Here is a 56,658-nt window from a genome sequence, read left to right on the forward strand (position 1 = left end):
GGTCGGAAAGCCGAGCGCCGCGAACTCGCGCGCAAGCGTCACGTACAGCCGGTTCGGGCCGACATGGTGCACGGTGCCTGCATTGAAGAGCACGACCATCGGCCGCACGCCCACTTCGGCGCCGTCGGCCTGCGCGAGCAGCCCGAACAGCTGCCCCTCGTTGCCGAGCGCGCACAGCGTCTCGGTCAGCGCCACCTTGCGCCCATCGGCGGTCGCATGCGTGAAGCGCGCCTGTGCCGCCCCGGCCGGCGATGCCAGCAGCGGCGGCGCGGCCCCGCGCAACACCGTCTGTGCGACCATCCACTGCACGATGCCGTCCAGCGCCTGGCGCGGCACCACGGTGTGCACCGGCTCGGCCATCATGTCGGCATAGCCGGCGCAGGCGATCGCATCGGTCGCGATACCGAGCGTCAGCAGGTGCTCGCGCAGCGCGTCCTCTTCGCCGATCAGGTCGTCGCGCGCCACCAGCAGCGCGCGGCCGCTGACGCGCAGCGATTCGCGCGTCAGCTGCACGGCCTTCACCGCCTCCTGCGTCTCGCCGCTCACCAGGAAACCCGCCGGCTCCAGCGGCGCACTGACCGGCCGCTGGCCGCCGCCGGCCGCCATGTCCAGCGCCTGCAGCTCGCGCACATGGCGGCGGCCCGACGCGCAGACGTTCCACAGCACCAGCCAGTCGACCTCGCGCTGTGCGGCGACCAGCGCCGCAAGCGTCGCGCCGAGCCGCACGCCGAGCAGCCCGACGCGTGCGCTGCCGCTCAGCGCCTGCGCCGCGGCGATCGCCGCGTGAATGTCGTCCTGCCAGCGCCGCAGCCGGCCGGCGTCGGTCTCCAGCCCCGGCGAATCGCCGCTGCCGTGGTAGTCGAAACGCAGCACCGGCACGCCCGAGCGCGCCAGGTCGTCGGCCAGGTGGCGCAGCGAGCGGTGCCCGTGCGCGTACTCGTAGCCCATCGGGTTGCAGATCACGACGACCGCATCGCGGCGCGGCACCGCATCGGCCACGTGGTACCAGCCGAACAGCGGCTGCGCATCGCCGCCGAGCATCAGCGGCTCGCGCCTGACCTCGGGGCGGCGAGCGGCCTCCGGCGGCAGCGGGATGTCGTCAGTCCGCACGGACGGTCACCAGCTCTCGGAGGTTCAGCGCGCCGAGGTGCGCCTTGAACTTGCGCGGCGCGGCCTCGAGCGGGCGGAACCGCAGCGTGCGGCGCGACTGCGGCGCGAGGTGGAAATGCAGGTCATCGACCGCGTAGCCGGCGCATTCGACCTGCAGCGACTGGATCAACGCGGCCGCCTCCAGCGTGACCAGCACGCTGCCGTCGGACTGCCGCTGCGCCTGCGCGGTCAGCGTGCCGGCGCGCTGCGGCGGCAGGTTCAGCCCGTGCGGAAAATGGAAATCCTCGGCCAGCGTGTCGCCCGCCGCATCCTTCAGCCGCGCGACCGCCACGTCGTGCTGCGGCGGCCCGAAGCGGTAGGCGTACGCGGTGTCGGCGAAGTGTCCGATCAGCGCATCGGCCTGCAGCGCGATGCCCTGGTTCGCCGCCAGCATCACGTCGAGGCGGCCGCCGGCGGTGCGCACCTGCCCATCCTGGTACAGCGCGATCTCGACGCTGCCGGCGAACGCCGTGCCGCCCTCGTTGTGCAGCTGCAGCTGCAGCCCGTCGAGCCCGCCGTCGGTGATCAGCACGCTGCGCGGCGCCCACGCGCGTTTCAGCGCCCAGTACGCCGCCTTCGGCCGGCCGGTGCTGTCGATCAGGCCCCAGCCGGCGCCCGGCCAAAGGTCCTTCAGGAACCAGACCAGCCCGCCGCCGCAGACGCTGCCCGGCGCGCGCCATTCGGCGAACACGCGTTTCAGCACCTCGCCGGTCACCGCGCGCGACAGCGCGAGGTAGCGCGCGATGTCGGTGCTGCGCAGCGCGATGGGATCGAGCCCGGTGAGCTCGCGCAGGTAGTGGTCGCGGATGTCCTCGAAGTCCCAGCCGGCGCCGTTGTCGCGCGGCTGGCGCTGCTTCCACAGCGGGTGGTGCGGCGCGATCGTCGGCTGGCCGGCCAGCAGCTCGATGGTTTCGGGCTCGGGCACGTGCGAGAAGCCCAGGCATTCGGTCGTGAACTTGACGCCGGCATGCTTCACGTCGCTGATCGGCCGGCGGTAGGCGCCGACGCCGTAGTAGTGCGAGATGCCGGTGCCCACGTGGAACGGCAGCGCGCCTTCGCACGGCGACGAGCGGAAGTACGGCACGCCGGCATGGCGGCTCGCGCAGCGCGCCGGCAGCGTCTCGCCGAAGAAATCGTTGCTCCACTGCTCGGCCGGCAGGCCCAGCATCGCGGCCTGCTGCTCGACCTCGCTGCCGCCGCAATACGCGGCGATGCACGGGTGCGCCTGCAGGCGGCCGAGCTGCTGGTCGGCCTCGCGCTCGATCCCGGCGCGGAAGGCGTCGTCGGCGACCGGGTAGTCCATGTTCGCGAACATGAAGTCCTGCCAGACCAGGATGCCGAGTTCGTCGCACAGCGCGTAGAACGCGTCCGATTCATAGGTCATCGTGCCGCCGATGCGCAGCATGTTCAGGCCGCCGTCGCGCGCGAGCGTCAGCGTGCGGCGCAACTGCGCCGGGTCGCCGTGCAGCCGCAGGAAATCGTCGGTGGTCCAGCAGGCGCCGCGGCAGAACACCGGCGTGCCGTTGACGTGGAACTGCACCAGGCCGTCGTCGCGCCGCACCTCGACCTGGCGGAAGCCGATGCGGCCGCGGTCGATCGCGGTCCACTGCGTGCCCTGGCGCAGTTCGATCGCGCAGTCGTGCAGCGCCGGCGCGCCGTGCGTGTGCGGCCACCACAGCGCGACGCCGGGCAGCGTCAGGTCGGCCGACAGCGTGTCGCCATCGAGCGCGAGCGCATGGGTGCGCTCGCCGACGCGCAGGCGCGCCTCGGCGACGTCGCTGCCGGCCGTCAGCGTGGCGCGCAGCCGCACGCGGCCGACGCCGGCGGCGGCATCGCACTGCAGGTCGATCGACGCGATGCCGCCGGGCGATACCGTTTCGAGCCACACCGGTTTCCAGACCCCGACCGGGTGGACCGGCGGTGTCCAGCCGGGGATGCGGCCGAGCAGCGTGGTGCGCACCCAGCGCAGGTTCTGTGCGTCGACCAGCGCGGTCTTCCAGCGCGGGCGCGGCTTGCGGGCCGCGAGTTCGGCGTCGAGCGAGCGGAAGCAGAGACGCAGTTCGTTGTCCGGCCGCAGTCGCCCGGTGACGTCGACCACCTCGGTGGTGAACATGTTGCGCGCGTGGAGGATCGGTTCATCGTTCAGCCACACCTCGGCGATGCCGGCGAGGCCGTCGAATCGCAGGCGCTGGCGGTCGGTGCCGTTTGGCGCGGATGCCGGGAAACGGCAGCGGTACCACCAGTCCTGCGCGTCGTAGCGGCCGTTCGGCGTGTCGAGCTCGACGCCGAGGCTCGCCCCGACGGTGCCGAACTCGCGCACCGGTGCCCAGGCCAGCGCATCGGACGCACCCGCGGCGATCTCCCAGCCGCTGTCCAGCGCGATCGCCGCGTTCATGGCCGCGTGCGTCACCCGTGTCGGCGCCGCAGCTCTGCGATGCCCGACGACCACGCTTCGCCCATCGCGTCGATCGGCGACAGGTCGAGCGGCTTCTTGCGCGCCATCGAGCGCGCCAATTGGAACTGGAAGGCCTTCGCGGTCTGCGAGATCTGGGCGAACGCATCGGCCGACGTCGCGACGTCGACGCCTTGCGAGGCGAGCCAGCGCAGGTAGGTTTCCGCCAGTTCGAAGCACGCGCCATACTGGCGCAGCGTCGCGAACGAATAGGTGTGGAAGACCGCGATGTCGGACTGCATCAGCCAGTCCAGGTCTTTCGCGAACTGCGTCTTGAAGCGCGTGAACGGGTTGGTCGCCGGCACGCGCGTCAGGTGCTTGCGCAGCAGCGCGAGCGAGCCGTCGACCCGCGCCGCGCCGGTCGGCGGCGTGAAGTTCGGCCGCGCCTTCAGGTACTCGATGTACGGCGGCAGCATGCGTTCGTGCACCAGCCCGTCGAGCTGGAACACGTCGCGGAAGTCATCGCCTTCCAGCGCGTAGAAGCCCTGGTTGTGGAAGTAGTCCATGCGACGCGCCTTCACGTCGATCGCATTGACGCCCACCGTCGACTTGGTGTGCGCGAGCCGGTAGGCCGAGCCGGCGGTGTCCGGCAGGAACCACGAATCCAGCTCGACCAGCACCGGCCGGCCCTGCGCGACCTGGTCCTCGATGTGGTCGACCAGCGGCCGCCACACCGCGAGCTCCTGGATATCGACGCCGTACAGGTCGTACAGGTCGCCATCGGGGAACTTGAAGAAGGTCCACTGGTCGCCTTCGAAGTCGACGCCGATCGTGAACGCGAGCGCCGGCACCGGGTCGTGGCCGAGGCCGTGCAGCAGCTCGATCAGCACGTCGGCGTAGCAGTTGGTCTCGGCCCAGGTGCGGGCCTCGGTGTGGATCGGATGGCGCTGGAAGCTCGCCGGCTCGATCGGCAGGACACGTTTCATGCGGCCCTCGTCACGCCATCGCCAGGCGGCTGCGCACCTCGTGCGGCCAGCGCTGCGGGTCGAAGCCGTGCGTCTTCAGCAGCGCGAGCGCGATGCGTTCGAGCCCGAAGCCGATGCAGGCGGTGTGGGCCGGCGTGCCATTGGCCTGCAGGATGTCGAACGAGATGCCGAAGTGGTCGAGGTGGTAGTTGCACGAGGTGATCGCGGTCGGCTTGTCTTCCTTGCAGATCGGCACCACCAGCTCGTACTTCAGGTCCTGCTCGCGCTGCGTCGCCTTCATGATGCGCGCGCCGCGCCCGAAGAACGGATCGTCGGCCAGCACCTTCTTCACCGGCAGGCCCACCGATTCGAGGATGGCCTGGCCGCGTGCCAGCCAGTCGTTGCGGTGGTTCAGCGCCTGCTCCGGCGTGCCCAGCCGCACGAACTCGCGCTGGCGGAAGATCTGCATGCGCGCCGGGTCGTCCGACGGCTCGTGCCGGAACACGAAGGTCTTCAGGTCGACGACGCGACCCTGTGCCGACAATGTGCCGGTGGCGGTCGGGTACAGCGGGTAGCAGGCGGCCGGCACCAGCATCACTTCGGCTGGCGAGAGCGCGCTGGTCCAGTCTTCCTTGGCCTCGAACTTGCCGAGCATGGCCTGGTGCTCTTTCTCGCCGCCGAGGAAGCTGTGCACCGAGCCCATCAGGTCGGGGAAGTTGTTGATGTGGTCGATGCGCGCGTAGTGGGCCCGCGGAAAGATCGGCGGGAAGCGCATCACCTCGGCATTCTGGAACGCACCTTCGCGCGTCACCAGGCCTTCGAACTGGTCGATGATGTTCTCGAAGGTGCCGCTGCGGCCGTAGACGCCGCGCACGCCCGAAGGGATGAGCAGGCCGGCCTCGATCAGCTCGGCCTGGTACTGCTTGTAGGGATCGTCGTGTTGGGTGCACATGGCAGGAATCCTTGTGGTTCTTCAGCGTTGCACGATCTGCATCGTGGCGCTCTGCCCCAGGATGCGATCGTTGTTGACCATCAGCGCCGCGCCATACGCATCGCGCAGGTGGCGGCCGAGGGTCAGCTTCGAATCGTTGCGGTAGCCCTGGATGCCGCAGATCAGCATCGCCTTGCCGACCACCTCGACGACGAACTGCGAGGCCGTCAGCTTCAGGTTGTTGATGTTGATCGCGAAGCTGAAGCCCGAGTAGGCCTCGGGATCGTTGGCGATCAGCACGTCGTGGTACTCGCGCAGCGTCTGGTACACGCCGCCGCGCATCGAGAACAGCACCGTGTCGAGCTCGGCCAGGCGCGTCGCCGAGATCGGCGTCACGCTCGGGTTCTTGCGGGCCTCGGCCCGCACCGCGCTGCGCGCGCGGCTCACCGCGTCGATCGACAAGCCCAGCCACAGCGAGGCCCACACCACGTGCGAGAACGGGTGCATCGTGCGGCGGTGGATGTCGGCATACGGCTGCGGCAGGATCTGCTCCACCCGCCCTTGTGACTTCAACACGAAGCCTTCGCTGCAGGTCCCGCGGAAGCCCAGCGTGTCCCAGCCCGACAGCTTGGTCAGCTCGTAGTCGCCGCGGCGCACCAGCACCTGCACCTGGTCGTTGCGCGCCGCGTCTTCCGACTTGCGGCAGGTCACCAGGATCGCGTCGGCCGTCGCGCCGTACGAGATCACCGGCGTCTGCTTCTCGAGCGTGAAACGGTCGCCGTTCACCTGCACCGCGCACAGGCTGGAGCGCACGTCGCCGCCGATGCCCAGCTCGGTGGTGGCCGATGCGATCAGCGTCTGCTTCTCGACCATCTCGCGGGCATAGGCCTGGAAGAATTCGGACTCCAACGCGTGGTGCACGATGCAGCCGACCTGGATCTGGTGCATCGCGAAGATCATCGCGGTCGAGCCGCAGTACTGGCCCAGCACTTCGCAGATCTGCGACAAGTCGCTGATGTTCAGCCCCATGCCGCCGTATTCCACCGGCACGTAGCAGCTCAGCAGCTTCTGCTGGCGCAACGCCGCGTAGGCCTCGTGCGGGAAACGCGCGTCGCGGTCGACCTCGGCGGCGTGCGGCGCGATGATGTCGCGGCCGATGCCGTGCAGCCCTTCGAGCAAGGCGGGCAGTTGGGGGCTGAGGCGGGTCGGTTGCATAGTGTGTCCCAAACGCGGGTGTCTCCAGGAAAGGCGGCAGTGCAGCGCTTCAGGCGCTGACGAGTTCTTCGATGGCTTCGGACAGCGAGCGGATGCTCTCGAAGGTCTTGCGGCCGAGCATCTTGTCGGAGAACTCGATGTCGAATTCGTCCTCCAGCGCGAGCATCAGGTTGACCGTCGTCAGCGAGGTCAGCCCGGCGGCGTACAGGTCGCTGTCGTCGGTCAGCGTGGCGGCGTCCACCGACAGGCGGGCGTGCTTGGCGATGACGGAACGGATCTGGTCGGTGTGCATGTCGATGTCCTGCGTTTCAAGGGAAGTTTCTGCCGCGCGGCCCGTGCCGCACGGCGTCGAGAAAATGGTCAGGCGGTCTGGCGGGCGCGCTGCACGTACCAGCCGATCGCCTCGAGCAGCCCGGCGCGCACGTCGTGGCTGGGTTGGTAGCCGAGCAGCCGGCGCGCCTTCGACACGTCGGCCAGCGAATGGCGCACGTCGCCGGCGCGGAACGCGGCATATTGAGGCGGCTCGACGCGCAGCGCCGGGCATTCGCGCTGCAGCGCCTCGGCGAGCGCGCCGTGCAACTGGTTCAGCGTGGTGCGGTCGCCCACCGCCACGTTGAAGACCTGGTTCGACGCCTCCGGATCGGCGCACAGGCCGGCGCGCAGGTTGGCCTGCACCGCGTTGGCCACGTAGCAGAAATCGCGCGAGGTCTCGCCGTCGCCGTTGATCACGCAGCGCGCGCCGTCGAGCATCTCGGCCGCCCAGCGCGGGATCACCGCGGCATAGGCGCCGTTCGGGTCCTGGCGCGGGCCGAACACGTTGAAGTAGCGCAGCCCGATCGTCGACAGGCCGTAGCAGCGGCCGAACACCTCGGCGTACAGCTCGTTCAGGTACTTGGTGACGGCATACGGCGACAGCGGACGGCCGATCTTGTCCTCGACCTTCGGCAGCGTCGGCGAATCGCCGTACGTCGAGCTCGACGCCGCATAGACGAAGCGCTTGACGCCGGCGCCGCGCGCGGCTTCGAGCATCGTCAGGAAACCGGTCGCGTTCGAGCGGTGCGTGGTCAGCGGGTCCTTGATCGAGCGCGGCACCGAGCCGAGCGCGGCCTGGTGCAGCACGATCTCGGCGCCGTCGCAGGCCTGCGTGCAGCTCGCCAGGTCGGCGATGTCGCCGCGGATGAAGGTGTGGCGTGACCAGGCTTCTTCGCCGACGAGGCGGCGCACCTCGTCGAGGTTGGCCTGGTGGCCGGTCGAGAAGTTGTCGAGGCTCGTGACGTGCTGGCCGGCGCGCAGCAGGTTCTCCAGCAGGTGCGAGCCGATGAAGCCGGCGCTGCCGGTGACGAGCCAGCGGCGCGGCGCGGCGCGCAGCTGCGCGAGCACCGGGTCGAGGAATTCGTTGGCGGCCATGGCGGTCGAGCTCACAGGCGCCAGACGTTCAGGCCGCGCGCCTTCAGCGCCTTCGCATCGGCCTGGCTCTTCACGTCGACATACAGGCCGCCCGGCACCAGCTTCGCGACGAAGTCGTCGATCGGGCGGGCCTTCAGCGCCTTGTGCGCGACGGCGGCCACCACGGCCTGCGCCTTCGGCAGAGCGTCCCAGCCGACCAGGTCGACGCCGTACTCGTGCTTCGCCTCGCCGGCCGCGGCCACCGGGTCGTGCACGTGCACCGTGACGCCGTAGCTCTCGAGCTCGCGCACCACGTCGATCACCTTCGAGTTGCGCAGGTCCGGGCAGTCTTCCTTGAAGGTCAGGCCCAGCACGATCACGTCGGCGCCCTTCACCTGGAAGCCGGCCTGGATCAGGTTCTTGATGGTCTGCTCGGCGACGTACTTGGCCATGCCGTCGTTGATGCGGCGCCCGGCCAGGATGACCTGCGGGTGGTAGCCCAGGCGCTCGGCCTTGTGCGTCAGGTAGTACGGGTCGACGCCGATGCAGTGCCCGCCGACCAGGCCCGGGCGGAACGGCAGGAAGTTCCACTTCGTGCCGGCGGCCTCGAGCACCTCGAGCGTGTCGATGCCGATGCGGTGGAAGATCAGCGAGAGCTCGTTGACGAGCGCGATGTTCAGGTCGCGCTGGGTGTTCTCGATCACCTTGGCGGCCTCGGCCACCTTGATGCTGGTGGCCTTGTAGACGCCGGCGGTGATGACGCTGCCATACATCTCGGCCACCAGTTTCAGCGTGTCCGGCGTGTCGCCCGACACCACCTTGGTGATGGTCGTCAGCGTGTGCTGCTTGTCGCCCGGGTTGATGCGCTCGGGGGAATAGCCGACGAAGAAATCCTGCTTCCACTTGAGGCCGGATTCGCGCTCGATGATCGGGATGCAGACCTCTTCGGTCGCGCCGGGGTACACGGTGGATTCGAAGACGATGGTCGCGCCGCGCTTCAGGTTGCGGCCCACCGAGGTGCTGGACCCCACCAACGGCGACAGGTCGGGGTTGTGGGCTTCGTCCACCGGCGTCGGCACCGCGACGACGATGAAGTCGGCGTCTTTCAGCGCGCTGGCGTCGGTGGTCGGGTGGAGCTGGCTCGCGGCCTTCAGCGCCTCGGTGCTGACTTCGCCGGTCGGATCGATGTGTTCGCGGTAGGCGGCGATTTTCGCGGCCGACAAATCAAATCCGATGGTCTTGTATTTCTTGCCGAATTCAACTGCCAGCGGCAATCCGACATACCCCAGGCCGACGATAGCAACGGTGGTCATGATTCTTTGTTTGGAAAGTGGTGCCGCGAATCTCGCCGCGGTGTATTGAGAAAGCCCAGCGTTGCCATGGAAGAGAGCACCGGACCGGATGAGGGACGAATCGTAAGTGACGTGTTTACTGCCAACCCGCCCTGAATACCGATATCAATTCCGGACCTCGCTGATGCTCCCCTTTTGAATGGACCGGATGATCCGAGAACCCCCTGGCAGCGCCAATCCCTGAGTTGTGGGGTCGGACCACGGGGCGTGCGAACGGCCGCGCGGGTTATCTCCAGCGCCTCGCGCGGGTGTGCACCCCGTGCGTACTGCTGCAAGTTCTGCCAAACGGACGCTTCCCACCGGCAGACTTTTCCGATTGTTTTTGTAACAGCGCCCCCGCGACCGAGGGGGTGGCCGCGGGCGTCCGACAGTCGGATGCCAGCCGGCCAGCGTTGCAGGCGACCGACACTCGAAGCCCGCGATGTCAGGCATTCGGACATCCGATGGATGCACCGTGTGCGCTGCGCCACGAATCGATGCGAGCGGGCGCCCACGCCCGCCCTCGACCGTCGGAAACCCGCCACAGCTCCCTGTAACGTGTCTATCCCACATCTGGACACAGGTTGGTGAGTGGGTGCCAACACAATCCGGTCGGTCCTCGGTCCGTGTCGGATCGAGGTCTCAGCTGGAACCGTGCGATGTCCCCGACCCCGATCTCCGCCCTCTCTTGTGTCTCGAAGTATCTGACCTTGTTCGTGCTCGGCGCCGTCCTCGCGGCCTGTGGCGGATCGAAGGGCGAAGACGGCGACAACAGCCCCGCGCCGCCAGCGCAGATGTCGGTGCTGTCCATCAACCGCGTCGGCCAGGGCACGGTCGCGTCGACGCCGAACGGCATCGACTGCGGCACCGACTGCTCCGGCACCTACAGCAAGAACACCGAGGTTTCGCTGCACGCTGCGGCCTCGCAGGGCAGCACCTTCGTCGGATGGAGCGGCGCCGGCGTCGATTGCAGCGGCACGGCCGATTGCAGCGTGATGCTCGACCAGTCGAAGTCGCTGGTCGCGACCTTCAGCGCGGTCGATGCGCCCGAGTACGCGCTCGGCGTGACGATCGCCGGTTCCGGCACGGTGGCCGCGAACACCGCGCCGTTCTCGTGCAGCACCGCCACCGATTGCAGCGGCACCTACGCCGCCGGCACCGTCGTCACGCTGACGGCGACGCCGGCCTCCGGCTACAACGTCGGCGCGTGGAGCGGCAGCGGCGTCAGCTGCAGCGGCAGCACCTGCCAGGTCACGATGAGCGCAGCGCGCAGCGTCAGCGTGAGCTTCACCGCGGTGGCCGTGCCGACGTATTCGCTCGGCGTCACGGTGACCGGCTCGGGCACGGTCGGCTCGTCGCCGGCCGGCATCTCGTGCGGCAGCACCTGCGCGCACAGCTACGGCCAGAACACCGTCGTCACGCTGAGCGCCACGCCGGCCAGCGGCTATTCGTTCGGCGGCTGGAGCGGCGCCGGCTGCTCGGGCACCAACACCTGCGTGGTGACGATGTCGGCCGCGCGCACGGTGGCCGCCACCTTCACCGCGATCCCGGCCAGCAGCTTTGCACTGACCACCACCGTGACCGGCACCGGCGCCGGCACGCTGGTGTCGAACCCGGCCGGCATCAACTGCCCGACCACCTGCGGCAGCACCGTGGTGTCCGGCACCAGCGTGACGCTGACCGCGACCAGCGGCGCCACGTCGACCTTCAGCGGCTGGACCGGCGCCTGCGCGGCCACCGGCACCGTGACCGGCACCGGCGGCACCTGCACCGTGAAGGTCAGCGCCGCGACGCAGGCCGGCGCCGCGTTCGCGCTGAACACCTACGCGCTGGCCGTGACCAAGACCGGCAGCGGCACGGTCGCGTCGAGCGGCGGCAACATCGCCTGCGGCAGCAGCTGCAGCGCGAGCTTCAACGCCGGCACCGCCGTCACGCTGACCGCCACGCCGGCCACCGGCTACAGCTTCACCGCCTGGGGCGGTGCCTGCTCCGGCAGCAGCAGCACCTGCGCGGTCACGATGAGCGCCGCGAAGTCGGTCAGCGCCACCTTCACCGCGACCAGCACCGGCGGCGGGGGCGGCAACACCAGCGGCAAGAGCTGGTTCGTCGCGACCACCGGCAGCGACAGCGCGGCCGGCACGCTGGCCGCACCGTTCAAGACGCTGACCAAGGCGGTCGGCGTCGCGACGGCCGGCGACACCATCGAGGTGCGCGCCGGCACCTACACCGAAGCCGTCGTGATCCGCACCGCCGGCACGTCGACCGCGCGCATCACGATGCGCGGCTACAACGGCGAGCGCCCGGTGCTGCAGCGCACCGGCGCCGGTCCGACGATCTACTTCTACAACAGTGCCTGCGACGAAGACACCATCGGCACCGGCACCGGCAACACCGACTGCTTCGCCAGCTGGTGGACGATCCAGGGCCTGGAGGTGCGCGGCAGCACCAGCGGCGGCGACGACGGCAACGTGATCAAGATCGACACCGCGAAGGTCCGCATCCAGGGCAACACGCTGTGCTGCAGCGTCGCCGACATCGTCAAGCTGGTGCGCACCGCCAACGACACCGAGGTGCTGGACAACGAGATCTACCAGAACACCTCGCTGGTGACGCCGGGCACCAACGCGCAGGGCGTCGACATCGTCGGCGCGAACAACCCGCGCGTCGCCGGCAACTATGTGCACGACGTGCCGGACTTCGGCATGTACGCGAAGGGCAATGCCCGCAACGTGATCTTCGAGAACAACCTGCTCTACAACATCGGCCGCAGCGACAACGGCCACGCGATCATGCTCGGCCAGGAAACCGACACCGACCGCCTGGTCGACGGCGACTACGAGAGCTACGACGGCATCGTGCGCAACAACGTGGTGGTGAACGCCACCTGGGCCTGCGTCGCGACCTCGTCGTCGTCGAACGTGCGCATCTACAACAACAGCTGCTACAACACCGCGACCACCGGCCAGGGCTCGATCTTCGTGTCGAACGAATCCGAGATCCGCACCAAGGGCGTCAACATCGAGATCGTCAACAACATCATCTACGGCTCGGCGGGTCGGCCGGTGATCAAGGTGAACGGCGACGCGATGGCCGATTTCTCGACGCTGCGCATCGACGGCAACATCTACTGGGTGAACGGCGGCGCGCCGACCTTCGTGCTGAAGGACAACAGCGTCGCGGCCTCGGCCTGGGCCGCGCAGTACAAGAGCGCGACCGGCCGCACCGACACCAGCCGCATCGTCGACCCGAAGTACGCCAGCACCACCGTGACCGGCGCGACCAGCAAGCCGCTGACGCTCTCGACGGGCAGCCCGGCGATCAACACCGGCGTCGTCACGTCGCTGATCACGACCGACTACCTCGGCGCGGCGCGCCCGTTGAGCGGCACGATCGACGTCGGCGCCTACGAATATTGACCCCCCCGAAGCGCCTTCGGCGCCTCCCCCCAAGGGGGCGCCGACAGCGGCCCGGCAAAGCCGGTTCCGCGGCGTCTGCTGGGCTTTCTTGATTTTGGATGTCCCCATGAAGCACTTTCGCCTGTTGGCTGTTCTCGTTGCCGCACTGACCCTCGCGGCCTGCGGCAAGGGCGAGGACGACGCCCCCGCCTCGACCGACCAGGCCACGCTCACCGTGAGCCGGGTCGGCCAGGGCCAGGTGCAGTCGAGCCCGGGCGGCATCGACTGCGGCAGCGTCTGCGCCAAGACCTTCGCGAGCGGCGCGTCGGTGACGCTGAGCGCCGAGCCGGCAGCCGGCTACGACTTCGTCGGCTGGAGCGGCAGCGCACTCGATTGCAAGGGCGCCGGCGACTGCGCGGTGACCGTCGAGACCTCGAAGGCGGTGACCGCCACCTTCAGCCAACAGGCCGCGACCCGCTTCAACCTCGCGCTGACGATCGCCGGCAGCGGCAGCATCGCTGCCGACGTCGGCGGCCTGACCTGCGCCACCGCCAGCGACTGCATCGGCAACTACGCCGCCAACACCGCCGTCACGCTGACCGCGACGCCGGCGACCGGCCATGCCTTCAGCGGCTGGAGCGGCAGCGGCCTCGCCTGCACCGGCAGCAGCTGCCAGGTGCAGATGAGCAGCGCCCGTTCGGTGACGGCCACCTTCACCGCGGTGCCGACCGCCAGCTTCGCGCTCAACGTGATCCTCAGCGGCTCGGGCAGCGTCAGCTCGTCGCCGGCCGGCATCAGCTGCGGCACCGCCTGCAGCAAGAGCTTCCCGCAGGGCAGCGCCGTCACGCTGACCGCGACGCCGAACAGCGGCTTCACGTTCAACGGCTGGAGCGGCGCGGGCTGCACCGGCAGCGGCAGCTGCACCGTGACGATGGGCAATGCGCAGAGCGTCACGGCCACCTTCACGCCGACGCCCGCCGGCATGGCGGCGATCAACGTCAAGGTCAACGGCAGCGGCAGCGTGCTGTCGGCGCCATCGGGCATCAACTGCCCGGGCGACTGCAGCGAATCGCTGCCGATGGGAACCCAGGTCAAGCTGACGGCCCAGGCCGCCGCGAAGCAGCGCTTCACCGGCTGGACCTCCGGCTGCACCGGCACCGACACCACCTGCAACGTCACGCTGTCGAGCGCGACCTCGGTCAATGCCGGGTTCCAGGCCATCACCTACACGCTGACGGCCACCAAGACCGGCTCGGGCAGCATCAAGTCGTCGAGCGGCGGGCTGGACTGCGGCGCCACCTGCGCGGTGAACCTGGAGACCGGCACCGCGACCACGCTGACCGCGACGCCGGCCGACGGCTTCCAGTTCGCATCGTGGGGCGGCGCCTGCGCCAGCAGCAAGGTCGCGACCTGCAGCCTGACGATGGGCGCGAACCAGGCCGTCAGCGCGAGCTTCACCGAAAAGCCGAAGTACACGCTGACGGTCGCGACCGGCGGCACCGGCAGCGGCACCGTGGCGATCGCGTCGCCGGCCGGGCTGAACTGCGGCGCGTCGTGCACGCAGAACTTCACGTCGGGCACCGTCGTGACGCTGAATGCCGCGCCCGGCACCAGCGCCAGCTTCAGCGGCTGGAGCGGCGCCTGCACCGGCACCGGCGCCTGCACGGTGACGATGTCGCAGGCGGCGTCGGTCACCGCCAGCTTCGCATCGACCGCGCCGGCCGACAGCACGCCGCCGACGGTGTCGAGCACCACGCCGGCCAGCGGCGGCACGTCGATCGGCATCGCGACCACGGTGTCGGTGAGCTTCTCCGAAGCCGTCAACTGCAGCACCGTGACCAGCACGAGCCTCGGCATCAGCGGCGTCAGCGGCACCGTCTCGTGCAGCGGCTCGACCGCGATCTTCACGCCGGCCGCGAGCCTGGCGTATGCGACCAGCTACACCGCGCAGGTGACGACCGCGGTGAAGGACCTGGCCGGCAATGCGATGGCCGCCGCGAAGTCGTGGAGTTTCACGACCGGCGCGGCGCCGGTCGCGGGCGGCGCATTCAGCTTCATGGCCTATGGCGACAGCCGCTCGGGCAACGGCTGCGACGGCAACACCGCGCACATCGCGCTGGTGGGCCGCATGGTGGCCGAGCCGGCGTCGTTCGTGTTCAACCTCGGCGACATGATCACCGGCTACGACAAGTCGACCAACTGGGTGCAGCGCGGCGATTGCCCGAGCGACGCGTCGAAGGGCAGCTTCAAGGAGATCATCGCGCCGCTGCAGACCAAGACGCCGGCCGCGGGCCTGCCGGTCTTCTACTACCCGGTGGTCGGCAACCACGACGACAACTTCGGCGACGGCTGGTACCCCGACAAGTTCGGCGACGGCTTCTGCAGCGTGTTCGACCCGAAGCAGCTGGTGCCGAACCACACGCAGGCGAAGGCGTACTTCAAGGACTGGACCACCTCCAGCGTCAAGCACTACAGCGATGCCGAGTTCTACACCGCTGCCTGCGCGACCACGCGCAACGGCGTGTACCCCGACTTCATGTACTACTCGTTCGACTACAAGAACACCCACTTCGTCGTGCTGCGGATCAACTCCGACTACTTCGACCTGATGGAGTGCTCGAGCAACTGCACCGCCGCCAACGAAGGCAACTACGACGCGTACTACTACAAGCACCAGCTCGACTGGCTGCGCTACGACCTGGCGAAGGCGGTGGCCAACACCGCCATCCAGAACACCGTCGTGCTGATGCATGCGCCGGTGATCTCGTACTCCGACGGCCATGCGCCGGTGGCCTCGTGGCCGACGCTGGTCAAGGAGTTCAGCAAGTACAAGGTGAAGATGGTGATCTCGGGCCACAGCCACGTCTACGAGCGCTCGGTGCCGGTGTATGCCGACGATGCGAACCCGAACGGCGTGCGCGACGATGCCAAGGGCACCGTCTACGTCGTGACCGGCGGTGGCGGCTCGGCACTGGCCGGCTTCAAGACGCTGGGGCCGCTGAATGCGAAGGCAACCGCGGCCTACCACTACATGAAGCTGGACGTGAACGGCAGCACCGTCACGGTCAAGACGATCGGCAAGGACGGCACCGTGCTGGATTCCTTTTCTCGATAACCTGAAGGATGCGGGCGGCCACCCTGAGTGAGGGGGTAGGCCGGCGCAGGGCCGCGGCCTTGTCGGACAATCGCGATTCGCCCGGGCACCGCCCGGGCGCCGTCGTTTTTCCGAGGTCGCCGTGGTCATCAGCAGAATCCAGCAGTTCGCGGCGCTCGCCGCCGTCGTCGTCATCGGCCTGGCCGGGTGCAGCGGGGGCAGCGGTGGCGGATCCGGCGACGGCGGCACCGGCGGCGAGCCCACCGGGCCGCAGGTCACGCTGCAGGCGCACATCGATGGCTCCGGCAGCATCAACTCCACGGTTGCCGGCCTGGGCTGCAGCAACGACTGCAGCGTCGCGCTGACGCAGGGCACGAGCTTCGTGCTGAATGCGGTGCCGGGCACCGGCTACGTGTTCAGCGGCTGGGGCGGCGCCTGCAGCGGCACCGGGGGCTGCACCGTGACGATGAACGCGGCGGCCATGGTGAGCGCGAGCTTCACGCCGGGCGGCAGCTCCAGCGGCAAGAGCTGGTTCGTCAGCGCCACCGGCAGCGACAGCGCGGCCGGCACGCTGGCCGCGCCGTTCAAGACCATCACGAAGGCCGTCGGCGTCGCGACCGCCGGCGACACCATCGAGCTGCGGGCCGGCACCTACACCGAGGCAGTCGTGATCCGCACGGCCGGCACGTCGACCGCCCGCATCACGCTGCGCGGCTACACCGCCGACCTGCCGGCGCGCCCGGTGCTGCAGCGCAGCGGCAGCGGCCCGACGATCTACTTCTACAACGACGCCTGCGACGAAGGCACCATCGGCACCGGCAGCGGCAACGTCGATTGCTTCGCGAGCTGGTGGACGGTGCAGGGCCTGGAAGTTCGCGGCAGCACGACCGGCGGCGACGACGGCAACGTGATCAAGATCGACACCGCGAAGGTGCGCCTGCAGGGCAACAAGCTGTGCTGCAGCGTCGCCGACGTCGTCAAGCTGGTGCGCACCGCCAACGACGTGGAGGTGCTGGACAACGAGATCTTCCAGAGCACCGGCACGGTGACGCCGGGCAGCAATGCGCAGGGCATCGACATCGTCGGCGCGAACAACACCCGGGTGGCCGGCAACTACGTGCACGACGTGCCCGATTTCGGCATGTACGCGAAGGGCAACGCGCGCAGCACGATCTTCGAGAACAACCTGCTGGTCAACATCGGCCGGGCCGACAACGGCCACGCGATCATGCTGGGCCAGGAGACCGATTCGGACCGGCTGGCCGACGGCCGCTACGAGAGCTACGACGGCATCGTGCGCAACAACGTGGTGATCAACGCCACCTGGGCCTGCGTCGCGACCTCGTCGTCGTCGAACGTGCGCATCTACAACAACAGCTGCTACAACACCGCGACCGCCAGCCAGGGCTCGATCTTCGTGTCGAACGAATCGGAAGTCGGGCAGGCCGGCACCAACATCGAGATCGTCAACAACATCGTCTACGGCTCGGGCAACCGGCCGGTGATCAAGGTCACCGCCGATGCGATGACCGACGTCAAGACGCTGCGCATCAGCGGCAACATCTACTGGACCCCGAACGGCGTGCCGACCTTCGCGATCGGCGACGCGCTGGTGCCGGCCGGGCAGTGGTCGACGCTGTACGGCAGCGTGACCGGGCTGACCGACGCGAGCCGCGTGCTCGACCCGCAGTTCGCGACGACCACCGGCGGCACGCCGCTGACGCTGAAGTCCACCAGCCCGGCGATCGACACCGGGGTGCCGACCGCGCTGGTGGCGCGCGATTTCCTCGCCACGCTGCGCCCGCTGAATGGCACGATCGACGTCGGCGCGTATGAATACTGATCGGAGCACGGTGATGCATCGCTTCTTCCACGTCACGCTGGCGGTCCTTGCGGCGGTAGCGGCCTGCAGCGGCGGCGGGGGCGGCGATCCGGCCGAAGCCGCGCCCGGCGCGCCGGTGCCTGGCGACGGCACCTCGTTCAGCTTCCTGGCCTATGGCGACAGCCGGGCCGGCGGTGGCTGCGACGGCAATGCGACGCACATCAAGCTGGTCGGCAAGATGGCGGCCGAGGCCAACACCGCCTTCGTCTTCAACACCGGCGACATGATCACCGGCTACGACAAGTCGACCAACTGGGTGCAGCGCGGCGATTGCACTGCCGACGCATCGAAGGGCAGCTTCAAGGAAATCATCGCACCGCTGCAGGACAAGGCGCCGGCGGCGGGCTTGCCGGTGTACTACTTCCCGGTGGTCGGCAACCACGACGACAACTTCGGCGACGGCTGGTACCCCGACAAGTTCGGCAACGGCTTCTGCGACGTGTTCAGCCAGGCGACGGTGCAGAAGCTGGTGCCGAACCACACGCAGGCCAAGGCCTACTTCCAGGACTGGACGCGCACCGACGTGCAGCACCTGACCGACAGCGCCTTCTATGCATCGGCCTGCGCGAAGACCAAGGGTGTGTATGCCGAGTTCATGTACTACTCGTTCGACTACAAGAACACGCACTTCACGGTGATGCACCTGAATTCGGACTACTACAACCTGATGGAGTGTTCGAACAACTGCACGGTGGCGAACGAGGGCAACTACGACGCCTACTACTACAAGCACCAGCTCGACTGGCTGCGCTGGGACCTGGCGAAGGCGGCGGCCAACCCGGCGATCAAGAACACCATCGTGCTGACGCATGCGCCGCTGGTGACCTACTCCGACGGGCACGCGCCGAACGCGTCGTGGAACACGCTGCTGCAGGAGTTCAGCAAGTACAAGGTCAAGATGGTGATCTCGGGCCACAACCACGTCTACGAGCGCTCGGTGCCGGTCTATGCCGACAGCGCGACGCCGGCCGGCCTGCGCGACGACGCGAAGGGCACGGTGTACGTGATCACCGGCGGTGGCGGCTCCGAACTGGCCGGGTTCCGTGCGATCGGTTCGTTGAATGCCAAGGCCACTGCGGCTTACCACTACCTCCGGCTCGACGTGAAGGACTCCACCATCACCGTCAAGGCCATCGGCGCGGATGGTTCGACGGTCGACTCGTTCACGCGCTGACGTTCTTTTGCTGTGCCGCGAGGAGGCGAGGCGCCCCTCTCCGGTCATGTCCCCCGCGAAACGCCTGCCTCGCGGCAGGCCTTCCGCTCCTCCTTTACTTCCCTCCGAGGGGCACCTCGCCTCCTCGCGGCGGCACCGCTCCCCCACTTCGCCGGAAAAGACAATGCGCGCTCTGCCCTTTTGAGGGAAGTGCGCGGTGTCGCGTGAGGAGCTGGGGGCTCCTCGGAGGGAAGTAAAGGAGGAGGCCCTTGATTGCCGACAGGCAATCAAGGGACGGGGGACATGACCGGAGAGGAGCCCCCAGCTCCCCATGCGCGAAGCAAGAGAACGACTTACTTCCGCAGCCGCGCCAGCTCAGCCTGGGTCTCCTGCCAGAGCTCCATCCCGATGCCAGCCCCGATGCCCGCATTCACGCGCGTCAGCTTGTCGCGCATGCGGCCGGCCTCGACCGGAGACAGCTCGTTGATCTGCATGCCCTTGGCCTTCAGGTCGGCCAGCGCCTTGCCCGCTTCGTCACGCGTGTCCTTGCGCTCGAAGTCGCGGCTCGCCTTCGCGGCATCGGCCAGCACCTTCTGCTCGTCCTTCGACAACCCGTCCCACCACTTCTTGCTGACCAGCACGATCCACGGGCTGTAGACGTGGTTGGTGATGCTGAGGTACTTCTGCACCTCGAAGAACTTGCTCGACAGGATGGTGTTGTACGGATTTTCCTGGCCGTCGACCGTGTTCGTCTCCAGCGCACTGAACAGCTCCGAGAACGGCAGCGGCACCGCGTTCGCGCCCAGCGTCTTGAAGCTGTCGAGGTAGACGTTGTTCTGCATCACGCGCAGCTTGATGCCGTTCAGGTCTTCCAGCTTCGTCACCGGCCGCTTGCTGTTGGTCAGGTTGCGGAAGCCGTTCTCCCAGTACACGAGGCCGACCAGGCCCTTCTCCTGCAGCTTGGCGATCACCTTCTGGCCGATCGGGCCGTCGAGCACCGCGTCGGCTTCCTTCGCGTTGTTGAACAGGAACGGCGTGTCCCACAGCGCCATCTCCTTCGTGATGCCGACCAGCGTCGCGGTCGAGCCGACCATCATCTCCTGCGCACCGCCGATCAGCGCCTGCTGCATCTGCACGTCCGGGCCGAGCGCGGCAGCGCCGATCGCGCGCACCTTCATCTTGCCGCCCGAGGCCTTCTCGACCTGTTCGGCGAAGAACTTCGCCGCGCGGCCCTGGTTGCTCTGCTCGTTCAGGCCGTAGCCGAAACGGATCAGGCGCGGCTTGATGTCCTGCGCGAAACCGGCCAGCGGCGCGGCCAGCATCGCGACCGCGGCGGCGGACACGAACGTACGGCGAATCATGTTCATCGTTGTCTCCTGGAGGAAATGGAAGGAAAAGCGGAAGGGGAAGGGAAATCCATCGGCACGCGGCGTCAGCGCATCCAGTGCACCGGCGCGGTCACGATCTGCGGGAACACGACGAACAGCGCGAGCAGCAGCACGTAGACCAGCAGGAACGGGTTGACGCCCTTGATCACGCTGCTCATCGACAGCCGGCCGACGCCGGCCACCACGTTCAGCACCGTGCCCACCGGCGGCGTGATCAGCCCGATCGCGCCGTTCAGGATGAACATCAGCCCGAAGTAGACCGGGTCGATGCCGGCCTTCACCGCGATCGGCAGCATCACCGGACCGAAGATCAGGATCGTCGGCGTCAGGTCGAGCGCGGTGCCGATCAGCACCAGCACGATCATCATCACCGCCATCAGCAGCCGCGGGCTCTCGACCAGCGGGCCCAGCCAGCCGGTCAGCACGCTCGGCAGGTCGGCCAGCGTGATCATGTAGCTCGCGACCTGCGCGCCGGCACACAGGAACATCACGATCGCAGTGGTCTTGGCCGCGCGCTCCAGCACGCCGACCACCTCGGCGATGCGCATCTCGCGGTGCACGAACAAGGCCACCACCAGCGCATAGAACGCGGCGACCACCGCAGCCTCGGTCGGCGTGAACACGCCGCTCTTCATGCCGCCGATGATGATGACCGGCATCAGCATCGCCCAGAACGCGCGCGCCGTCGCCTTCAGCCGCTCGCGCATCGGCAGCGGCGTGCCGCGCGGCAGCTCGATGCGGCGCAGCACCCAGCGCCACGCGAGGACCAGGCCGATGCCCATCAGCAGCCCCGGCACGATGCCGGAAATGAACAGCGCCGAGATCGAGGTGTTGGTCGTCACGCCGTAGATCACGAACGGCATCGACGGCGGGATGATCGGCGCAATGATGCCGCCCGACGCGATCAGCCCGGCCGAGGTCGCCATCGGGTAGCCCCGCTGCCGCATCATCGGCAGCAGGATGGTCGCGAGCGCGGCGGTGTCGGCCAGCGCCGAGCCGCTCATGCTGGCCATCAGCACCGCGGCACCGATCGCCACGTAGCCGAGCCCGCCGCGGATGTGGCCGACCCAGGCCTGCGCCATGTCGATGATGCGGCGGCTGATGCCGCCGGAATTCATCAGCTCGCCGGCCAGGATGAAGAAGGGCACCGCCAGCAGCGGGAAGCTGTCGATGCCGGCCACCAGGTTCTGCGCCAGCAGCTGGGTGTCCCAGAAACCGAGCACCCAGGCCATGCCGGCGCCGGTCAGCACCAGCGCGAGCGCCATGTTCATGCCGATGCCCATCAGCAGCAGCATGCCGGCCGAGAACACGACGAATGCAAGACCTTCGGGCGACATCACTCGACCTCCGCGCCGTGGCCGAGCACGATCGGCCGGTTGCGCACCAGCTCGACCAGGGCCATCACGCCGATCGCGGCGGCGCACAGGAAGGCCGGCAGCGGCAGCAGCGCGGCCGGGTAGCCAAGCACCACCGAGCTGCTGCCCATGCCGACCACCACCTGCTGCCAGGCGCCCCAGGCCAGCAGCACGCTGGCCAGCACCACCAGCGCACGGATCAGCACGGTGAGCAGCCGCAGCGCGAGCGGCTTGCGCTGCAGCGCGCCCAGCAGGCTGGTGAAGGCCATGTGCTCGCCGAGCGGATAGGCCGCGGTCGCGCCGATGAACACCATCCAGACGAACAGCAGCCGCGACAGCTCCTCGCTGGCCGCGACGCCGCTGCCGAAGCCGTAGCGCAGCACCACGTTGATGAACACCGCCACCGCCATCACGCCGAGGCAACCGGCCATCGCGAGGTTGGCGACGCGCAGCAGCGGGTGCCGCCGCGCTTGCGGCTCGGGTGATGAACCGGGAGAAGAAGTCGTCGTCATGGGGTCTCCGTGGCCAGCAGCCAGGCCGAGATGCGGGTCTGCAGTTCGGACAGCGGCGCGGTCGCGTCGACGCGCAGCACCCGCGGCTCGCCGACCGGCGATTCGAGCGTCTCGAACTGGCTGTCGACCAGCGTGGCCGAGAAGAAGTGCGACGACGCCCGCGCGGTGACGCGCGCCAGCGCCTGCTCGCGCGTCAGCTCGAGGAACACGAAGCGCAGCCCCGGCGCGGCCGCGCGCAGCTGCTCGCGGTAGGCGCGGCGCAAGGCCGAACAGGTCAGCACGATGCCCTGCGGCTGCGCCGCCAGCTCGCCGGCCAGCGTCGCCAGCCAGCCGACGCGGTCGGCATCGGTCAGCGGGATGCCGCGGCTCATCTTGTCGCGGCTGGCCGCGCTGTGGTGATCGTCGCCTTCGACCAGCGGCCGTCGCTCGGCCTGCGCCACCGCCGCACCCACCGTCGATTTGCCGCACCCGGCCACACCCATCATCACCACCGAACCGATCATCTGCCGCCGTACGAAGAAGCTGGAAAACACAGGCCTGGGCGGTCGGGCGCGAAAGCGACCCAGACAGCGCTGTCCTCTACCGATCAGGCAGGGATATCAGGGGAATCACTGCATCATTGCTGTTGCAGGACAGCGCTATCCTAGTGAAAATGGCATCGGTCTCCGATGCGGACTTTCCCTGATCTGCCTGCCATGTCGAATGTCGCCGCCCTGCCGAGCCCCGCCCCTGCCCGCCCGCGCGCCACCGGCCGCGTGACGCTGGCCGACGTGGCGCGGCTGGCCGAGGTGAGCCCGATCACGGTGTCGCGCGCGCTGCGCGGCGAGCGCGCGGTGCACCCGGACCTGGTCGCGCGGGTCAAGAGCGCCGCGCAACGGCTGGGCTACGTGCCCGACCCGGCAGCGCGCGCGCTCGCATCGCGGCACAGCGCGCACGTCGCGGTGCTGATCCCGATGCTGTCGAACGCGCTGTTCGTCGACCTGCTCGAAGAGGTGCAGGGCACGCTGCGCGCCGCCGGCTACCAGAGCCTGATCGGCGTCACGCACTACGACATCGGCGAAGAAGAACAGCTGCTGCGCGAGCAGCTGCAGCACCGCCCGGCCGGCCTGATGGTGACCGGGCTCGACCGCAGCGAGGCCACGCGCACGCTGATCGCGCAGAGCGGCGTGCCCTGCGTGCACCTGATGGAGCTGTCCGAAGTGCCGGGCGTCTACAGCGTCGGCTTCTCGCAGGCCGACGCGGCCGCCACGCTGACGCGCCACCTGCTGGCGCGCGGGCGCCGCCGCATCGCGTTCGCCGCCGCCCAGCTCGACCCGCGCACGATGCAGCGGCGCGAAGGCTGGCGGCGCGAGCTGAAGCTGGCCGGCGCCTACGATGCGACGCTCGAATGGCTGAATCCGGCACCGTCGTCGCTGGCGCTCGGCGGGCAGATGCTGGAGCAGATCCTCGAGCTGAAGCGGCCGGTCGACGCGATCTTCTTCTGCAACGACGACCTGGCGCAGGGCGCGCTGCTGGCGGCGCTGCGGCTGGGCGTCGCGGTGCCGCAGCGCATCGCGATCGCCGGCTTCAACGACCTGACCGGCAGCGACCAGATGCTGCCGGCGCTGACCACCGTGCGCACGCCGCGCGGCGAGGTCGGCGCGGCGGCCGCCCGCATGCTGCTCGCGCTGATGCGCGGCGAAAGCGTCGCGCAACCGGCGGTGGATGCGGGTTATCAGCTGGTGGTGCGCGACAGCACCTGAGGACCGGTGAGGTACGCTTGCGCGTCCGGAAATCCTCCCGGCCCGCAACCCTCCCCCCCTCCGTCGTGCCCGACCTGTTCCGCCGCCAGGCCATCGACCACCAGCGCCAGAAGTTCCACGGTGCCATCGTGCTGACGCGCAGCCCGCAGCAGGCTGCGTGGACGGCCTTCTTCGTGCTGCTGGTGCTGGCGCTGCTGGCGTTCGCCGCGACGCAGGGCTTCGCGCGCCAGGAGACCGTCACCGGCGTGCTGCTGCCGAGCGGCGGCGTGCTGCGGCTGGTCGCGCCGCAGGCCGGCGTGGTGCTGCCGGGCGGCGCCGCGCAGGGGCAGCAGGTGGCCGCCGGCGCGCCGGTGCTGCGGCTGTCGGCCGAGCAGTCCAGCGCCCGGGGGCCGACGCAGGCGGCGGTCGCCGAATCGCTGAGCAGCCGCCAGCTCGCGCTGCGCGACGAGCTGAAGCAGCAGGCCGAGCAGGCACGCCAGCAGGCCGCCGCGCTCGATGACCGCATCGGCAACCTCGCCGCGACACTGCAGCAGCACGAGCGCGAACTCGCGCTGCAGCGCGAGCGCGTCGCGGTGATGCAGGACATCGCCGCCCGCTACCCGGAACTGGTGCGCTCGGGCGCGGTGTCGCCGGTCGAGGTGGCCGAGAAGAATGCCGAGGTGCTGGACCAGCGCTCGCGGCTGGCCACGCTGGAGCGGCAGCGCCTCGCGCTGCAGCAGGACCTGGCAAGCGCCCGCGCGCAGCGCCAGGCGGTGCCGCTGCAGGCCGGGCGCGAAGGCTCGCAGCTGCGCCGCGAGGCGCAGGCCTTGTCGCAGCAGCAGGCCGAGAACGAAGCCCGCCGCGAAACCGCGGTGCTCGCGCCGCAGGCCGGCCGCGTCGCCACCGTGCTGGCCAGCCCCGGCCAGTCGGTCGCGGCCGGCCAGTTGCTCGCGACGCTGCTTCCCGGCGGCAGCGGCAGCGCGCTGGAGGCCGAGCTCGAGGTGCCGACGCGCGCCGCCGGCTTCGTGCGGCCCGGCACGCCGGTGAAGCTGCGCGTCGATGCGTTCCCGTATGCGCGCTTCGGGCAGTTGCCGGCGCATGTGCGCGAGGTCTCGCAGAGCGCGGTGGCGATGGCGCCCGCCGACGACACCGCTGCCGGCAGCAGCGCGGCGGGCGCCGCTGCCGCCAGCGGCGTCTACCGCGTGCGCGTCGTGATCGACGCGACCGACGCCGCCGCGCTCGCGTGGCGCGACGCGCTGAAGGCCGGCATGCGCGTGCAGGCGAGCCTGGTGGCCGAGAAGCGCACGCTGGTCGAATGGGTGCTGGAGCCGCTGGCCGGCCTGCAGGTGGCGGCCCGATGAGCCTTGAACACGACCCGGTGCCGCCCGGCGTGACGCGCCGGCTCGGCCTCGCGCGCCACCTGCCGGTGATCGTGCAGACCGAGGCCACCGAATGCGGGCTGGCCAGCATCGCGATGATCGCCGTCTACCACGGCATCGACACCGACCTGCCGACGCTGCGGCTGCGCTTCGCACTGTCGCGCAAGGGCACGAACTTCGAGAGCATGGTGCGCATCGCCGCCGCGCTCGGGCTCGACAACCGGCCGCTGAAGCTCGACATGGAGCACCTGCCCCAACTCGCGCTGCCTTGCGTACTCCACTGGGACATGAACCACTTCGTCGTGCTGAAGTCGGTGTCGGCGCGGCGCATCGTGATCCACGACCCGGCGATCGGCGTGCGCTCGTTCACCCCGGAAGAATTCGCGCCGCACTTCACCGGCATCGCGATGGAGCTGACGCCGTCGGCCGGCTTCGAGCCGCGGCGCGAGAAGCTCGACTTCACGCTGCGCGGGCTGATGGGCCGCATCACCGGGCTGGGCGCGAGCCTCGGGCAGATCCTCGCGCTGGCGGTCGCGCTCGAGGTCGTCGTGATCGCGCTGCCGTTCTACCTGCAGTGGGTGGTCGACCACGCGCTGCTGGCGGCCGACCTCGACCTGCTCGCGATCCTCGCGATCGGCTTCAGCCTGCTGGTGCTGCTGCAGACCGGACTCGGCGCGGTGCGCGGCTGGTGGGTCGCGACGCTGAGCGCGCGGCTGAACTTCCAATGGCTGGGCAACGTGTTCGGCCACCTGGTGAAGCTGCCGCTGGAGTTCTTCGAGAAGCGGCACGTCGGCCACATCATCTCGTGCTTCGGCTCCATCACGGTGATCCAGAAGACGCTGACGACCGGCGTGGTGACCGCGCTGGTCGACACGCTGATGGTGCTCGGCACCGCCGCGATGATGGCCGCCTACAGCCTGCAGCTGATGGCGGTGTCGCTGGCCGCCACCGCGCTGTACGCCGGGCTGCGCTGGTCGGTGTTCCGCGCGCTGCGCGCGGCCAGCGCCGAGGAGATCATCCATGCCGCTCGCCAGCAGACGCACTTCCTCGAGACCGCCAGCGGCATCCAGAGCGTGCGGCTGTTCGGCCGCGGCAACCTGCGCCGCGCCGGCTGGATGAACATGCTGGCCGACCAGTTCAACGCCGGGCTGCGGGTGCAGCGGGTGCACATCGGCAACGAGACGGCGCAGACGCTGCTGTTCGGGCTGGAGCGGGTGCTGGTGGTGTGGCTCGCGGCGCGCTCGGTGCTCGCCGGCAGCTTCACGGTCGGCATGCTGTTCGCGTACATGGCCTACAAGGAGCTGTTCTCGACGCGCGTCGCGTCGGCGATCGACAAGCTGTCGGAACTGGCGATGCTGCGGCTGCACGGCGAGCGCGTGGCCGACATCGTGCTCGCCGAGGCCGAGGCGGCCGAAGGCATCGCCGGCCCGAGCGCGGTCGAGGTCGACCTGTCGCGCCGGCCGGCGCGCATCGAGCTGCGCGGCGTGTCGTACCGCTACGCCAGCACCGAGCCGTGGGTGCTCGACAACATCGACCTGACGGTGGAGGCCGGCGAATGCCTGGCGCTGACCGGCGCATCGGGCTGCGGCAAGACGACACTGGTGAAGGTGATGCTCGGGCTGCTGGCGCCGACGCAAGGCGAGGTGCTGTTCGACGGCACGCCGATCCTGCACCTGGGCCTGGCGAACTACCGCGCGCTGATCGGCACCGTGATGCAGGAGGACCGGCTGTTCTCCGGCTCGCTGGCCGACAACATCAGCTTCTTCGATGCCGAGCCCGACATGGCGCGCATCGAGGCCTGCGCGAAGCTCGCGGCGATCGACGGCGAGATCGAGGCGATGCCGATGGGCTACCACACGCTGGTCGGCGACGTCGGCGTCGGCATCTCGGGCGGGCAGAAGCAGCGCGTGCTGCTGGCGCGCGCGCTGTACCGCGAGCCGCGCATCCTGGTGCTCGACGAAGCCACCAGCCACCTCGACCTGCGCAACGAGCAGACGGTGAACCACGCGGTGGCGGCGATGCAGCTGACGCGGGTGGTGGTGGCGCACCGGCCGGACACGATCGCGATGGCGGACCGGGTGGTGGTGATCGAACGGGGGCGGGTGGCGGCGCAGGAGCGCAAGACGGTGGCAACTGCGTGAATGCCGCGCGACGATCTGCCGCCTGGTCGGGATCCTGGAAGCGACTGGGGGCCAGTCAGGCGGGCTTGAACGCGATCACGTCGATCTCGACCTTCGCATCCACCATCAGCCGCGCCTCGGTCGTCGATCGCGCCGGTTTCCCGTTCGGGAAGTAGCTCATGTAGATGCGGTTGAACGCGCCGAAGTCGCGCGCGTCCTGCAGCCAGCAGGTGCTCTTGCAGACGTCGTCGAAGGTCGCGCCGGCCAGCGCCAGCACCGCTTTCAGGTTCTCCATCACCTGGCGCGTCTGCGCCTCGATGCCGCCGGCGACGATCTCGCCGTTCGCATCCGCCGGGACCTGCCCCGACACGTAGATGAAGTCGCCGGCGCGCACCGCCGGCGAGAAAGGCCGCGCCTGGCGGTCGGAAGCAACCGGCGGGGCGCCAAGGTATTCGAGGGGCATGGAAGGCTCCTTCAGGGTGGAAACGGTGCAGCTGCGCACCATAGATGTGAAAGCATCTTTCAGTCAACAGCGTTGCACGGCGGGTAAACCCCGATTATTTGGCACAAGGATTGCTCCATAGTCGCGTCGTTCTGAAAAATACTTTCAGATTTCAGCCGTACGCCCTTGTTGGAGACCCGCCATGCCCCGCACCGCATCCCTCCCCCGCCGCACCCTGCTGAAGCTGCCCGCCGCGCTCGGCCTGGCCGCCTGCCTGCTCGGGGCCGCCGGCGCCGCGCAGGCGCAAGGCCCGCGCCATTTCGCGACGCTCGCGATGGTCGGCGAACCGCAGACGCTGGACCCGATGGGTTCCACCGCCGACCTGGTCGGCACCATCATGCAGCACGTCTACGAACCGCTCTACACCTTCGACGCGAAGTGGAACGTGGTGCCGATGCTGGCCGAATCGCAACCGAAGATCAGCGCCGACGGCAAGACCTACGCCATCACCTTGCGCAAGGGCGTGATGCTGCACAGCGGACGCGAGCTGACCGCCGACGACGTGGTCGCGAGCCTGCAGCGCTGGATGGAGCAGGCGCCGCGCGGCAAGGCGGTCGCGAAGGAGCTCGACAGCCTGAAGGCGACCGGCCCGCTGGCGGTGCAGATCGTGCTGAAGAACCCGTATGCGCCGCTGCTGGCCCAGCTCGCGCTGCCGAGCGGCATGGCCGCGATCATGGCCAAGGAGTCGATCGCGACGCCGCTGAAGGAGTTCGTCGGCACCGGCCCGTACCGCTTCAAGGAACGCAAGCCCGACGCCTACGTCCTGCTGACGCGCTTCGACAAGTACAGCGCCCGCAAGGAAGCCGCGAGCGGCTATGCCGGCAAGCGCGAAGCGCTGATCGAGGAGCTGCGCTTCGTGCCGGTGCCCAATGCCAACACCCGCGTCGAAGGCGCGCTCGCGGCGCAGTACGACTTCGCCGACCTGCTGCCGGTCGAGGCGCTGTCGCGGCTCGAGAAGGCCGGCGGCAAGACGCTGCCGATCCTGACCCCGTCGTTCGGCTTCCCGTACCTGGTGCTGAACACCAAGGAAGGCGTGGCCGCCAACGTCGGCGTGCGCCGCGCGCTGCAGACCGCGATCGGCGAAGGCGAGATGCTGGCCGCCGGCTTCGGCGACACCCGCTTCTTCAGCGCCGAAGGCAACCACTTCCCGAAGGGTTCGCCGTTCTATTCGAACGCCGGCACCGACGCCTACAACCAGCGCAACGCGAAGAAGGCCAAGGACGACGCCGAGAAGGCCGGCTACAAGGGCGAGCCGGTGCGCGTGCTGACCAGCCGCCAGTACGACTTCCACTACAACATGGCGCTGCTGATGGCCGAGCAGCTGAAGCGCGCCGGCTTCAAGGTCGAGCTGAACGTGGTCGACTGGGCCACGCTGGTGCAGCGCCGCAACGATTCGAAGCTGTGGGACCTGTACGTCACCCACTCCGGCCAGTTCCCCGAGCCGATGCTGTCGCCGCCGCAACTCGGCGAAGGCGCGCCGGGCTGGTGGAGCTCGCCGGCCAAGCAGGCGGCGCTCTCGGCCTTCAACCAGGAAACCGATGCCGCGAAGCGCGGCGCGCTGTGGGGCAAGGTGCAGCAGGTGGTCTACGACGAGGTGCCGTACATCAACGTCGGCCGCTTCAACGGGCTGTCGGCGCGCAGCCTCGCGCTCGACGGCTACGTGCCGGCGACCTGGCCGTTCTTCTGGAACGCGCGGATCAAGTAAGTCCTGCTTCATCCGCACAGGCAGCCAATGCATCGCTACCTCCTCTCCCGACTCGCCGGCATGCTGGCGGTGCTCGCCATCGTCGCGGTGATGGTGTTCGTGCTGACGCGCGCCGCGTCGGGCGACCCGGTCTCGGTGCTGCTGGGCGACCAGGCCACCGCCGAGGACATCGCCCGCGTGCAGAAGGACTACGGCCTCGACAAGCCGCTGCCGGTGCAGTTCGCGTACTGGATCGGCGAGGTGCTGCACGGCAACCTCGGCCAGTCGATCTTCCTGCAGCGCCCGGTCACGCAGGCGCTGTGGGAACGCGCCGAGCCGACCACGCTGCTCGCGCTGATGGCGGTGGCCATCGCGGCGCTGATCGGCATCCCGTGCGGCATCGTGTCGGCGGTGTACCGCGGGCGCTGGCTCGACCAGGTCGTCACCGGTGCCGCGATGCTGGGCGCCAGCATCCCGAGCTTCTGGTTCGGCATCGTGCTGATCCAGCTGTTCGCGGTGTCGCTCGGCTGGTTCCCGGTGTCGGGCTACGGCGCGCCCGATGCCGCGCTCGGCGAGCGCTTCCATGCGCTGATGCTGCCGTCGCTGGTGCTGGGCGTGCTGAATTCGGCGCTGATCATCCGCTTCACGCGCGCGTCGATGCTCGACGTGCTCGGCGAAGACTATGTGCGCACCGCACGCTCGAAGGGCCTCGGCGAAGGCACGGTGGTGCTGAAGCACGCGCTGCGCAACGCGCTGGTGCCGGTGGTCACGGTGCTCGGGCTGACGGTCGCGCTGATGATCGGCGGCGCGGTCGTCACCGAGACGGTGTTCGGGCTGCCGGGCATCGGCAACCTGGTGGTCAATGCGGTGCTGCGGCGCGACTACCCGGTGATCCAGGGCGCGCTGCTGGTGATTGCCGCGATCTACGTGCTGATCAATTTCGCGATCGACCTGTTGTATGTCGCCGTCGACCCCCGGGTGAAGCTGTGAAAGTCCCTCGCCTGCTGAAGCAACTGATGCACCGCCGCATCGTGATGGTCTCGGCCGCGCTGCTGCTGGCCATCGCGGTGCTGGCGCTCGGCGCGCCGTGGTTCGCATCGTTCGACCCGAACGACACCGCGGTGCTCGAGCGATTGAAGGCGCCGAGCGCCGCCCACCTGCTCGGCACCGACGAGCTCGGCCGCGACCTGTATGCGCGCATCGTGCACGGCGCGCGCTACTCGCTGGCGATCGCCGCGCTGACGGCGCTGGGCTCGGTGCTCGCCGGCACGCTGCTCGGGCTGGTGGCCGGCTTCTTCCGCCGGCTCGACACGCCGCTGATGCGCGTGGTCGACGCAATGATGTCCTTCCCCGACATCCTGCTGGCGATCGCGCTGGTCGCGATCCTCGGCGCGTCGCTGCTGAACGTGGTGCTGGCGCTGGTGCTGGTCTACACGCCGCGCGTCGCCCGGGTGGTGCGGGCGTCGACGCTGGTGGTGCGCGAGCTGCTGTTCGTCGAGGCGGTGCGGGCGCTGGGCGTGCGCACCTCGCGCATCCTGTGGCGCCACATCCTGCCGAACCTGCTGTCGCCGATCCTGGTGCAGGTGTCGTTCATCTTCGCGTACGCGATCCTGGCCGAAGCCGGCTTGTCGTTCCTCGGCGTCGGCGTGCCGCCGGAGATCCCGACCTGGGGCACGATGGTGGCCGGCAGCCAGCAGTACGCCGACCGCGCGTTCTGGGTCGTGCTGTTCCCCGGCCTCGCGATCATCGTGACGGCGCTGTCGCTGCAGATCCTCGGCGACGGCGTGCGCGACCTGCTGGACCCCAAGCTGAAGAAGACGCTATGACCGCCAATCGCCTCACCGTCTCAGGCCTCAGCACCTGCTTCCCGACGGAAGACGGCCTGGTGCGCTCGGTCGCCGACGTCAGCTTCGCGATCGCCCCCGGCAAGACCACCGCGCTGGTCGGCGAATCGGGCTCGGGCAAGTCGGTCACCAGCCTGACGCTGATGCGGCTGCTGCCGAAGACCGCGCGGGCGCAGGTCGAAGGCAGCGCGCGCTTCGTCACGCGCGCCGGTACCGAGGTCGACCTGCTGACGCTGGCCGATGCGCCGATGCGCGCGCTGCGCGGCAACGAGCTGGCGATGATCTTCCAGGAGCCGATGACGAGCCTGAACCCGGTGTTCACCGTCGGCGAGCAGATCGCCGAGAGCGTGCGCCTGCACAAGGGCCTGGACCGCGCCGCCGCGCTCGCGCATGCGAAGCGCATGCTCGACCTGGTGGAAATCCCGGCCGCCGCGCAGCGCCTGCACGAGTATCCGCACCAGCTGTCCGGCGGCATGCGCCAGCGCGTGATGATCGCGCTCGCGATGGCCTGCGACCCGACGCTGCTGATCGCCGACGAGCCGACCACCGCGCTCGACGTGACGATCCAGGCGCAGATCCTGGTGCTGATGCGAAGGCTGCAGGCCGAGACCGGCATGAGCATCCTGTTCATCACGCACAACCTCGGCGTGGTCGCGCATCATGCCGACGACGTGGTGGTGATGTACGCCGGCCGCGTGGTCGAGTCGGCGCCGGTGCGGCCGCTGTTCGCATCGCCGGCGCATCCGTACACGCAGGGGCTGCTCGCCTGCCTGCCGGGCAAGGCCCACGCAGCATCGACGCCGGGCCAGCCGCGGCCGAAGCGGCTGTTCGCGATCCGCGGCCAGGTGTCGAGCCCGCTCGCGCCGCCGCCGGGCTGCGCGTTCGAGCCGCGCTGCGACCGGGCGATCCCCGCCTGCGCGCAGGCGGTGCCGCCGCTGGTGCCCACCGAGGAATCGCGACAGGCGCGCTGCATCCGCGTGCCGTCGCTGGAAAGGACGGCGGCATGAGCGCCATCGAGACACCACTGATCGAGGTGCGACACCTCAAGCGCTACTTCGGCAGCGCCGACAAACCGGTGCGCGCCGTCGACGACGTGTCGTTCGAGATCCGCGCCGGCGAGACGCTCGGCCTGGTCGGCGAATCCGGCTCGGGCAAGAGCACCATCGGCCGCACCGTGCTGCGCCTGATCGAGCGCACCGGCGGCCAGGTGCTGTACCGCGGCGGCGACCTGGCCGCGCTGTCGGCCGAGCGCATGCGCAAGTTGCGCAGCAAGCTGCAGATCATCTTCCAGGACCCGTACGCCAGCCTGAACCCGAAGATGCGGATCAGCGCGATCCTCGACGAGGCCTTGGCGACGCACGGGCTCGCGAAGGGCCGCCGCAACGAACGCATCGCCGAGCTGCTCGACCTGGTCGGGCTGCGGCCCGAGCATGCGAGCCGCTTCCCGCACGAGTTCTCCGGCGGCCAGCGGCAGCGCATCGGCATTGCGCGCGCGCTGGCGGTGGAGCCGGAGTTCATCGTCGCCGACGAGCCGCTGTCGGCGCTCGACGTGTCGATCCAGGCGCAGGTGATCAACCTGCTGGCCGAGCTGCGCGAGCGGCTGTCGCTGACGATGCTGTTCATCTCGCACGACCTCGACGTGGTCGAGTACCTGTGCGACCGGGTGGTGGTGCTGTACCTGGGCCGCGTGATGGAGGTGTCGACGACGGCCGAGCTGTTCGCGCGCCCGCTGCACCCGTACACCCAGGCGCTGCTGGCCGCGAGCCCGAAGCCCGACCCGCTGGACAAGACCGAGGTCATCCCGCTGAAGGGCGACATCCCGAGCCCGATGAACCCGCCGTCGGGCTGCGTGTTCCGCACGCGCTGCCCGAAGGCGATCGACGCGTGCGCGCAGACCATTCCGCCGCTGGAAGAGAAGGCGCCTGGGCGTTTCTCCGCCTGCATTCTCAGTAGCCCGGATGCCAATCCGGGATCGACCGATGGACCCGGATGGACATCCGGGCTGCGACCATGACCCACGACCTGATCGACCCGCTGCTGCAACCCGGCCTGAAGGGCTATCCGCTGACCGCGTCGCCGCGCCGGCGCAGCGAGGTCGCCGCCGCCGGCTGGAACGTGCTGGCCGGCGACCTGCCGCTGCCGCTCGCGCTGCTGAAGCGCGAGGCGCTCGAGCACAACATCGCGTGGATGCAGCAGCGCACGCAGGACTGGGGCATCCAGCTCGCACCGCACGGCAAGACGACGATGTCGCCGCAGCTGTTCCGCCGCCAGCTCGATGCCGGCGCGTGGGGCCTGACCTTCGCGACGGTCAACCAGCTCGCGATCGGCGTCGCCGCCGGCGCGCGCCGCACGCTGATCGCCAACCAGGTGGTGCACGACGCCGACCTGGCGGCGATCCAGGCGCTGCTGCGCGGCCATGCCGGGCTGCGCATCGTGTTCCTGGTCGACTCGCTCGCGCAGCTCGACCTGATCGAGGGCTGGGCCCGGGCCCACCCCGGCGCACTGCCCTTCGAGGCGATGCTCGAGGTCGGCGTGGCCGGCGGCCGCAGCGGCGTGCGCACTGACGACGAGGCCAGCGCGCTCGCACGCCGCCTGCATGCGAGCGCCGCGGTGAAGCTGGTCGGCATCGAATGCTACGAAGGCCTCGGCGCGAAGGGCGAGACCGACGCCGACGTGCCGTATGCGAAGGCGCTGATGGACCGCGTCGAGGCGATCGCGAAGACCGCCGACGCCGAAGGCCTGTTCGATTCCGACGAGGTGCTGCTGTCGGCCGGCGGCTCCGCGATCTTCGACCTCGTGGCCGGCCGGCTGACGCCGTCGCTCGCGCGGCCGGTGCGCGGCCTGTTGCGCTCGGGCTGCTACGTGACGCACGACCACGGCTTCTACCAGCGCATGGTGAACAGCGTCGAAGCCCGCCTGGGCTGCGGCTGCGGCGAGACGCTGCGTCCGGCGATGGAGGTGTGGGCGATGGTGCAGTCGCGGCCGGAGCCGGGCCTCGCGATCCTTGCGGTCGGCAAGCGCGACCTCTCGTTCGACCTGGCGCTGCCGGTGCCGATCGCGCGCGCCGCGCGCGGCGTGCTGCAGGCCGGCCCGGTGCCGGCCGGCTGGTCCATCACCGGGCTGAACGACCAGCACGCCTACCTGCGCTGGGCCGAAGCCGACGAAGCCAGCGGCCCGGCCGTCGGCGAGCGCATCGGCCTCGGCATCTCGCACCCCTGCACCACCTTCGACAAATGGCACTGGATGCCGGTCGTCGAGAACGACTACCGCGTCAGCGACGCGGTGGCGATGCATTTCTAGGGATGACCCACCCCCGAAGCGCCTTCGGCGCTCCCCCTCGAGGGGGCGCCACCAGCGGCCCGGCAAAGCCGGTTCCGCGGTGTCCGCTTGGTCATTCGCTTCCGGCCGAACCCGGAGCGCAAAGACGCAACCGAGAACTGAGATGACACGTACCTTGCTGGAGAACGTGGCCGCGGCGCGCGAAGGCGCACCGACCGCGCGCCGCGCGATCCTCGACCTGATCCTCGACGACCCCGACCGCGTGCTCGAGGAAAGCTTCGAATCGCTGGCCGAGCGCGCCGGCAGCTCGGTGCCGACCGTGATGCGCACCTGCCGCGACCTCGGCTTCGCAGGGCTGCGCGAGTTCAAGCTCGCGCTGGCCCATGCGCTCGCGCTCGGCGGCTCGCCGCTGCACCGCCGCGTCAACATCGAGGACAGCGCCGACGAGGTGGTCGCGAAGATCTCGCGCAGCGCGGCCGCGTCGGTGGCCGGCGTGCGCGCGCAGCTCGACATGGCCGCGCTCGGCGCCGCGGTCGATGCGCTGGCGTTCGCGCGCCACATCGACCTGTACGGCGCCGGGTCGACCTCCTGGTTCATGGCGCAGGACCTGCAAGCGCGGCTGTTCCGCCTCGGGCTGTCGGCCACCGCCTGGGCCGACTACCACCTGCAGCAGGTCGCGGCCGCGGCGCAGAACGACAGCGGCGTCGTGATCGCGATCTCGCACGTCGGCGGCATGCCGTCGCTGCTCGACTCGGTCGACATCGCGCGCGCGCAGGGCGCGAAGGCGGTCTGCATCACCCGCCCCGGCACGCCGCTGGCCGAACGCGCCGACATGCTGATCGCGCTCAGCGTGCCCGACGATGCGGTGATGCACGTCGGCATCGACGCCTACCTGACCCACCTGACCGTGATCGAGATCCTGACCGTGCTGGTCGCGCAGCGCCGCGGCGACCCGGCGGTGCAGCGGCTGCGCTACGTGCGCGAGGCGCTGCAGCGCCACGGCATCGACGTGCGCACGCACCCGCTGCAGAGCTGGGATGGCGGCGGCGTGGGGGCCAAGCCATGAAGGTGACGCTGCTGCACAACGGGCGCGTCGTCGACGGCTCCGGCGATCCATCGTGGACCGGTGACGTGCTGATCGCCGGCGACCGCATCCTGCGCACCGGCGTCGGCCTGCGCGAGCGCCTGCCCGCGGACATCCCCCCCGACGAGGTCGAGACCGTCGACTGCACCGGCCTGGCCATCGCCCCCGGCTTCATCGACGCCCACACGCACGACGACGCGATCGTGCTGCGCGACCCCGACGGGCTGCCGAAGCTGTCGCAGGGCATCACCACCGTCGTCACCGGCAACTGCGGCATCTCGCTCGCGCCCTTCGTCACCGACGCCGCGAAGCCGCCGCTGAACCTGCTCGGCGCCGGCTCGTTCCGCTACCCGACGATGGCCGCCTACCGCGATGCGGTGCGGGCGGCGCAGCCGTCGCTGAACGTCGCCGCGCTGGTCGGCCATACCACGCTGCGCTTCGCGGCGGTGGCCGACCTGTCGCAGCCGGCCAGCGCCGACGAACGCGCGCGCATGGCCGCGCTGCTCGAGGCCAGCCTGGCCGACGGTGCGCACGGCCTGTCGTCCGGGCTGTTCTACGAAGAGGCCTACCCGGCGCCGGCCGACGAGGTGACGCAGCTCGCGCGCATCGTCGCGCGCCACGGCGGCATCTACGCCACCCACCTGCGCAGCGAGATGGCGCAGATCATCGAGGCGTTGCACGAGGCCGGCGACACCGCGTTCGAGGCCGGCGTGCCGCTGGTCATCTCGCACCACAAGTGCGCCGGCCCGGCCAACTGGGGCCGCACCCGCGAAACGCTGCCGCTGATCGACCAGCTCGGCGCGCGCCAGCCGGTCGCGATGGACGTCTACCCCTACGTCGCCGGCTCGACCGTGCTGCGCGAGGACCTGGTCGACGGCGTGATCGACGTGATGCTGACCTGGAGCGACGCGCACCCGGAGCACACCGGCCGGCTGCTGTCGGCCATCGCCGACGACTGGGGCGTCGACCAGAAGACCGCGTGCCGCCGGCTGCAGCCGGGCGGCGCCTGCTACTTCCAGATGACCGAGGAAGATGTCGAGCGGGTGATTGCCCACCCGCGCACGATGATCGGCTCCGACGGCCTGCCGCACGACCGCCACCCGCACCCGCGGCTGTGGGGCGCGTTCCCGCGCGTGCTGGCGCGCTACTGGCGCGAGCGGCAGCTGTTCACGCTGGAGCAGGCGGTGCACAAGATGACCGGACTGACGGCGCGCAACTTCCGCATCGCCGAGCGCGGCCTGCTGCGCCCCGGGATGATGGCCGACGTCGTGGTGTTCGACCCGGCCCGCATCGCCGACACCGCCACCTACGACACGCCGATCAGCGCGAGCATCGGGATTGCCTCGGTGCACGTGAACGGCGTGCGCGCCTATGCTGCAGGGCCGCAGCCGTTGGTGCTGCAGCGCGCGGGTCGCATGTTGACGAGGGGAACACCGGATGCCGTCTGAACAGATGCTGGAGAAATCGCTCGATGTGCTGGCGATCGGCGAGGCGATGGCCGAGTTCAACCAGCAGCCCGACGGCCGCTACCTCGCCGGATTCGGCGGCGACACCTCGAACTGCGCGATCGCCGCCGCCCGCATGGGCGCGCGCACCGGCTACCTGACGCAGGTCGGCGACGACCTGTTCGGCGAGCAGCTGCTGGCGCTGTGGCGGCACGAAGGCATCGGGACGCAGGGCGTGCAGCGGCTCGCCGGTGCCGAGACCGGCCTGTACTTCGTCACGCACACCGATGGCGCGCACCGCTTCTCGTACCGCCGCGCCGGCAGCGCCGCCAGCCGGCTGCGGCCGGTCGACCTGCCGCCGGGTGTCGTGCAGGGCGCGCACTGGCTGCATTGCTCGGGCATCTCGCAGGCCATCGGCGCGTCGGCCTGCGACGCGGTGTTCGAGGCCATCGCCCGCGCCCGCAGCGCCGGCACGCACATCAGCTACGACCTGAACTTCCGCCCGGCGCTGTGGCCGGCGGCCCGCGCGCTGGCGATCGCGCGCGAGACGCTGGCGCACTGCGACCTGTTCTTCCCGAGCATCGACGAGATCGGCGCGTTGACCGGGCTGCTGCGCCACGACGACATCCTGCGCTGGTCGCACGACCAGGGCGCGAAGCGCGTCGCGCTGAAGCTCGGCGCCGCCGGCTGCCTGGTGTCGGATTCGAACGGCGCGCGGCTGGTCGCGCCGCACCCGGTGACGCCGGTCGATGCGACCGGTGCCGGCGACTGCTTTGCCGGCGCGCTGCTGGCGCGGCTGTCGGCCGGCGACACGCTGGACCGCGCGGCGCGGCTGGCCAACGTGGCGGCGGCACTCAGCACGCGCGGCCATGGCGCGGTTGCACCGCTGCCGACGCTGGCCGAGGTGCTGACGGCCCTCGGCTGAGCCGGGCTCGCGACAGCCGTGGCGCTCAGGCGCCGTGCAGCATGCGCCGGCAACCGATCTCGATGAAGTCCCAGGCCTGGCCGTCGGCCAGCACCGACCAGCGCACCATCAGCGCCCCCAGGCCCACCAGCGTGTCGGGCGCGCGCACCTCGATGCGCACGACCGGCTTCTCGAACCGCTGCATCTCGTCATTCGAGACGGCGCGCACCGCGAACGGCACGCCCTCGGCCGGCGGCGGCGTGTCGACCACCGGCAGCGGCACGTGGCGCCCCTCGAACAGTCGGCGCTCGGCGTACTGCAGCATCGATTCGCCGAACGCATCGGCGGCCTGCCGCCACGCATTCACCAGCGCCTCCAGCGCATCGCGGGTGTCGGCATCGGGCACGGCCATGTAGTGGATGCCGGTCAGCAGGGCCGTCCGGCTTGGTGCCGGCCTGGGCACGCCATTCAACAACGGCGGCGTCGCGAACCGGCGGGTCCAGCGGTGCGGGCGGCCGGCGCGGGCCACGGTGACCTCTGAAGACTCCGGCACATGCCTGATCTGCGCCTGGTGGCGAGGAAGGTGCTTGAACTCGTGCTGAAACCGCCGCATGCCGAACTCCCGGGTGAGTCGGTCGGCGGCCTCGCGCCAACCCGCCCGCTGAGTAACCTCAGGCGGCGGGCAGTTCCAGTTCCGTTGTGCCCCGTGCTATTGAACTTCGCCGGCGCGCCGCAGTTCGTCGCACTGCGCGTGCTTCGCGAACTGCGGCTTCGCGCACTGCGCCTGCATGCAGTACAGCAGCGCGAAATTCACCCGCGAGCCGCAGGCGGCGCGCGGGTTGGTCGCATTCGCGACGATCGCATCGGCCGCGGGCTTCGCGGTGGCGGACGCGGCCGGTGCGCCGGCGTGCACCGTCGGTGCGGCCTCGACCGGTGCGACGGCCGCCGGTTCAGGCACCGGCGGGGCGGTCGCCGCGGCGGGCGCCGCCGGCGTGGCCTCGGGGCCGTCGTCGTCGGCCGCCTTGTCGGGCTCGGCCGGTGCCGCGCGCAGCGGCGCGGCCAGCGGCTGCAAGGCCACTGCCGGCACCGGCACCGGCGCCAGCTTGGGCGCACGCGGCCGCAGCGTCAGGTACAGCGCCGCGCCCGCCAACGCCGCCGCGCACAGCAGCACCAGCCAGGTGCCGCTGCGGCGCGGCGGCGCCACCGGCAATGGCGGCGGGTCGAAGCGCGACTGGAAGCGGGAGTCGCCGAAGCCGGGCTCGGCACGGCTGCCGCCCGGACTGCGCGTGGCGGGGCGGACCGGCGGCGCGAGCGCACGTTCGGCCGCGGCCGACAGCACCGGCGCCGCGGCGCGCGGCGACGCCGGGGCCGTCGTGGCGGCAGGGGCGGCCGCCGGCGGCGCCCACCCGAGGCAGCGGCGGAACTCGGCCACGCTGCGCAGGCGCTGCCGCGGGTCGACCGACAGCGCGCGGTCGATGCCCGACAGGAAGCGCGGGTCGTACGGCAACCCGGTCAGCGGCCGGTGCACGCGCGGCACCGCGGCGCCGAGCGCGGCCTGGCCGGTGACCGCCGCATGCAGCACGCTGGCGAGCGCCCGCAGGTCGCTCCATGCACCGGGCGGTGCCAGCGGCTTCTCGTCGGTGGCCGGCGGCGCGCTGGCCAGCAGCACCGGCACGCCGACCCCGCGCACGACGATCGCCTCGGCCGAGATGCCGCCGTGGTGGGCCTGCGCCGCATGCAGCAGGTCGACCGCATCGAGCACCGGCGTCAGCATCGCGCGCAGCCAGGCTTCGTCGGGCGCGCGCGGCAAGGCCTTCAGCGCCCCGGCCAGGTTCGGGCCCGGCACGAAATTCATCGCATAGTACGCAGTGCCGTTTTCTTCCCAGAAGCTTTGCACCCGGATCAGCGCCGAATGCTCGAAGCGGGCGAACAGTTTGGCGCGCTGCAGGAACTCGCGCCGGCCGGCCTCGAAGGCCGCGACATGGCCGCTGCGCCGCGGCACCACCTCGACGCCGTCGCCGCGTTGCGCGATCGCGGTGGGGAAATACTCCTTGATCGCGACCTGCCGCTGCAGCGACGAATCCAGCGCCAGGTAGACGACACCGGAATCGCCGCGGCCGAGCAGTTCGACGATGCGGAACCCGCCGACGCGCGCACCCGCCAGCAGCACGTCGCTGGCCGGCACGGTGTCGAACTGCGTGGTCGGGCCGAAGTCGGGTTTCTGGGGGGCGCGAGGCGTCGTCATGGTCAGAAATTCATCGCTGCGAAATCCGGCGGTGGGCACTCATTGGAGCCGAGCCCACGGGGTGGTCGGACGGTGGTTGTCATACATCGAGGGGGCGCGTGAGAAAAGTCACGCGCTCCAACGCGAAGGCATCGACGTGTTACCAACGGCGATCGACCCATCCCGCTGAAGCAGATGTTGCGCCAGCCATCGCGGTCAGGGATGGAGCTTTTCATGGCGGGCCAGCATCGCGACCAGCGTCGCGATGCGGCGCTCGCGGGTGTCGGGTTTCTTCGCGGTCTGCACGCGCCACAGCACCGCATAGCGGTTGCTGCTGTTCAGCGTGGCGAAGAAGGCGGCCGCGGCCGGCTCGGCATCGAACGCCGCCTGCAGGTCCGGCGGCACCGCGATCGTGCGCATCGAGTCGTAGGCCTGGTCCCAGCGGCCGTCGGCCTTCGCGCGATCGATCTCGCGCTGGCCGGCCGGCTGCATGCGGCCTTGCGCAGCGAGGGCCGCGACCTTCTCGCGGTTCACCTTCGACCACAGGCTGCGCGCTCGGCGCGGCGTGAAGCGCTGCAGCCAGTGGTGCGCGTCGAGACCCTTCTTCGGGCCGTCGATCCAGCCGTGGCACAGCGCCACTTCCAGCGCTTCGGCGTAGCTGACCGAGCCTTTCTCGGCGCCTGGGCGCGAGATCAGCAGCCACAGCCCGTCGGAACTCGCATGGTTCCTGGCGAGCCAGGCCTCCCAGCCGCGGACGGTCGCGAAGCGGCGCGCGCTGCTTTCGGGGGCTTCCCTGGTCTCCTGCGTCGCCTTGGTCATGACAGCTCCGAGACGGCGTGCGCCAGGCGCTCGATGTCGTCGTCATCGTTGTAGACCTGGGCGGCGACCCGCACGAACAGCCGATCGCCGCGCGAGATCACCGGCACCTCGATGCGGCGCTCGTCCAACAGCCAGTTCTTCAGCCGCAGCGCCACGGCGGCATCGCCGTGCGCCAGCCGCGCCGGCAATGGCAGCGTGACCATGCAACCGGTCATCGCATCCGGCGTCAGCCACGGCTGGCCCCACAACGACGCCAGCCGCAGCGCCGCGCGGCGCGCCAGCGCGTGCTTGTGCTCGTGCATCGCCGCCTCGCCGAGGAAACCGGTGATGAACTCGATGCCGTCAGGGGCGCACAGGAACGGCGTCGGGTCGCGCGTGCCGGTCCAGTCGAATTCCTGGTGCCAGCCGACGTCGAGGCCCCATGAGATCACCGGCGGGTGCAGCCCGTCGCGGCGGTCCGGCGCGGCCCACAGCAGGCCACAGCCGCGCGGCGCGAAGGCCCACTTGTGCAGGTTCGCGACGTACCAGTCGACGCCGAGCGCCAGGATGTCGAGCGGGATCGCGCCCGGCGCATGCGCCCCGTCGGCCAGCACCGGCACGCCGTGCGCACGGCACAGCGCCGCCAGGCGGGCGAGCGGCAGCACCAACGCGGTCTCGGACGTGACGTGGTCGAGGATCACCAGCCGCGTGCGGGCATTCAGCACCGGCTCGAGCAGGCGCTGCGGCAGCGTCTCGTCGGCCAGCGGGAACGGCAGCGCCAGCGTGACGACGCGGGCGCCGTGCTCGCGGGCGACGAAGGCGGCGGTGCGCGACACCGCGCCGTACGCATGGTCGAACAGCACGATCTCGTCGCCGGCCTGCAGCCGCAGCGAGCGCAGCACCGCATTGACGCCGGCGCTCGCGTTGTCGACGAACACCAGGTCATCGCCGCTGGCGCCGACGAAGGCCGCGACGCGCGCGGCCGCCGCGCGCACGCGGGTCGGCTCGGCGGGCGCCTGCGGCGCGAGGCTCATCAGCTCGCGCAGCAGGAAGCGCGCGGGATGGTGCTCGATCTGCTCGCGCAGGCGCTGCTGCGCATCGAGCACGCGGCGCGGCGTGACGCCGACGGTGCCATGGTTCAGGTAGGTGGCGTCGGGGTCGAGCCACCAGTGTTCGAGCATCTGTCGTCCGAAGCGCATGCCTTCCCCACACTCATCTCGAGGCGTCCATTGTGACCTCGGGGCATTGCGGCGCCTTCCACTACCCGGCCAAGACCCTGGGCGACAAGCAAGTCAAGCGCGAACTGCGCGCCTGGCTCGAGGCCTTGTCGCCCTCCGAGGCGCACATCGCGATGGCGCCACCCGCCGGCAACGCCATGGAAGCGGCCTTGCTGGTGGGCATTCCGGAAGACCAGGCCCGCCTGACGGACTGGGTGAGCCAGGTGGCGCACCTCGACCCAGCGACGTCGCATGTGACTCATCCGCGGATGATCTGCAGCGAAGAGGCCTTCACGGTGACCGAGCGGTCTCCTTTCTCCGGCGAGGCCGGTCACGATCTCCAGCAGCTGTCCCCGGGCCGCTATGAGGACAGGAACGGACTGGCGTTCGACCTGTACGGCAAACACCGAACCTGACGCGGGCGCCCCGTGGTCGTCGGCGACTCATCCGAGCGGCTCGGCCACGCGGTCGACCTCGTTGTCCGTGGTGGCGAACAGCAGCTCGAACAGCTGCAGCGTGCGCGGCGTCATGTGCTGCCGATCGGGGTGCTGCAGCTCATGGCACGCCGCCAGCACCTTCGCGTACACCGCCTCGTAGATGCGACGCACCGCACCGCTGCCGACGAACTCGCGGTCGTAGCCGGGCACGATGCCGATCAGCCGCCAGCCGAGCCGCTCGAAGGCCCGCTGCGTGTGCGGGATCTTCAGCGTCGCCATGCCGTAGACCAAGCCCATGCCGAGCGCGCGGCCGATGCGCTCGATCGCGGCAATGGCATGCAGGCCCAGTCCCGCGCCACGGTGCTCGGGTGCCACGACCGCCAGCCGGCCGTACAGCGCGAGCGCCTCGGGCTCGCGCTCGCACGCGATCATGCCGGCGATGCGCTCGCCGCACCTCACGATGACGACGATGGCGTTGCGGTCGGGCGCATCGGGCCCGTCGGCCAGCAGCACCTCGCGGTCGTAGAAGCCGCGGCGCAGGAAGCCGCTCGCGGCACCGACGCCGACGTCCGGGTACCAGCGGTCGAGGTGCGCGACCAGTGCGCCGATGTCGTCGCGCCGCAGCAGCTCGAAGCGGTAGCCGGCCGGCAGCGGCGACCCGGCGAGCACGCCGGCCAGCAGCGTGCGGTCGATGGGCGGCGCGCTCATTGGAGTACCTTCGTGCTGCGCACTCCGGTATTCGCCCTTGGGGCGGCCCGGCGCGTTCATGACGTAGCTCCCGCCGCGGCACGGCGGTAGCGGATCTCCAGCCGGCCGCTGCTGCGCGCGCCGGCCCGGACCGACACCGGGTACGCCAGCACCTCGCCGACCAGTCCGGCGTATTTGCCGCTGCCACCGACCAGCCGGCTGCGCCGCAGGCCGTAGCCGTCGAGCTCGGCCTCGTCGGCCTGCGTCTCGAACACGAAGCGGTCGCCGGCCGGATCGACCAGCACGCAGGTGCGGCGGCTCACGACGCCGGCACCGCGCAGGCCGATGCAGCGGCCGCTCGCGACGTGGAACGGCCCGGTGCCGCCGTCGACACGCGTGCGCGCCAGGCTCTCGACGACGACGATCGATTCGCGCTCGGGCTGGCCGGTCGCGATCACCTCGCGCCGGCTGACGCTGTAGTCGCCGAACGCGACCTGCAGCCCGTCGGCGTCATGCGCTGCCGCGAGCAGTGGCCCGCACGCCAGCATCGCGAGGATGAACCTTGATGATGCCTTCATCGCTCAGCCCTCCTTGCTGCAGTCGCGCACCGGCAGGCCCTTGTCGGCGGCGTACTTCTTCGCGGCCACGGCCATCATCGGGCCGAGCAGCGTGCGGTCCGACTCGTACCAGTCGGAGGTGTAGCGCCAGGCCGTGCCGTCCCAGCTGTGGATGCGGGCCCGGTGTGCGCCTTCGTGGTCGGCGCACGAGGTGTGCAGCGGCTGCAGCATGCCGTCGATGCCGAGCGTGCCGATGCGCGCGCCGTCGATCGCGAGGTTCTCGGCGCCCCAGCGCACCTGCTCGCCGGTCAGCGGCTGGCGGCCGTAGCGGCCCTGCGCCGTGCGCACCGCCTCGACCACCAGCAGCGCATTCAACAGCCCGCGGTTGTACAGCACCTGGCCGATCGCCGACGGGTCGCCGGCGCCCCTGCCGCGGCCGTACACGTAGCGGCGGATGTCGTCGTGCACGCGGCGCTGGTCGGCGCTGTGCTGCAGCGTCAGCGCGTGGTAGCCGGCCGCGGCCGCCTGCGACGGCAGCACGTCGGGTTCGGCACCCGCCCACCAGACGCCGTACATGCGGTCGCGCGGGTAGTTCACCGCGATGGCCTCGTTGATCGCGGTCGAGTTCATCACGCCCCAGCCCCAGATGAACACGTGGTCGGGACGGGTCTGTCGGATCTGCAGCCAGGCCGCCTTCTGCTCGATGCCGGGGTGGGCCACCGGGATCGCGACGAACTCGAAGCCGAACCGGTGCGACAGCGCCTGCAGCACCGGAATCGGCTCCTTGCCGTACGGCGAGTCGTGGTACAGCAGCGCGATCTTGCGACCGCGCAGCTTCGGCATGCCGCCCTCCCGCTCGGCCACGTGCTGCACCAGCATGTCGGCCGCGTCCCAGTAGGTGCCGAGCAGCGGGAAGTTCCACTTGAACACGCTGCCGTCGGTCGACTCCGAACGGCCATAGCCCATCGTGATCAGCGGGATCCTGTCGGCGGCCACCTTGTCGCCGAGCGCAAAGGTGATGCCGGTGGACAGCGGGTTGAAGCTGGTCGCGCCGGTCGGGCCCTTGCCCTTCAGGCGCTCGTAGCATTCGACGCCGCGGTCGGTGGAGTAGCCGGTCTCGCATTCTTCGTAGGTGATCTTCACGCCGCCGATGCCGCCGTCGCGCTCGTTGACGAGGTTCAGGTAGTCGACGAAACCGTTCGCCCACGGCACGCCGTTCGGCGCATAGGCGCCGGTGCGGAACACCAGCACCGGAAAGAATTGTTCGTTCGGGATCGCGGCCTGGCCGGGCAGCGCGGTGCAGGCGGCGACGGCAGCGGCGACGGTGGTCATCAGTTGCTTCAGCAAGGTGTTCATCGAGGGTCCTCAAGGCGGTTGACATGCCCCGGTCGGGACATGTCGCACAGCGTAGGAGGCGACCGCTCGCGGACTCGTCGCGCGGCGACGTTGCTTCGTCGCGCAGCGATGTTGCAAATGTTCGCGTAAGAGGCCGAGCGTATTTCGAGCGTGCCCGACGACTCTCGGGCTCAGGCCGGCAGCGGCTCGCGGCGCAGCGCCGCGGTCAGCGCGGACGGCGACTGGTAGCCGCATTGCAGCGCGGCCTGGTAGACCGGCATGCCGGCATCGAGGCAGCGGCGGGCGGCCGCGAGCCGGCGCCGCCGCACCAGCGCCATCGGGCTGACACCGAGCTCGGCGCGGCAACGCAACGCGAACTGCGGCGCGCTCAGGTGGACCTGCGCGGCGAGGTCGGCCACCGCCACCGGCTCGTCGAGGCGCTCGTCGATCCAGCGGTCGAGCGCCTCCCAGTCGATGCTGCGGCGCAGCCGCGGCCCGCCGAGCGGCGTGCTCGCGGCCAGGCTTGCGACCAGCAGCTCGATGGTCGCCGCCTGCGACGCCGCGTCGTCGGTATGCCGGCGGCTCGCGAGGTAGCGCATCAGGTGCGCGGTCGACGCATGCAACGAACGCAGCTGCCCGGCCAACGGCGCCAGCGCCGCGCGGTGCGCCGCCTCGCCGGAGCGCAGCACCAGGCAGGCGGCGTCGGCGCGCATCGTGCAGCGGCGCGGCTCGCCGGGCGGAACCACCAGTACGCGGCCGGCCTGCACCGCATGGCGGCGGCCTTTCAGCACCAGCTCCAGGCGGCCCTGCATGCCGAACACGACCTGGAAATGCTCGCTGGCGGGCAGCGTGCCGTCGTCGGCGCACAGGCTCAGCATCGAGACCGACGTCGAAACCGACGCGGGGGGTGGGACGGGACTCATTGACAGCAGCGCGGCGCCGGTTGAATATCGAACCCGGGTTCATGTCATGAATCCGGATTCATAGCTTAGGCGACCCGACCCGGTTGATCAACCCGCATGGCGTACCAGCGCACCCCCTATGTCGAGAGCAAGCGTGCCGAGGCGCGCGACCGCTTCATCGAGGCCGGGCTGACGCTGCTGTCGCAGGGGGGCTGGCGCGACGTGCAGATGTCGGCGGTGGCCGCGCTGGCCGGCTTGTCGACGGGATCGCTGTACCTGCATTTCCCGTCGAAGACGCAGCTGCTGCTGGAGCTGTACCGCGTGCAGGCCGGCAACGAGCTGGCGATCACGACCGCCATCGCCGCGCAGCCGGGCAGCGCGCGCGAGCGGCTCGCGGCCGCCATCGGCAGCTTCGCGCAGCGCGCGCTGAACGGCGGGCGGCTGTCGTATGCGCTGGTGCTGGAGCCGACCGATGCCGAGGTCGAGCAGCTGCGGTTGCAGTTCCACGCCGAGTTCATCGCGCTGTTCCAGAAGCTGCTCGACGAAGGCCAGGCGAGCGGCGAACTGCGCGTGGCCGATCCCCGCGTCGCGGCGGCCTGCGTGTTCGGCAGCATCACCGAATCGCTGCTGCACCCGCTGGGGATGGCGGCGCAGGCGGCGCGCGCGCCGGGCGAGGCGCGGCGCGGGCGCAAGGTCGATGCGTCGGCGCTGATCGGGCCGCTGGTGGACTTCTGCTTCCACGGCGCGGCGCCACGAACGCGGCGCCGCGGTTGAACGCGACCGCCGCGCGCTACTGCGCCAGGTACGCGTTGTTCGCCCCGTCCTTCACCGTGTCGCCGCGGTTGTTGATCACGTGCGTGATCTCGCCCTTGCCGCCCAGCGAGACGGTCGCCATGCGGGTGAACTTCACGCCGGCGGCGGTCGGCGATTCGATCGCGCTGCCCAGCTTGACCTGCGGGTTGGTCTGGAAGAAGCAGTAGATGCCGAGGCCGGTCGCCTGGTGGCTGGTGACCTGGCTGCCGAGCTTGTACGACGCATAGCCGTTGGCGCCGCCGTTCATCCACGCGGCCTGGTTCGGCACGTCGTACGGAATCTCGCTCTGGTAGAAGAACAGCTTGCCGCCGTTGCCGTTCCACACCGTCTGGTACTCGTGGAAGTGCTCGACGAACAAGCCGTAGAGCGTCACGTCCGCACCGTTGACGACCAGGCCGTTGCGCGTCGTGTTGACGGTCCAGCCCACGCCGTCGCCATGGTCGGCGCGCCAGATCCAGAAGTGGTCGCCCAGCACCTGGCGGCTGTGGATCACCAGGCTGGTGTCGGCCTTGCCCGGCCCGGCCCCGCCGACGCGGAAGAACAGGTCGTGCAGCGAGCTCGGGTTGGCCGCGTGGTCGGCCGTGCCGTTCGCGGTGCCCACCTCCAGCAGCGACGGCGAGTTCGCGGTGCCGGCATCGAACAGCAGCCCGGCGATCTTCACGCCGTCGACGTCGGCCACCTGCATCGCGGTGACGCCGCCGTCCGGGATCAGCGTCGCGAGACCGAGGCCCAGCACCACGGTGTTGGCCTTCGTGACCTTCAGCGTTTCCTTCAGGTGATACACGCCCGGCGTGAACAGCAGGTGCTTGCCGCCGGCCAGCGCGGCGTTCAGCGTGGCGGTGCTGTCGGCCGGCTTCGCGACGTAGAAGTCGGCGATCGGGACGGTCTGGCTCGCCGGCGCGTTGTTGTTGAGCCAGCTGACGCCGTGGCTGTTGCTGCGCACCGCCGGCACGACGACGGCGTAGCGGCCGTCGCTGCCGACCGTCAGGAACGGCTTCTCGCGCACCGACGGCGTCTGCGCCACCGTGGTGTGCGGCGGGTTCGGCCAGGCGTCGCCGGCCGGCGCGTTGTCGCTGCCGACGAACACCATGTTCCACACGCCGCCGCTCCAGCTGCCGAACTGCGCGTTGCGCGACATCCATTGCTGCTGGCTGCCCGAGCCGGTGTTGCCGTCGATCTTGCTGTCGGCGATGAAGCCGCCGCTGGACCAGCCGCCGCCCGGGTCGAGCGTCATGCTGCCCTTGACGTGCATGCGGCGGAACGGCGCGGCCTGCGCGACCGCCCACAGCAGCGATTCGCCGTTCTGCGGTGCGACCGACAGGTTCTCGGCGCCGCGCCAGAAGTTCTGCGTCGCATTGCCGTTGAACCACGCGGCGTCGACCTGCGTGCGGCCGTTGATCGTCACGTCGTCCGGCGACGCGCCGAGGCCGAGCACCTGCGTGTAGAAGCCGACGTTGACGTTGACCTTGTAGGTGCCCGGCTTGAACGCGAGGGCATAGCGCTCGGTGCCGAACTGGTTGGTCTGCTGCGTCGCGAAGACCGCATCGACCTTGGCCTGCAGCGTGGCCTGCGGCGTCGACGGATCGAACACCAGCACGTTCGGGCCGAGGTCGGGCGTCGCGCCGGTGTCGGGGACCGGGCCCGGTGCCGGGGCGGGCGCCGGTGCGGGCGAAGGCGCTGGTGCCGGGGCCGGTGATGGAGCCGGTGCGGGGCTGGGTGCCGGGCTCGGCGCGGGCGCCGGTGCGGGCGAAGGACTCGGCGCAGGGGCAGGCGCAGGCGAAGGACTCGGCGCAGGTGCTGGGGCGGGGCTCGGCGCAGGCGCCGGAGAAGGCGCCGACGAACTCGGCGGGCTGCCGGCCGGCGCGTCGTCGTGGCCGCCACCGCAGGCGGCCACGGCCAGCGCGGAAGCGAACATCGCCGCAAGAAGCGCGGCACGCGACGCGGTGCGCGGGTGGGTGAAATCGTCGGGCTGCATGGCGCTCTCTTCCTGTTACACGGAACCGTTTCCGTTCCATGACGCAGAAAGCGTGCCTTTGTCACGACCCGCGCTGCCGCGGAAGATCTGACGATTCCTGCATCGTCACCCGCGGTGCGCGATGGATCGCATGCCGCAAGACGATGGGCGCGCGCACGGCGCGTCCATCGTGTAAGCAGCCATTACGTGCGAACGCTCACAGGCGCGGCTCGCCGTTGTCGTTGACGACCACGGTGCGGCCCGGCGGCGCGGTCATCTGCACGTGGTGCTCTACACCGCGGAACTGGTAGGCCACGTCCCAGTATTCCGGACGGCCTTGCGCCGGCACCGCGGCGCAGCGCTGCACGTCCTGCGTCGCGACGCTGCGGCCGTCGCGGCCGACGTTGGCGCCGATCACCGCACCGGCCACCGCGCCGCCGACGGTCGCGATGTCGCGGCCCGAGCCGCTGCCGACCTGGTGGCCGAGGATGCCGCCGACGATCCCGCCGATCACCGCGCCGCCGACGTTCGGGTCGCCGCGCTCGTTCTTCACGACCTGCTCGCGCTCGACCCAGCAGCGCTGCGTCGGCGCGGCATAGACCGCGTGCACCGCCGTCACCGGGGCTTCGAAGATGCGCTCCTGCGGGCGGCGGCGCCAGTCGTAGACCGGGGCCGGCGGCGGCGCGTAGCGGCCTTCGTCATAGCGGGCCGCGGGGTGCAGCGCGCGCACCGACGACAGCCGGTCGTTCAGGCCCATCGAGCGCAGGTCGGGGTAGCGCCCGGGGCGCAGGATCACGCAGCGGCCGCTGAAGTCGGCGTGTTCGCAGGCCTCCCAGCGCTCACCGAGCACGATGACCGACGACGCGCGGTCGTTGAAGCCGAAGCGGTCGAAGTTGACGACGTCGCGCTCGGTGCTGAACGCGCGGCCCTGGAAGCCCTCGCGTTCGAAGAAGGTGATCTGCCCGTCCATCGGCGGCGGCGCGTAGCGGCCTTCGTCATGGCGGCGGTCGCGATCGACCGGGCGGGCCGACGACAGCTTGTCGTTCATGCGCATCGCGCCGAGCGACGCATAGCTGCCGGGGCGCAGGATGAAGCACTGGCCGCCGTATTCGACGTGCTCGCAGACCTCCCACGGCTCGCCGCGCACCACGACCGACGAGACGCGGTCGTTGAAGCCAATGCGGGTGAAATCGTTCAACGGGTCGCGGGCGGCGAAGCTGCGCCCGCCGAAGTTGTCGTGCTCGTAGAAGGTGGCCTCGGCCGACGCGGCGCCGGCCCCGGCCAGCGCACACAGCGCGAGGAAGAACTTCAAGACAGCTTTCATGGAGATTTCATCCTTGGTGGTCGGCATGTGGTGTTCACAACGCGGCCGGCCCGACATCCGACGACCGCGGCGAGGCGCGACAAGCCGTGCTTTACATCCTGACACGCAAGCGGCCGTCCATCCGGAACCGGTGTGCGAGGCCCACCGGGTTGACGGCCTCGTCGCGGTACAGGCGAAAGGCCACGTACTGCTCCGACGGCGCGAGCCAGCGCTCCTTCTGCGCATCGAGCAGGCGCCAGCTGCCGTCCAGGTAGAGCTCGGCCCAGTTGTGATACTCCTCGGCGCGCGGCGCGGCACTGCCTTCGGTGACGTAGCCGCCCACCATGCGCGCCGGAATGCCGTTCGCGCGCGCCAGCGCCACCGCGAGGAAGGCGTATTCGGTGCAATCGCCGCGCCCCTGGCGCAAGGCCTGCAGCGCCCCCAGGTCGTCGGCGACGTAGCCGGCGTATTGCAGGCGGGTGCGCACCGATTCGTAGATCGCCTGTGCGGTCTCGATGGCCGTCGCGCGCTTCAGCGCGAGCGCGGCCTCGCGGATGCGCGCATCGTCGACCTCGATGTAGCGCTCGGACCGCAGCCACGGGCGCGGGTCGTCCAGCGCAGACGGCAGCGGCGCACGGCGCATCGCCACCTCGAAGCCGAGCGCCAGCACCTTGGTCCCCCAGGGCGCCACCGGCGGCAGCGCCAGCTTCAGCAGCGTGTGGCCGAGCGGGTCTCCCACCTGCTCGTGCGCCAGCGCGCAGGTCACGCGCAGCAGTTTCTGCGCCGGGCCGTCGGCCAGCGGCGCGTACAGCCACAGCACCTGGTCCTGCAGCACATCGCCACCCGGGTTGGTCAGCGTGATCGCGAAGCGCAGTTGCCGATCGAGCGCCGGCTCGGCAGCGAGGGCGCGCGCCGGCACCGCGGCGGCAAGCCACGCCAGCACCGCGCGGCGGGACGCGCTCACAGTCCGCACGCCGGCTGCTTCGGCCCGCGCGCCTGGGCGGTCCACACCTGCTGCTGCTGCTTCATCTGCTTCGCGTACGCGTCGGCACCGTCGGCGTACACCAGCAGCGGCAACGGGGCCAGCGCGTTGCGCAAGGCCAGCAGGTCGCCGACCGGCATCTCCGGCGGCGCCACCAGCACGACGGCCGCGACGGCACGGTCCCTCGTCGTCTTGCGCTGTGTCGCCAATGCCTTCCGGACGGTCGCCACGCCCGCATCGGCGATCACCTGCACCTGGGGCAACGCGGCCTGCAGGCGCGCCTGGTCCGGCACGGCCAGCACCAGGTTGGCGTCGAAGTGACTTTCCAGCCACAACTGCGGCGCACTGAGTCGCGGCACCTCGTCGGCCAGCGCGTTGCGCGACAGCACCGGCCGCCCGGCGGCCCGCCAGGCCGGCATGCCGCCCTGCAGCACGCGCACGTCGCGAAAGCCCTGCGTCTTCAGCCTCGCGCAGGCCACGTACAACTCGCGCTCGGCCCGTCCATCGCCCATCAGCACCAGCGTCTTTCCCTTCAGGAACGGCTTGCCGGACAGCTGGTCGGCACTCAGCTGCAGCGCGCCGTCGACGGTCGCCAGTTCGCGTTCGGGGCTGCTGCGCACGTCGAGCAGCAGGGGCTGCCCCTGCCCGGCCAGGCGAACCCACTGGTCGACGCCGAGGCGGCACGCCAGGTCGGGTTTCGGTTCAGCCGCGCCGCGCCATGCATCGCCCGGCCCGGTGAAATCGTCGCGGCGGCAGACACCGGTGGACGGCGCGACGTTCTTCAGCGCGTCGGGCAGCACCGAGCCCGGGCGCACCGTCTGCGGCAGCGCCGACCCGGCGGCCAGCAGCAACGCGATCGCGACCCAGCGCGTCATGGCGCACTCGCCCCGGGGAAGGGCGCCGATGCCGCAGGGGCCGCGCTGGCCGCGTCGGCCGGTGCGCCGGCAGCACCGTCTGCGCGCAGCAACAGATCCGCCGGGTAGGTGAAGACCCAGTCGCTGTACTTCTGCTTGCCGCGAAATGCCATGTCGTCCGCGTCGAAGTGGTCCTGCTTGATCGGTTGCCGCTGCGACAGCGAGTACACGCCGACGATGCGCCCGCCCACGCGCATCAGTCCCCACTCGGGCCGGCCCGTCATCGGGTCCACGAACACCTTGCGCAGGTAGCGGCGCAGGCCCGGGCTGCGCTTGTCGCGCAGCAGGTCGTCCAGCTCGGCGGGGTACTCGCGCCGCCCGCCCGCGAGCTGCGTCTCGTGGTAGCGGCCGATGGCGCGCCGGAACTGCTGGCCGATGCCCAGCAGCTCGCGCTCCTTGTCGCGCTGCACCGCGGTGCTGTAGACCTCGGCAGCCGCGGTCAGCCCGATGCCGAGGAACGCCACCACCAGCAGCACCCACAGGTAGGCGAAGCCATCGAGTCGGCGGGCCCTAGAGCGTCTCATACGGCCTGCCATCGTGCGCCGCACCGGCGGCACCGCTCTTCACGTCGGCGATGCCGGTCTGTTCGCTGTCCTTGGGCGGCACCAGGATCCAGCTGCGATCCGAATCGGTCACCGGGTCGGTCGGCACCGCACGCAGGTATTTCTGGTCGACCAGGTCCTGCAGCGTCTCGGGGTAGCGGCCTTTGTCGGCGTAGTACTTGTCGAGCGTGGTGCGCAGCACCTGCAGGTTCTCCTTCAGCACCACGTCCTTCGACTTGTCGAGCGAGCCGAAGTAGCGTGGCAGCGCGATCGCCAGCAGCAGCGCGACGATCGCCATCACGACCAGCATCTCGATCAGCGTGAAGCCGCGGCGCACGGGGGTCACCATTGCTCGTACGGCACGCCGTTCAGGCCCTGCCGCGTCGATCTGGAATGCACGTCGAACACGTCCTCGCCCTCGGCCGGATCGTCCGGCGGCGAGGCATAGCTGCGCAGCGCCCAGGTCTCGGCCGGCTTCAGCGAGGCGTCGGCCGCCATCGGGTCGCGCGGCAGCGTGCGCAGGAAGTAGATGTTCTGCTTCGTCGGGCTGCGCTGGTCGGGCACGCCGTCGACCAGGTCGTCCAGCGTCTTCGGATAGCCGCTTTCGCCCAGCTTCTGCACCAGCCGGCCCTGGTCGGACGCGCGCTTGTAGGCATCCAGCGCCTCGCGGATCTGCAGCAGCGCGCTGCGCAGCTCGCGCTCCTTGTCGCGCTGCACCGCGACCTGCGCCATCGGCACGGCCACCATCACCAGCACGCCCATGATGGCCAGCGTCATCATCAGCTCGACGAAGGTGAAGCCGGCGGCGCGCCTGCGGGTCACGGCAGCACCTTCACCAGTTGCTCCGGGGGAAGCGCCAGCGGCATGGCCGGGGCCGGTTCGGGCGTGGCCGACAGCAGCTGCAGCTTGCCGCTGCCGGCCTTCAGCGCCTTGAAGGACACCAGCAGCACGTTGCCCGAGCCGTTGACGCCGGCATCGCTGCCGGACGGGTTCTGGCGAACCATCGACACGAAGAGCTTGCCCTGCGCGGGATCGGAGCGCTGGTTGAACAGCGTCGCGCCGCCGGCCTGCTTGAAGAAATCGCCCTCCTGCGCCTGCACCAGCTGCAACAGCTGCGGGTCGAAGCCGAGCAGCAGCGGCAGCCCGCGCAGCGGCCCCTGGCTCGACAGCCGCAGCACCGCGGTGAACTGCTCGCCGACCTTGACCTGCGCCGGCAGCTGCCAGCTCAGCGAGACGGCGCCGGGCACGGTGGCGGCCGGGGGCGGCGCGGCAGCCACGGCGGCCACCGCCGGCGCCACGCCCGGCGGCGCTGGTGTCGCCCCCGCGGCCGGCACCGGCTGGCCCACCCGCGGCACCGCCGCCGCGGCCGCCTTCTCGGGCTCCACCGCCTCGAGCCGCAACGACGGCGCGCCGATGCTGCTCTCGGTCCCCGAATCGAACTCGGCGGAGACCAGGTCGGGCCGGCGGATCGAGCGCACGATGTGCGGCGTGATCGACAGCAGCACCTCGCTGCGCTGCTTGTCGTCCTTCTGGCTGCCGAACAGCCGCCCCAGCACCGGCAACTCGCCGAGCGCCGGCACCTTGTTGGCGGTGGACCGATCCTCGTCGTTGATCAGTCCGGCCAGGATCTGGGTCTCGCCGTCCTTCAGCCGCAGCACGGTGTTGGCACCGCGCGTGCCGATCTGGTACGACAGCGATCCCGACTTGCTCAGCACCTCGCGCACCAGGCTCGAGACCTCGAGGTTCACCTTGATCGCCACCTCCTCGTCGAGGTAGATGGTGGGCTCGACCTCCAGCTTCAGGCCGACGTCGACGTAGTTCACCGACTCCGACACGAAGCCGGTCGAGGTGGAGGTGGTGGTGATCACCGGCACGCGATCGCCGATCAGGATCTTCGCCTTCTCCTTGTTGCGCACGCGGATGCGCGGGTTGGCGAGGATGTTCCCGTCGGTGTCCTCCTTGCGCGCGTTGATCAGCATGCTGCCGACCGAGGCCTGGATGGTGTTGCGGTTGATGTTGCGCAACTCGTTGAGCGTCCACGGCTCGGTGGCCATGTTCAGCGGCGACAGCGTCAGCTGGCTCGGCCACTGCACGCCGAGCTCGAGCAGCCGGGTGCGCTTGACCTCGAGCACCTCGACGTCGAGCATCACCTCCGGGTCGCTCAGGTCCTGCAGCGCCACGATGCGCTCGGCCATGCGGATCGCCTCGGGCGTGTCGCGCATCATGATGATGCCCAGCCGCTCGTCGATCACCAGGTCCTTGGTCTTCACCAGCGTCTTGATCGCGCCCGACACCGCCTTCACGTCGGCATTGGTCAGGTAGAAGCTGCGCACCGCGAGCGTCTGGTAGTCCTTCAGCTTCTGCGGCGTGCTCGGGTAGATCAGCAGCGCGTTGTCGCTCAGCACCTTCTGCTCCAGCTGGTTGGTCACCAGCAGCAGGCGCACCGCGTCCTCGATCGAGGTGTTCTTCACCAGGATGCTGGCCTTCAGGTCGGGACGGAGGTCCTTGTCGAACAGGAAGTTCAGGCCCGACACCTTGGCGATCACGTCGAACACCGACTTCAGCGGCGCGTCGCGGAACTCCAGCGTGATCGGCTTGCGGTAGGCCGCGGCGAGGCGCGTCTCGGGCTTGACCAGCCTGCCGCGCGCCTCGTCGACGCGCGCCTTCAGGTTCAGCGCATCCTTCTGGTTGGGGTTCTCGGCCAGCACCGGCCGGATCTTCTCGAGCGCGAGGTCCAGGTCGGCCGCCGCGCCCTTCTTCAGCAGCACCTCGCCTTCGGCGACGGCCTGGCGGTGGCGGCGTTCGGTCAGCAGCGCGTCCAGGCCCTGGCGCGCCATCGCGTTGTCGGGCTCGATGGCCTGCACCTGGCGGTAGGCTTTCTCGGCATCGGTGAGCCGACCCTCGCGGCGCGCCGCCTCGCCGGCCAGCACCTGGCGGTTGACAAGCGACGCGCGCTGCGTCGCGAGGCCGATGCGGTATTCGGCGTTGGCAGGTTCCAGCCGCACCGCCTCCTGCAACTTGGCCAGGCCCTCGGTCGTCTTGCCGGCGGCCAGCAACGCGTTGCCGTCGCGGTAGGCCTGCGGCGCCGCGCAGCCGCTCAGCAGCAGCACCAGCACCAGCAACGCCGCCCGTGGATCAAACCATCTCATCTCGTGTCTCTCGGTTCGCTTCCCCCGACGTCCAGGGTCTGCTTCTGGTTCAGCGGCGTGTAGACCAGCGTCAGCGTACCGCCCTGCAGGCTTTCCACCTTGTAGTTCTGGGCCACGGTGTCGCCGACGCGCACGACCAGGTTCTGGTCGTTGTATTGCAGGAACACCGCGAGTTCGCCGGCGTCGTCGTAGCGGCCGAGCACGCGGAACGGCAGCGGCGGCGCCTGCGGCGGCGGTGGCGGAGGCGGTGGTGTCACGGCCACCGGCGCGGCGACGACGGGTGCCGGTGGCGGCGTCCAGCGCGTCGCGCCGAAGATCGTGTCGGTCTCGCCCGGTGCCCCGGCGCCTTCACGGGGACGGATGCGCAGCACCTCGGCGTTGCGCGACGCGGCGGCCCGCACCGGCGCAGGCGAAGACGCCGCGGCAGCCGGCGCGCGCGCTGCGGCCGTGCGCGTGCGCTCGGCCAGCTCGACCCCACCGCTGGCCGGCGCCGGCGCGAACCAGGCGGCCAGCAGCGTCGATCCCAGGCCCAGGCCGAGCAGGCTGCGCGTGAGAACGGGCTTCATCGCACCGGCTCCGGCAGGCGCGTCAGCAGCACCCATTGCAAGCGCACCTCGACGTCGGTCGACTCGATGCGTGCGCGCTTGAACTGCACGCTCTCCAGCGCCAGCGTCTTGTGCGACTGCAAGGCCGATTGCATCAGCTTCAGCACCGTCGGCGCATCGCCCTTCACC

At 70.3% G+C, this 56,658-nt stretch carries 49 protein-coding genes (2 of these 49 running past the window's edge); 18 read left to right on the plus strand and 31 right to left on the minus strand.

From position 1 onward, the window contains the following. The 8 genes from FHT26_RS16375 to FHT26_RS16410 form a co-directional block, all read right to left on the minus strand. Positions 1-1,110, minus strand: partial view of an alpha/beta fold hydrolase gene (locus FHT26_RS16375; protein WP_168561186.1) — the 5' portion only. It extends 708 nt beyond the left edge of the window; only the first 1,110 of its 1,818 coding nucleotides appear in the window; it begins with the start codon at positions 1,108-1,110; the stop codon falls past the left edge of the window. Continuing rightward, positions 1,100-3,544, minus strand: coding sequence for a glycoside hydrolase family 2 protein (locus FHT26_RS16380; protein ID WP_168561187.1), 2,445 nt, complete (start codon positions 3,542-3,544; stop codon positions 1,100-1,102). Before FHT26_RS16380 ends, FHT26_RS16375 begins: the two co-directional genes overlap by 11 nt. A gap of 11 nt (positions 3,545-3,555) precedes the next feature. Then, positions 3,556-4,527, minus strand: coding sequence for a DUF1839 family protein (locus tag FHT26_RS16385; protein WP_168561188.1), 972 nt, complete (start codon positions 4,525-4,527; stop codon positions 3,556-3,558). Positions 4,528-4,537: 10 nt separating this feature from the next. Then, on the minus strand, positions 4,538-5,458 hold the full coding sequence (locus FHT26_RS16390) for an amino acid--[acyl-carrier-protein] ligase (protein WP_168561189.1): 921 nt from the start codon (positions 5,456-5,458) through the stop codon (positions 4,538-4,540). A gap of 21 nt (positions 5,459-5,479) precedes the next feature. Then, positions 5,480-6,652 carry an acyl-CoA dehydrogenase family protein gene (locus tag FHT26_RS16395; protein ID WP_168561190.1) on the minus strand — a complete coding sequence of 391 codons (1,173 nt, stop codon included), beginning with the start codon at positions 6,650-6,652 and terminating at the stop codon, positions 5,480-5,482. 49 nt (positions 6,653-6,701) lie between these two features. Beyond that, positions 6,702-6,944, minus strand: coding sequence for an acyl carrier protein (locus FHT26_RS16400; RefSeq protein WP_168561191.1), 243 nt, complete (start codon positions 6,942-6,944; stop codon positions 6,702-6,704). Between the two features lie 68 nt (positions 6,945-7,012). Next, a complete protein-coding gene (locus FHT26_RS16405) occupies positions 7,013-8,059 on the minus strand; it encodes an SDR family oxidoreductase (protein WP_168561192.1) in 1,047 nt (348 codons plus the stop codon). Positions 8,060-8,070: 11 nt separating this feature from the next. Then, positions 8,071-9,351 (minus strand): nucleotide sugar dehydrogenase, encoded by a 1,281-nt coding sequence (locus FHT26_RS16410; RefSeq protein WP_168561193.1) that lies wholly within the window; start codon positions 9,349-9,351, stop codon positions 8,071-8,073. A 677-nt stretch (positions 9,352-10,028) separates the two neighbouring features. On the opposite strand from FHT26_RS16410, the gene FHT26_RS16415 reads away from it, so the two are divergent. The 4 genes from FHT26_RS16415 to FHT26_RS16430 all read left to right on the plus strand — a co-directional run bounded on the left by FHT26_RS16415 (position 10,029) and on the right by FHT26_RS16430 (position 18,914). Next, complete coding sequence (locus FHT26_RS16415) at positions 10,029-12,785, plus strand: InlB B-repeat-containing protein (protein ID WP_168561194.1); 2,757 nt, start codon at positions 10,029-10,031, stop codon at positions 12,783-12,785. Between the two features lie 106 nt (positions 12,786-12,891). After that, on the plus strand, positions 12,892-15,879 hold the full coding sequence (locus tag FHT26_RS16420) for an InlB B-repeat-containing protein (protein ID WP_168561195.1): 2,988 nt from the start codon (positions 12,892-12,894) through the stop codon (positions 15,877-15,879). A 121-nt stretch (positions 15,880-16,000) separates the two neighbouring features. Continuing rightward, entirely contained in the window at positions 16,001-17,701 is a 1,701-nt protein-coding gene (locus FHT26_RS16425) for a right-handed parallel beta-helix repeat-containing protein (RefSeq protein WP_168561196.1), read from the plus strand. 13 nt (positions 17,702-17,714) lie between these two features. Further along, entirely contained in the window at positions 17,715-18,914 is a 1,200-nt protein-coding gene (locus FHT26_RS16430; RefSeq protein WP_168561197.1) for a metallophosphoesterase, read from the plus strand. 332 nt (positions 18,915-19,246) lie between these two features. On the opposite strand, the gene FHT26_RS16435 is transcribed toward FHT26_RS16430, so the two are convergent. From FHT26_RS16435 to FHT26_RS16450, 4 genes are all read right to left on the minus strand, one after another. Further along, on the minus strand, positions 19,247-20,260 hold the full coding sequence (locus tag FHT26_RS16435) for a TRAP transporter substrate-binding protein (protein WP_168561198.1): 1,014 nt from the start codon (positions 20,258-20,260) through the stop codon (positions 19,247-19,249). 65 nt (positions 20,261-20,325) lie between these two features. Beyond that, positions 20,326-21,618, minus strand: coding sequence for a TRAP transporter large permease (locus FHT26_RS16440; RefSeq protein ID WP_168561199.1), 1,293 nt, complete (start codon positions 21,616-21,618; stop codon positions 20,326-20,328). Beyond that, positions 21,618-22,148, minus strand: coding sequence for a TRAP transporter small permease (locus FHT26_RS16445; protein ID WP_168561200.1), 531 nt, complete (start codon positions 22,146-22,148; stop codon positions 21,618-21,620). Before FHT26_RS16445 ends, FHT26_RS16440 begins: the two co-directional genes overlap by 1 nt. Continuing rightward, a complete protein-coding gene (locus FHT26_RS16450; RefSeq protein WP_246867931.1) occupies positions 22,145-22,651 on the minus strand; it encodes a gluconokinase in 507 nt (168 codons plus the stop codon). Before FHT26_RS16450 ends, FHT26_RS16445 begins: the two co-directional genes overlap by 4 nt. A gap of 192 nt (positions 22,652-22,843) precedes the next feature. On the opposite strand from FHT26_RS16450, the gene gntR reads away from it, so the two are divergent. The 3 genes from gntR to FHT26_RS16465 all read left to right on the plus strand — a co-directional run bounded on the left by gntR (position 22,844) and on the right by FHT26_RS16465 (position 27,389). Then, entirely contained in the window at positions 22,844-23,890 is a 1,047-nt protein-coding gene (gntR, locus tag FHT26_RS16455) for an HTH-type transcriptional regulator GntR (protein WP_168561201.1), read from the plus strand. Between the two features lie 65 nt (positions 23,891-23,955). Further along, entirely contained in the window at positions 23,956-25,230 is a 1,275-nt protein-coding gene (locus FHT26_RS16460; protein ID WP_168561202.1) for a beta-barrel domain-containing protein, read from the plus strand. Then, positions 25,227-27,389, plus strand: coding sequence for a peptidase domain-containing ABC transporter (locus FHT26_RS16465; protein WP_168561203.1), 2,163 nt, complete (start codon positions 25,227-25,229; stop codon positions 27,387-27,389). The genes FHT26_RS16460 and FHT26_RS16465 overlap by 4 nt, the downstream gene beginning before the upstream one ends. Before the next feature lie 55 nt (positions 27,390-27,444). Here the strand turns inward: FHT26_RS16465 and FHT26_RS16470 are convergent, their stop codons facing one another. After that, positions 27,445-27,831, minus strand: a complete 387-nt coding sequence (locus tag FHT26_RS16470) for a RidA family protein (protein ID WP_168561204.1) — start codon at positions 27,829-27,831, stop codon at positions 27,445-27,447. Between the two features lie 181 nt (positions 27,832-28,012). On the opposite strand from FHT26_RS16470, the gene FHT26_RS16475 reads away from it, so the two are divergent. The 9 genes from FHT26_RS16475 (at position 28,013) to FHT26_RS16515 (ending at position 38,131) form a co-directional block, all read left to right on the plus strand. Further along, positions 28,013-29,575, plus strand: coding sequence for an ABC transporter substrate-binding protein (locus tag FHT26_RS16475; RefSeq protein ID WP_168561205.1), 1,563 nt, complete (start codon positions 28,013-28,015; stop codon positions 29,573-29,575). Between the two features lie 27 nt (positions 29,576-29,602). Further along, positions 29,603-30,544 (plus strand): ABC transporter permease, encoded by a 942-nt coding sequence (locus FHT26_RS16480; protein ID WP_168561206.1) that lies wholly within the window; start codon positions 29,603-29,605, stop codon positions 30,542-30,544. Further along, complete coding sequence (locus FHT26_RS16485) at positions 30,541-31,380, plus strand: ABC transporter permease subunit (protein ID WP_168561207.1); 840 nt, start codon at positions 30,541-30,543, stop codon at positions 31,378-31,380. The genes FHT26_RS16480 and FHT26_RS16485 overlap by 4 nt, the downstream gene beginning before the upstream one ends. Continuing rightward, positions 31,377-32,405, plus strand: a complete 1,029-nt coding sequence (locus FHT26_RS16490) for an ABC transporter ATP-binding protein (RefSeq protein WP_168561208.1) — start codon at positions 31,377-31,379, stop codon at positions 32,403-32,405. Before FHT26_RS16485 ends, FHT26_RS16490 begins: the two co-directional genes overlap by 4 nt. Further along, positions 32,402-33,412 (plus strand): ABC transporter ATP-binding protein, encoded by a 1,011-nt coding sequence (locus FHT26_RS16495; protein ID WP_168561209.1) that lies wholly within the window; start codon positions 32,402-32,404, stop codon positions 33,410-33,412. The genes FHT26_RS16490 and FHT26_RS16495 overlap by 4 nt, the downstream gene beginning before the upstream one ends. Continuing rightward, entirely contained in the window at positions 33,409-34,698 is a 1,290-nt protein-coding gene (locus tag FHT26_RS16500) for an amino acid deaminase (protein WP_210427441.1), read from the plus strand. The genes FHT26_RS16495 and FHT26_RS16500 overlap by 4 nt, the downstream gene beginning before the upstream one ends. Before the next feature lie 142 nt (positions 34,699-34,840). Next, complete coding sequence (locus tag FHT26_RS16505; protein ID WP_168561211.1) at positions 34,841-35,743, plus strand: MurR/RpiR family transcriptional regulator; 903 nt, start codon at positions 34,841-34,843, stop codon at positions 35,741-35,743. Further along, on the plus strand, positions 35,740-37,209 hold the full coding sequence (locus FHT26_RS16510; RefSeq protein WP_168561212.1) for an N-acyl-D-amino-acid deacylase family protein: 1,470 nt from the start codon (positions 35,740-35,742) through the stop codon (positions 37,207-37,209). The genes FHT26_RS16505 and FHT26_RS16510 overlap by 4 nt, the downstream gene beginning before the upstream one ends. Next, the gene (locus FHT26_RS16515) at positions 37,199-38,131 is read left to right on the plus strand and encodes a sugar kinase (protein WP_246867932.1); all 933 of its coding nucleotides are present in this window, start codon (positions 37,199-37,201) and stop codon (positions 38,129-38,131) included. The genes FHT26_RS16510 and FHT26_RS16515 overlap by 11 nt, the downstream gene beginning before the upstream one ends. 25 nt (positions 38,132-38,156) lie before the next feature. Here the strand turns inward: FHT26_RS16515 and FHT26_RS16520 are convergent, their stop codons facing one another. The 4 genes from FHT26_RS16520 to FHT26_RS16535 form a co-directional block, all read right to left on the minus strand. After that, the gene (locus FHT26_RS16520; RefSeq protein WP_168561213.1) at positions 38,157-38,723 is read right to left on the minus strand and encodes a hypothetical protein; all 567 of its coding nucleotides are present in this window, start codon (positions 38,721-38,723) and stop codon (positions 38,157-38,159) included. A gap of 96 nt (positions 38,724-38,819) precedes the next feature. After that, positions 38,820-40,355, minus strand: a complete 1,536-nt coding sequence (locus FHT26_RS16525) for a protein kinase domain-containing protein (RefSeq protein WP_168561214.1) — start codon at positions 40,353-40,355, stop codon at positions 38,820-38,822. 195 nt (positions 40,356-40,550) lie between these two features. Continuing rightward, positions 40,551-41,153 (minus strand): YdeI/OmpD-associated family protein, encoded by a 603-nt coding sequence (locus FHT26_RS16530; protein WP_168561215.1) that lies wholly within the window; start codon positions 41,151-41,153, stop codon positions 40,551-40,553. Further along, positions 41,150-42,331, minus strand: a complete 1,182-nt coding sequence (locus FHT26_RS16535) for an aminotransferase class V-fold PLP-dependent enzyme (RefSeq protein WP_168561216.1) — start codon at positions 42,329-42,331, stop codon at positions 41,150-41,152. Before FHT26_RS16535 ends, FHT26_RS16530 begins: the two co-directional genes overlap by 4 nt. A 32-nt stretch (positions 42,332-42,363) precedes the next feature. Between FHT26_RS16535 and FHT26_RS16540 the strand changes: the two genes are divergently transcribed. After that, complete coding sequence (locus FHT26_RS16540; protein ID WP_168561217.1) at positions 42,364-42,765, plus strand: hypothetical protein; 402 nt, start codon at positions 42,364-42,366, stop codon at positions 42,763-42,765. Positions 42,766-42,792: 27 nt separating this feature from the next. Here FHT26_RS16540 and FHT26_RS16545 read toward each other — a convergent pair whose 3' ends face one another. The 4 genes from FHT26_RS16545 to FHT26_RS16560 all read right to left on the minus strand — a co-directional run bounded on the left by FHT26_RS16545 (position 42,793) and on the right by FHT26_RS16560 (position 46,243). After that, the gene (locus FHT26_RS16545) at positions 42,793-43,494 is read right to left on the minus strand and encodes a GNAT family N-acetyltransferase (protein WP_168561218.1); all 702 of its coding nucleotides are present in this window, start codon (positions 43,492-43,494) and stop codon (positions 42,793-42,795) included. A gap of 56 nt (positions 43,495-43,550) precedes the next feature. Continuing rightward, complete coding sequence (locus FHT26_RS16550) at positions 43,551-44,051, minus strand: hypothetical protein (RefSeq protein WP_168561219.1); 501 nt, start codon at positions 44,049-44,051, stop codon at positions 43,551-43,553. A gap of 3 nt (positions 44,052-44,054) precedes the next feature. Next, complete coding sequence (locus FHT26_RS16555) at positions 44,055-45,386, minus strand: ABC transporter substrate-binding protein (RefSeq protein WP_168561220.1); 1,332 nt, start codon at positions 45,384-45,386, stop codon at positions 44,055-44,057. 170 nt (positions 45,387-45,556) lie between these two features. Beyond that, a complete protein-coding gene (locus FHT26_RS16560; protein ID WP_168561221.1) occupies positions 45,557-46,243 on the minus strand; it encodes an AraC family transcriptional regulator in 687 nt (228 codons plus the stop codon). Between the two features lie 141 nt (positions 46,244-46,384). Between FHT26_RS16560 and FHT26_RS16565 the strand changes: the two genes are divergently transcribed. Further along, positions 46,385-47,041 carry a TetR/AcrR family transcriptional regulator gene (locus FHT26_RS16565; RefSeq protein WP_168561222.1) on the plus strand — a complete coding sequence of 219 codons (657 nt, stop codon included), beginning with the start codon at positions 46,385-46,387 and terminating at the stop codon, positions 47,039-47,041. 16 nt (positions 47,042-47,057) lie between these two features. Here FHT26_RS16565 and FHT26_RS30370 read toward each other — a convergent pair whose 3' ends face one another. The 10 genes from FHT26_RS30370 to FHT26_RS16615 form a co-directional block, all read right to left on the minus strand. Next, the gene (locus FHT26_RS30370; protein WP_210427442.1) at positions 47,058-49,055 is read right to left on the minus strand and encodes a pectate lyase-like domain-containing protein; all 1,998 of its coding nucleotides are present in this window, start codon (positions 49,053-49,055) and stop codon (positions 47,058-47,060) included. Positions 49,056-49,251: 196 nt separating this feature from the next. Beyond that, entirely contained in the window at positions 49,252-50,358 is a 1,107-nt protein-coding gene (locus FHT26_RS30375; RefSeq protein WP_168561223.1) for a beta/gamma crystallin-related protein, read from the minus strand. A 91-nt stretch (positions 50,359-50,449) separates the two neighbouring features. Beyond that, entirely contained in the window at positions 50,450-51,301 is an 852-nt protein-coding gene (locus tag FHT26_RS30505; RefSeq protein ID WP_168561224.1) for a transglutaminase domain-containing protein, read from the minus strand. Further along, the gene (locus FHT26_RS16585) at positions 51,298-52,194 is read right to left on the minus strand and encodes a rhodanese-like domain-containing protein (protein WP_168561225.1); all 897 of its coding nucleotides are present in this window, start codon (positions 52,192-52,194) and stop codon (positions 51,298-51,300) included. Before FHT26_RS16585 ends, FHT26_RS30505 begins: the two co-directional genes overlap by 4 nt. Continuing rightward, complete coding sequence (locus tag FHT26_RS16590; RefSeq protein WP_210427443.1) at positions 52,191-52,757, minus strand: type II secretion system protein; 567 nt, start codon at positions 52,755-52,757, stop codon at positions 52,191-52,193. Before FHT26_RS16590 ends, FHT26_RS16585 begins: the two co-directional genes overlap by 4 nt. Further along, on the minus strand, positions 52,744-53,124 hold the full coding sequence (locus FHT26_RS16595) for a type II secretion system protein (RefSeq protein WP_168561226.1): 381 nt from the start codon (positions 53,122-53,124) through the stop codon (positions 52,744-52,746). The genes FHT26_RS16590 and FHT26_RS16595 overlap by 14 nt, the downstream gene beginning before the upstream one ends. Further along, complete coding sequence (locus FHT26_RS16600) at positions 53,118-53,597, minus strand: prepilin-type N-terminal cleavage/methylation domain-containing protein (protein ID WP_168561227.1); 480 nt, start codon at positions 53,595-53,597, stop codon at positions 53,118-53,120. Before FHT26_RS16600 ends, FHT26_RS16595 begins: the two co-directional genes overlap by 7 nt. Beyond that, positions 53,594-55,924, minus strand: a complete 2,331-nt coding sequence (locus tag FHT26_RS16605) for a secretin GspD/PilQ domain-containing protein (RefSeq protein ID WP_168561228.1) — start codon at positions 55,922-55,924, stop codon at positions 53,594-53,596. The genes FHT26_RS16600 and FHT26_RS16605 overlap by 4 nt, the downstream gene beginning before the upstream one ends. Beyond that, on the minus strand, positions 55,921-56,490 hold the full coding sequence (locus tag FHT26_RS16610) for a secretion system X translation initiation factor (RefSeq protein WP_168561229.1): 570 nt from the start codon (positions 56,488-56,490) through the stop codon (positions 55,921-55,923). The genes FHT26_RS16605 and FHT26_RS16610 overlap by 4 nt, the downstream gene beginning before the upstream one ends. Then, a protein-coding gene (locus FHT26_RS16615; protein ID WP_168561230.1) for a hypothetical protein crosses the window boundary here: on the minus strand, positions 56,487-56,658 show its end. It continues 425 nt past the right edge of the window; only the last 172 of its 597 coding nucleotides appear in the window; the start codon falls outside the window, past its right edge — the gene reads right to left on this strand; its stop codon occupies positions 56,487-56,489. Before FHT26_RS16615 ends, FHT26_RS16610 begins: the two co-directional genes overlap by 4 nt.

Origin of the sequence: Rhizobacter sp. SG703, assembly GCF_012275445.1 — a bacterium.
Lineage (GTDB): Bacteria > Pseudomonadota > Gammaproteobacteria > Burkholderiales > Burkholderiaceae_C > Rhizobacter.

What these genes read in the sequence shown, in the direction of transcription:
- FHT26_RS16380 (WP_168561187.1), bottom strand. Translation starts at nt 3,544, where the DNA reads ATGAACGCGGCGATCGCGCTGGACAGCGGCTGGGAGATCGCCGCGGGT.
- FHT26_RS16385 (WP_168561188.1), bottom strand. Translation starts at nt 4,527, where the DNA reads ATGAAACGTGTCCTGCCGATCGAGCCGGCGAGCTTCCAGCGCCATCCG.
- FHT26_RS16390 (WP_168561189.1), bottom strand. Translation starts at nt 5,458, where the DNA reads ATGTGCACCCAACACGACGATCCCTACAAGCAGTACCAGGCCGAGCTG.
- FHT26_RS16395 (WP_168561190.1), bottom strand. Translation starts at nt 6,652, where the DNA reads ATGCAACCGACCCGCCTCAGCCCCCAACTGCCCGCCTTGCTCGAAGGG.
- FHT26_RS16400 (WP_168561191.1), bottom strand. Translation starts at nt 6,944, where the DNA reads ATGCACACCGACCAGATCCGTTCCGTCATCGCCAAGCACGCCCGCCTG.
- FHT26_RS16405 (WP_168561192.1), bottom strand. Translation starts at nt 8,059, where the DNA reads ATGGCCGCCAACGAATTCCTCGACCCGGTGCTCGCGCAGCTGCGCGCC.
- FHT26_RS16410 (WP_168561193.1), bottom strand. Translation starts at nt 9,351, where the DNA reads ATGACCACCGTTGCTATCGTCGGCCTGGGGTATGTCGGATTGCCGCTG.
- FHT26_RS16415 (WP_168561194.1), top strand. Translation starts at nt 10,029, where the DNA reads ATGTCCCCGACCCCGATCTCCGCCCTCTCTTGTGTCTCGAAGTATCTG.
- FHT26_RS16420 (WP_168561195.1), top strand. Translation starts at nt 12,892, where the DNA reads ATGAAGCACTTTCGCCTGTTGGCTGTTCTCGTTGCCGCACTGACCCTC.
- FHT26_RS16430 (WP_168561197.1), top strand. Translation starts at nt 17,715, where the DNA reads ATGCATCGCTTCTTCCACGTCACGCTGGCGGTCCTTGCGGCGGTAGCG.
- FHT26_RS16435 (WP_168561198.1), bottom strand. Translation starts at nt 20,260, where the DNA reads ATGAACATGATTCGCCGTACGTTCGTGTCCGCCGCCGCGGTCGCGATG.
- FHT26_RS16440 (WP_168561199.1), bottom strand. Translation starts at nt 21,618, where the DNA reads ATGTCGCCCGAAGGTCTTGCATTCGTCGTGTTCTCGGCCGGCATGCTG.
- FHT26_RS16445 (WP_168561200.1), bottom strand. Translation starts at nt 22,148, where the DNA reads ATGACGACGACTTCTTCTCCCGGTTCATCACCCGAGCCGCAAGCGCGG.
- FHT26_RS16450 (WP_246867931.1), bottom strand. Translation starts at nt 22,651, where the DNA reads ATGATCGGTTCGGTGGTGATGATGGGTGTGGCCGGGTGCGGCAAATCG.
- gntR (WP_168561201.1), top strand. Translation starts at nt 22,844, where the DNA reads ATGTCGAATGTCGCCGCCCTGCCGAGCCCCGCCCCTGCCCGCCCGCGC.
- FHT26_RS16465 (WP_168561203.1), top strand. Translation starts at nt 25,227, where the DNA reads ATGAGCCTTGAACACGACCCGGTGCCGCCCGGCGTGACGCGCCGGCTC.
- FHT26_RS16470 (WP_168561204.1), bottom strand. Translation starts at nt 27,831, where the DNA reads ATGCCCCTCGAATACCTTGGCGCCCCGCCGGTTGCTTCCGACCGCCAG.
- FHT26_RS16475 (WP_168561205.1), top strand. Translation starts at nt 28,013, where the DNA reads ATGCCCCGCACCGCATCCCTCCCCCGCCGCACCCTGCTGAAGCTGCCC.
- FHT26_RS16480 (WP_168561206.1), top strand. Translation starts at nt 29,603, where the DNA reads ATGCATCGCTACCTCCTCTCCCGACTCGCCGGCATGCTGGCGGTGCTC.
- FHT26_RS16490 (WP_168561208.1), top strand. Translation starts at nt 31,377, where the DNA reads ATGACCGCCAATCGCCTCACCGTCTCAGGCCTCAGCACCTGCTTCCCG.
- FHT26_RS16495 (WP_168561209.1), top strand. Translation starts at nt 32,402, where the DNA reads ATGAGCGCCATCGAGACACCACTGATCGAGGTGCGACACCTCAAGCGC.
- FHT26_RS16500 (WP_210427441.1), top strand. Translation starts at nt 33,409, where the DNA reads ATGACCCACGACCTGATCGACCCGCTGCTGCAACCCGGCCTGAAGGGC.
- FHT26_RS16505 (WP_168561211.1), top strand. Translation starts at nt 34,841, where the DNA reads ATGACACGTACCTTGCTGGAGAACGTGGCCGCGGCGCGCGAAGGCGCA.
- FHT26_RS16510 (WP_168561212.1), top strand. Translation starts at nt 35,740, where the DNA reads ATGAAGGTGACGCTGCTGCACAACGGGCGCGTCGTCGACGGCTCCGGC.
- FHT26_RS16515 (WP_246867932.1), top strand. Translation starts at nt 37,199, where the DNA reads ATGCCGTCTGAACAGATGCTGGAGAAATCGCTCGATGTGCTGGCGATC.
- FHT26_RS16520 (WP_168561213.1), bottom strand. Translation starts at nt 38,723, where the DNA reads ATGCGGCGGTTTCAGCACGAGTTCAAGCACCTTCCTCGCCACCAGGCG.
- FHT26_RS16525 (WP_168561214.1), bottom strand. Translation starts at nt 40,355, where the DNA reads ATGACGACGCCTCGCGCCCCCCAGAAACCCGACTTCGGCCCGACCACG.
- FHT26_RS16530 (WP_168561215.1), bottom strand. Translation starts at nt 41,153, where the DNA reads ATGACCAAGGCGACGCAGGAGACCAGGGAAGCCCCCGAAAGCAGCGCG.
- FHT26_RS16535 (WP_168561216.1), bottom strand. Translation starts at nt 42,331, where the DNA reads ATGCGCTTCGGACGACAGATGCTCGAACACTGGTGGCTCGACCCCGAC.
- FHT26_RS16545 (WP_168561218.1), bottom strand. Translation starts at nt 43,494, where the DNA reads ATGAGCGCGCCGCCCATCGACCGCACGCTGCTGGCCGGCGTGCTCGCC.
- FHT26_RS16550 (WP_168561219.1), bottom strand. Translation starts at nt 44,051, where the DNA reads ATGAAGGCATCATCAAGGTTCATCCTCGCGATGCTGGCGTGCGGGCCA.
- FHT26_RS16555 (WP_168561220.1), bottom strand. Translation starts at nt 45,386, where the DNA reads ATGAACACCTTGCTGAAGCAACTGATGACCACCGTCGCCGCTGCCGTC.
- FHT26_RS16560 (WP_168561221.1), bottom strand. Translation starts at nt 46,243, where the DNA reads ATGCTGAGCCTGTGCGCCGACGACGGCACGCTGCCCGCCAGCGAGCAT.
- FHT26_RS16565 (WP_168561222.1), top strand. Translation starts at nt 46,385, where the DNA reads ATGGCGTACCAGCGCACCCCCTATGTCGAGAGCAAGCGTGCCGAGGCG.
- FHT26_RS30370 (WP_210427442.1), bottom strand. Translation starts at nt 49,055, where the DNA reads ATGCAGCCCGACGATTTCACCCACCCGCGCACCGCGTCGCGTGCCGCG.
- FHT26_RS30375 (WP_168561223.1), bottom strand. Translation starts at nt 50,358, where the DNA reads ATGAAAGCTGTCTTGAAGTTCTTCCTCGCGCTGTGTGCGCTGGCCGGG.
- FHT26_RS16585 (WP_168561225.1), bottom strand. Translation starts at nt 52,194, where the DNA reads ATGACGCGCTGGGTCGCGATCGCGTTGCTGCTGGCCGCCGGGTCGGCG.
- FHT26_RS16590 (WP_210427443.1), bottom strand. Translation starts at nt 52,757, where the DNA reads ATGAGACGCTCTAGGGCCCGCCGACTCGATGGCTTCGCCTACCTGTGG.
- FHT26_RS16595 (WP_168561226.1), bottom strand. Translation starts at nt 53,124, where the DNA reads ATGGTGACCCCCGTGCGCCGCGGCTTCACGCTGATCGAGATGCTGGTC.
- FHT26_RS16605 (WP_168561228.1), bottom strand. Translation starts at nt 55,924, where the DNA reads ATGAGATGGTTTGATCCACGGGCGGCGTTGCTGGTGCTGGTGCTGCTG.
- FHT26_RS16610 (WP_168561229.1), bottom strand. Translation starts at nt 56,490, where the DNA reads ATGAAGCCCGTTCTCACGCGCAGCCTGCTCGGCCTGGGCCTGGGATCG.